Below are 55,906 nucleotides of genomic sequence, written 5' to 3'. Positions count from 1 at the left end.
CGCGCATGGCGACTTCAACACGCCGGAGACCACCGGCTCAGGCTACCTGGGCGGCATGGTTCTGGCGGGGGTCTGCGGCCTCTGGGACAGCGGCCACGGCGCGGGCCTGCGGCCGCAGCAGGTGGTGCTGGTGGGCGCGAGGGACATCGATGGTGCGGAGCGTGATCTGCTGGCTGCTGCGGGCGTGCGCATCATCCCGCCGGCCCGCACCACACCCGAGGCGGTGTTGGCGGCCATTGGTGACGCGCCGGTCTGGGTGCACATCGACTGGGACGTGCTGGAGCCTGGCCATCTGCCTGCCGATTACACCGTTCCCCACGGGCTGCTGCCGAGCCAGATCCGCGCCTTGTTCGAGTCGATCCCGGCCGGTCAGATCCGAGGCCTCGAATTGGCGGAGTTCAACGCGTCCGAGGATGAGGCGGTCAATGCCCAGGCGCTGGCGGTGATCCTCGACATCGTGTCGCCGTTGTTCAACCAACTCGCCGCCTAGCGCTGCAATCTGGACACGCCACCTGGACTCGCCGCCTTCTCCCCGCCGCCTTCTCCCCGCAGCCTTCTCCCCGCAGCCTTCGCCCCACGGCCATCGCCCAAGCGCTCACGGCCCATATCCATCACCACTACCGACCCCATCGACCTTCTTCCATTCATCCACCACAGGGACCTCACCATGCCGCTCTACAACAGCATCCTCGACACCATCGGCCGCACCCCCATCGTCAAGCTGCATCGTGTGGCGCCGCCACATGTGAGCCTGTACGTGAAGGTCGAATCCTTCAACCCCGGTGGCTCCGTCAAGGACCGGCTGGCGCTCTCCGTCGTGCTGGACGCCGAGTCCAAGGGCCTGCTTCAACCGGGGGACACGATCTGCGAGTGCACGTCGGGCAACGTGGGCATTGCGTTGGCCATGGTCGCTGCGGCGCGTGGCTACAAGTTCGTGGCCGTGATGTCGGACTCGTATTCCATTGAACGCCGCAAGCTCATCCGGGCCTATGGTGGCAAGGTGCTGCTGTTCCCGGCCGCATTGGGCAGCAGTGGCGGCAACCAGCTCGCCGACGAGCTGGCCGATCAGCATGGCTGGTTCCGCGCCCGGCAGTTCGACAATCCCGCGAACCCGGCCTATCACCGTGAGACCACTGCCACCGAGATCCTCAGTGACTTCGCGGGCAAGCGCCTGGACTACTTCGTCACCGGCTTTGGCACGACCGGCACGCTCACCGGCGTGGGCCAGATGCTCAAGCTGGCGCGGCCACGGGTGCGGGTGGTGGCGGCGGAGCCTGCCAACGCGGCGGTGCTGGCGGGGCAGCCATGGAACGTTCACCAGATTCAGGGCTGGGCGCCCAACTTCGTGCCCAGCGTGCTGGACCCGAGCGTCATCGATGAGCTGCGGCCCGTGGACGAGGTGCTGGGGCGTGACACCTCCCGCCGGCTGGCCGCCGAAGAGGGCATCTTCGTGGGCATCTCTGCGGGCGCCACCGTGGCCACTGCGCTGGAAGTGGCTCGCGAAGCACCGGAAGGCACGGTGCTGCTGGCGATGCTGCCGGACACGGGCGAGCGTTACCTCTCCACCTTCTTGTTGGAGGGCGTGAGCGAGGGCTCTGATGACGAGTGGCTGGCCGGGCTGGCCCCGCAGCGGCCGACAAAATCGGGCCATGAACCCGGCACGTCGGCCGTCCCCGGCATCTCCCAGCCCGCCTGAATGTCCTCGCCCGCCTTCGACAGGAGCATCTACATGTTGGAGTTCATCCCTCGCGCCACACGTTTTGTGGCGCTGCCCGACGGCTTCACGATGAAGCGCGGTGGCCGGCTGACCGGCGCCCGCATCGCCTATGAGACCCTGGGCCGGCTGAATGCGGCCCGCAGCAACGCGGTGCTGATACTCACCGGTCTCTCGCCGGACGCCCATGTCAGCGCTCATGCCGACGATCCGGCGCCGGGCTGGTGGGAGGCCATGGTGGGCCCGGGGCGGCCGATCGACACGGACCGCTGGTACGTGGTGTGCGTCAACTCCCTGGGCAGTTGCAAAGGCTCGACGGGGCCCGCGTCGATCAACCCCGCCACCGGTTTTCCCTACGGGCCGGACTTCCCGGCCCTGTCGGTGGAGGACATCGCGGACGCGGCTGCCCATACGGTGCGCGCACTCGGCATCACCGAGCTGGCGGCGGTGGTGGGGGCGTCCATGGGCGCCATGACCTCGCTGGCCCTGGTGGGCCGCCATCCCGGCCTGGCACGTCATCTGGTCAACCTCTCCGGGGCGGTGCATGCGCAGGCCTTTGCCATTGCCGTCCGCGCCTTGCAGCGCGAGGCCATCCAGGCCGATCCGGACTGGCAGCAGGGGCGTTACGACGCCCGGTGCTTCCCCCTCAAGGGCATGCTCGCGGCCCGCAAGCTGGGGCTGATCACCTATCGGTCCGCCACGGAATGGAATGAGCGGTTCGGCCGGGACAGACTGGACGCCGCCTACACGGGCACCAGTGCGGCAGGGACCGATCAGTTGGACATGAACTTCGCGGTGGAGGGCTACCTGGCCTGCCATGCGCATCGCTTCGTACGAGGGTTTGATCCCAATGCCTATCTGTATCTCAGCCGCGCCATTGACGGGTTCGACCTGGGGGACCAGGCCGGTGGCGATGCCGACGCCGCGCTGGCGCAATTGCGCCTGCACAGTGCCCTGGTGATCGGTGTGGACAGCGACATCCTGTTTCCGCTGGCGCAGCAGCGTCAGATCGCAAACGGACTGGGTGAGGGCGGCACCCGTGTCACTTTCCTGGCGCTGGCGTCGGCGGCAGGGCACGACGCCTTCCTGGTCGACCATGCGCGCTTTGGGCCGCCTATCGCGGCGTTCCTGGCCGCGATCCCATTGGCACGGCCTGACGCCGCTGCGGCACTGTCCCTCTCCCTCGCTTGAGGATTCTTCATGCCCACCCCAAATTCCACTCCCTCGCCCATGCCCACGCCCACGCCAACACCAAAACTCGCGCTTGTGACGGGCGCCAATCGTGGCATCGGTCTTGAAATCGCCCGCCAGTTGGCGGGGCAAGGCGTCCGTGTGCTGCTCAGCGGCCGCCGCAGCGCGGCGGCCACCGAGGCCGCCCGGGTGCTGGCCAGCGAAGGCCTGGACGTCGAGGCGCTGGTGCTGGACGTGACCAGCCCCCGCAGCATCGCTGCCGCCGTGCAAGGCGTGGGCCATCGCTACGGCCGGCTGGACATCCTGGTGAACAACGCCGCCATCCGCATCGAGCAATACGGCCGCCACCCGTCCGAGCAGCCCCTGGAGCAATGGCGCCAGACCTTCGACACCAACCTCTTTGGCGTGGTGGCCGTGACGCAGGCCTTCCTGCCGCTGCTGCGGCAGGCGCCGTCGGCACGCATTGTCAACGTCTCCAGCCTGCTGGCCTCGTTGGGCACACACAGCGACCCGGGCTCCTACGCCTACAGCGCGATGTTCAAGTCGCTGCCGGCCTATAGCGCCTCCAAGAGCGCCATCAATTCATGGACGGTCCACCTGGCCTATGAACTGCGCGACACGCCGATCAAGGTCAATGCCGTCCATCCCGGTTATACAAAGACCGACATGAACGACGGCGCGGGGGAACTGGAGCCACCGCAGGGCGCGCAGACGAGCGTGCGCATGGCGCTGCTGGACAGCGACGGCCCTACCGGCCAATACATGCACCTGGGCCGCCAGATCCCATGGTGACGCCGCGGCGGCCCCATGGCCTCCTGCGGTGCCGGATTCATTCCCTGGTCATGGGTTGCCGAAGAGGCGGCCCGACCACGTTGCCCGAATTCATTTAGATTCATCATGAAAACTCTCGCTTTGGTGACCAGCGCTGGCAGCCTGCCCATCGACTTCGACATGCCCCTGCTGCTGGAGGCCTGCCAGGCACTGGGCCTGGAGGCACAGGTGTGCGACTGGGAGGATCCAGCCGTGGCGTGGGACCGCTTTGACGCAGCGGTTCTTCGTTCTCCCTGGAACTATGTGGACGTGCTGCCCGCCTTCATGGGCTGGTGCGACCGGGTGGCCCCGGTCACCCGTCTGTTCAATCCGCCCCGTGTGGCCCGCTGGTCCCTGGACAAGCGTTATCTGGGCGACCTGGCCCGCCACGGTGTGCCGGTGGTGCCGACGCGGTTCGTGGCACCGGACGAGCAAGCGCAGAGGGTCTGCGACGAGTTTCTGGCGCTGCACCCGCGCGCCGGCGAGATCGTCGTCAAACCCGTGGTGGGCGCCTATTCCCGCGATGTGCGGCGCTTTCCACGGCGGGCGGCCGCGCAGGCTGGTGACTACGTTCGAACCCTGCAGCAACGCAGTCATCACGTCATGCTCCAGCCCTACCTGCCGGCCATCGACCAGGCGGGTGAGACCAACCTGGCGTACTTCGACGGCGAATACAGCCATGCCATTCGCAAGAGCGCGATGCTGATGGCCGACGGCACGGTGCATGTGCCCACCCAGGACCTCCGCCAGGCCCGTGATGCCGACGCGGACGAGCGGGCCGTGGCGGGCGCGGCCTTGCGCGCCGCCGCTGCCCATCTCCAACTGGATGAGCCACTGCTGTATGCCCGGGTGGACCTGATCCGCGATGACGACGGGCAGCCCGTCGTGCTGGAACTCGAGATCTGCGAGCCCTCATTGAACCTGCCGTTTGCGCAGGGCAGTGCGATGCGGTTTGCCCAGGCCATGGCGCGACGTATCGCCGGGTAGGCCGCTCAGGCGGCGATCTCGACGAGCGGCTTGCGCTCGAACAGCCGGGGGATGGACCGGTAGGTATTGAGCCGGGCGGTGTAGAACGGCACCAGCCGGTCATCAACGGCGAAGCTGCGGGTCAGATCGTGGTGACCACCTTCGGCGGCGTCGAAGAGGATGTGCTGTTCCAGGTAGAACTGGAAGGCGGGCAGGGCGGGCGCGGTCCAATCCGGCGCCTGCAGGATCTGCCGGAAGATGCCGGAGAGCTCCTCCTCGCGGCTGAAGACCGACATCGCCCGCACCTCCGGGCTCAGCTGCCGACAAGCGCTGAGGTAGGTGCTGGCATGCTGCAGCAGCAGCGTGTCCCCGCGAACCCCGTGGCGCTGCAGGAAGAAGGACAGGAAGTCGGCGTGGTCCCCAGCCTGCGTGAAGTCGCCGTAGCGCAGGTTGGTCGTGTCGAGTTCACCCCGCGCCATGGCGTGCAGTTCGGGCCGCTCGGGGTAGACCCGAAGCGCGATGCGCAGGGCCTCGGCAAACTCCCGGGCATACACCGCCGAGATGAACATCAGCCGTTGCAGTTCCTGGCCGTCCAGCTGCTCCCAGGGTAGCTCCCGGATTTCGCGAACAATGTTCTTGAAGTGCATGGCGACTCCTGGGTGGGTCATTGCTTGCCGAAGGCTTCGGCGGGACGGGTGGGTAGTTCGGCGAAGTCCGCAGGCTGGGGCATGCGGCGCCCCAGCAGGGCCACCGTGCCCAGGGCCAGCAGCAGCCCGAACGCGAGCAGGGCGGTGGCGGTGCCATACCGGTCGGCCAGGAGGCCGGTGAAGATCACCGGCACGCTGAAGCCGATATAGGCCATCAGGAAGTAGGCGGCCGTGGCGCGGGTCTTTTCCGCGCCGGCCGCTTCCGCCGTGCCGGCCAGGCCGCCGAGATAGACAAAGCCATAACAGGCGCTGCTGGCGGCCAGCGAGCCCAGCAGCACCGCAACCAGCGTGCCGGACCACGCCCCCCAGGCCAGCACCGCATAGGCCGGCACCAGGATCATCAACCCGAGGCGCACAGCATGGCGCGGCTCCTGGCGGCGCGCCATCGGCTGGAACAGCAGGCCGCAGCTGATGGCCAGCATGGTGGCCAGGCCGCTATACCGCGACAGCCCGTGCACGGCCAGCGCCGAGGGCAGGATGGAGATCACCAGCCCCGTGGTGGCCCAGCACAGCAGGATGGCGCCACCAAACCACAGCCCATCGCGGGTGACGTAAGGCAGGCGCAGCATCGGCCCCAGCGGGCCACTGCGCTGCCGGACGGTTTCCGGCAGCCGCCACACCAGGACGGCGGAGACGGCGACAGCCATCAGGTGCAGCAGGAAGCTGGGCGGAGCCACGCTTTCCTGGAACATGAGGCACAGGCTGGTGAGCACCGGGCCAAGCCCAAAACCGATGGAGGTACTCGCCGTCACCCAGTTGGCGGCGCGGGACGCACGCGCGCCACCAAACAATTCCAACATGTAGGCCGTTGCGGTGGCCGACATCAGCGCCGTGCCGGTGCCCAGGATGAACCGGGCCGCCGCCAGCGTGGTGACATGCGGGTGGGCCATCATCAGCGCGGTGCCCAGGGCGGACAGGGCCAGCGCCAGCAGCATCACGCGGCGCCGGCCGATCCGGTCCGACAGGCCGCCCAGGGCCAGCAATACCGGCAGCACCCCGGCGACGTAGAACGAGAAGGCGATGGTGGTGGCCATCACCCCGACGCCATCTGCACGCGCATAGGTCGCGTACAGCGGCGCCTGCAGATTGACGCCGGTGGTGATGACACAAAGTGCGCCGGCCAGCCACGCCGGATGTTGTCGTTGTTCCATGCCTGCAAAAGCTCCCTCGTTGGAGGACCTCTGTGGCGTCGAGGCCCCTTCTCCTTGGACCTCCCACCCTGAATTCAATGCAATGGGGGCCCGCTTGGATTGCAGGATAGTCATGACATGGGTACAAGCACAGACACAGTTCCGCATTTCCAAGGCCAACCGTACCCATCCGTTTCAGAAACAGTTCCCATCGCCGAGCCCGACCATGAATCTCCAGATCCAACGTGACTCCGACACCCCGCTGGCCGACCAGGTGGAGCAGGGCCTGCAGGCCCATATCGGGCGTCGGGTGTATGCACCGGGCGCCCGCCTGCCGTCCATCCGCAGCCTGGCGACCGACCTGGGCGTGAGCCGCAATACGGTGATCGAGGCTTACGACCGGCTGGTCACACGCGGTCTGGCGCGCTCTCAGCCGGGCTCGGGCTATTACGTGGAAGACGGGGCCTCGCGTTTTCCTTCAGCCGGGCTGGCCAACCCCAAGGAGGCGGAGAGCGTCACGGACGAGCTCTGGCATCTCTTCCGCGAGCAGGGCGACAGCGTGAAGCTGGGCTGCGGCTGGTTGCCGGACGCCTGGCGGGAGAGTGAAGACATGGCGTACGCCATCCGACAGACCGTCCGGCGGGACCGGGGCGGCCTGTTTGACTACGGCACGCCACTGGGCAGCCCCGGCCTGCGCAAGGCGCTGAGCCGGCGGCTGTTTGCGATGGACATTGAGGCCCCTGCCAACCAGTTCCTGCTGACCAGCGGGGCGAGCCAGGCGCTGGACCTGCTGATCCGGCTGCTGCTGCGGCCGGGGGACACGGTGCTGGTGGAGACGCCGGGCTACTACAACCTGTTTGGCTTGCTGAAGCTGCAAGGCATCCAGATGGTGGGCGTGCCACGCACCGTGAACGGCCCGGACGTGCAGGCGCTGGAGCGGCTGCTGGAGACCCATCAGCCCAAGCTGTTCTTCGTCAATGGCGTCTTCCACAACCCGACCGGCAGCACCATCTCCGTGGCCACCGCGCATCGCATCCTGCAGCTGGCGGAGAAACACGGATTCAACGTGGTGGAGGACGATATTTATGCGGACTTCCAGAACAGCGCCTCGCCGCGGCTGGCGGCGTTGGACCAACTGCGCCGGGTGATCTACATCGGCAGCTTCTCCAAGAGCCTCTCCTGCTCCTTGCGGGTGGGTTTTGTGGCGGCGGCGCCGGAACTGGTCAAGAGGCTGGTAGACCTCAAGATGCTGACCAGCATCACGTCCTCCCGTTTTGCGGAGGAGGTGCTGACGGTGATGCTGGAAAACGGCAGCTACCGCAAACTGGTGGAGCGGCTGCGGCGGCGACTGGACCGTCAACTGGCGCAGGCCAGCCGGGTGCTGAACCAGGCTGGCTGGCAGCTCTTTTGCCGGCCCTCGGGTGGCATGTTCCTGTGGGCGCGTTGGCCGGGGGTGGACGACGCAGCGGAACTGGTGGCGCGGGCGGCGGCGCGTGGGGTGAGTTTTTCGCCAGGGTCGGTGTTCACGCCCGATCAGGCGCTTTGCCCCTGGTTGCGGATCAACGTCACCTATGTGGATGACCCGAGGGCCATGGCGTTTCTGAACAAGCCGGTGTGAGAGGCTCGCTACGGTGTCAGTTCAGTCAGCAGCGCTCCCAACACCAGCCAACCCAGAACAGCGCCCAGGGCCGGCGCAAGAAGGCTCTTGCGCCGATAGTGCGGGCCATAGGCAGCGATGAAGCGCTTGCTCTGGAAGCGGCCGCTGATGAAATACCAGGTGGCGGTAAGGCCGCCCAGCGAAAAGATGCTGGCACGGAAGGCGACCGCCCACCCCGGATTCAACTCATGCGTTCCCAACACCGCAAGCAGGCTGAGGGCGGTCAGGACGACCAGCCACATCCATTGACTGATTCGGCCCTCACGGGCGGCCAGCTTCCGGGCGTTGGCCATCTGCACGGCCACGCCGAAGATGGGCGTCAACAGCAGGCTGAGCAGTGCGGCGCGGTCGGGGTTGAAGAGCAGGGCCGGTTGCGTGTCAAAAACGGCCGGTGCCGTGGTGTCCTCGTCCGGCAGTTCATAGGCACCAGCATCAAAGGCCGCCATGACATCACGGGCAGCACCCACTTCCGGCCCCGGCACCAGCACACCCACCGCATTCACGGCCTGGGTTACCCATGGGTTGCCCTGGCCGGTGTTGTCGTCGGTCACGCGGGGGGAGAGGCCAGCGGACAGCAGGACGCCGCGCAGGACGTAGGCCTCGGTGGGTGAGGCAAAGCTGGCGACGCGGACGAAGTCTTCGCTGACGAGGTCGGGGTGCACCGTCTGGGGCGTCTGTGGGGTGGTGCTGCCAGCGTGAGCCGGGAGCGCGGTGTGGTCTGGCATTCAATTCTCTCCCGTGAGGTGGCCATGCTCTGTGGCAAGGCGCACCGACATGTTCTGTGATGCGGGATGTTCTGGCGGTGTCTCGCGTCACATTACCCCGGGCATCTGGGTGATTATGATCGCGCCCGTTCTGATCAGATCGTCACGACTTATGCGAAATTCATCTCTGCGGGCTGTCGCCAGCCTGGCACTGGTCATGGCCAGTCTTGCCCATGCCGAAGATTCGGTGCTGGTGCCTCCGGACGACACGGTGGCCGGTGCCTCCCAGGCCCTGTGGTCGCAGCGGTGGTGGGAATGGGCAGGTTCCTTTCCCATGGAGATGAGCCCGATTGCCGACAAGACCGGTGATTTATGCACCAACGGCCAGAGTGGCGATGTGTGGTTTCTGGCGGGTACCTACGGAACCAAGCGTGCAGTGCGGACCTGCCATGTGCCGCAAGGCAAGTACCTGTTCTTTCCCTTGATCAACTATGTCGCTTATCCCCCGTATGGCCATGAAGTCTCGTGCATGCAGGTGATGACCGACGCGGCCAGGTTGACCAACGCACCGGGAGGACTGGTGCTGGCGGTAGATGGTGTTCGGTTCACCGAGATGGCGCAACATCGGCAGTTGTCCCCAGCCTGTTTCGACCTGGGCGCCAAGGCCTTGCCGGCGCGCCGCATGTACCCGGCAGCGGCCAACGGCTACTACGCCATGTTGAAGCCGCTGTCGCCTGGACGGCATACGGTGGAATTCGGCGGTTCCCTGCCCAGCATGTACCAGGCGGTGACGTATCAGCTGATCGTGGAGTGAGGTGAGGGCAGGGGCGTAGCGCCCCACGCCATCACTTGAAGCGATAACTCGCGCTGAGGTAGAAGAACCTTCCCCGTGGGTCGGTGTAACTCGGGTCATATCCCGAGATGAAGAAATACGCCTGATTCGAGAACGGCGGGGAGGTGTCGAACAGGTTCTTCACACCCGCCCGCAGTGACAACGCCTTTGTCGCCTCCCATCCCCCGGACAGATCCCACAGCGAATACGCCTTCACCTTGTTCTTCTCCACCACCGTCCCGGTGTCGGTGTCGATGGCCGAGTTCTGATCCGTGTACCCGCTGTAGAAGCTGTTGGCCAGGTTGACACTCCAGTCCCCACGCGCCCAGTCCAGGTTCAGCCGATGCCGCCAGCGTTGCACCACGCCGTCGGTGACAAAGCGCCCCAGGTTGCTGATGTAGGGGTCGCCATCGCCAGTCTGCCGCTTGGAGGTCAACGTCCAGGTGCCCACCAGTTTCGCGGAGAAGCGACCCCAGTCCGAGGCCACTGACCGCAGCTGCAGCGTCAGGTCCAGCCCTGAGGCCTTCTCCCGCCCGCGGTTCTCCTTGTTCAGCTCGATGAAGCAGATCTCGGAATCGTCCGGGTCGTAGTCACAGCCGGCCAGGCCTTCGTTTTCGTTGTAGCGATGCACCAGCGGCTCGTATTTGGCGAGGTTGGACAGGATCACGTCGTCGCCCAGCGTGCTGATCAGGTTGCGCTTCTGGATGTTCCAGTAATCCATGCCCACGCTCCAAAGCGGGGAAGGGTCCGCCAGGAAGCCCAGGCTGAACTGGCGGGACTTCTCCGGCTTCAGTTTGGGGTTGGCCGCCGTATGGGTCTCCCAGGCGTCTGCGCAGAAGCTCAGGTCGTTGTCGTTCTCTGCCATGCAGACGGGGTCCGGCAGCACCGAGGTCACCGCCACCTTGGTGGGGCGGTAGAGGTCATCCATCGACGGCGCGCGGAAGCCGGTACCGGCAGAGGCGCGCAGCGTCAGCTCGCGCACCGGCGCCCAGCGCAGGCCGACCTTGGGATTGGTGGTGGCACCGATGCGTTGGTAGCGGTCATGCCGCAGCGAGAGCTGCGCCTCCCAGCCCTTGGCGAACGGTGCCAGCAGCTCGCCATAGGCGGCCCAGACCTTGCGCGAGTTGTTGGTGAACTGGGCATCGCCTGGCGACGGGTCTCCCAGGATGTTGTCCGAGATCAGCAGGTCGCTGGCTGCGGAGGTGGCCTTCTCGCGGCGCAGTTCTGCCCCCAGCGCCACCGCCAGGTCGCCACCGTCCAGGCGCGTCAGCGTGCGCGAGATCTTGGCGTCCAGCGAGTCCATCACACCCCGGGCGCGCCGCACTTCCTGGTTGATGTTGAGTGACTTCAACAGCGCCACCCCCTCCGCACTGGAAGGCCCAAACGGGTTGAGGATGCCGTCCGCATAGGCCTGCAGCGTCTCGTCTTCCGGCAGGTAGCCGCGAACGTCCCGGTCGGACACGCGGTTGACGCTTTGGTTGTAGCCCCAGTCGTAATCCCAGCCCCCAGCCGTGCCGGTCATGCCCACGACGATACGGCTGCCGGTGCTGGTCAACTGGCTGGCGCGGTTGCCGGCCTCCATCATGCGGGTGCGCACGAGGATGCTGCGGTCATCGGGCAGCGCGTCGCCCAGGCCGGTGTTGGCCAGGGCCGGAATCAGGGCGACATCCAGCTCGGCATCGATGCGGTTGCTGGTGCCGACGTACCAGCTGCGGGCGCGGCTGAAGGAGTATTCGACGAAGGCCTGGTGGTTCTCGTTGATCTGCAGCACGCCTCGGCCCAGGAAGCCGGTCTTCTCGGTCTTCGGGTAGAGCTCCAGGTCCCGCATGTAGTCGTAGGTGCAGGCATCCTCGCCACCGATGCCGCCGGGCAGGTAGAGCGTGTGCGGCGGTTGGCAATCGGGCGCGCTGAGGTTGATGGTGCGGTTCACGATGGGCTTGCCGTTGATCGTGAACCCGACGGATTGCAGGTAGTCCCGCTGGTCGCTGCTGAGCCGGATGTTGCCGGGGAAGGTCACCCCGGAGAGCAGGTGAGGCAGCCGCTCCGGAATGCGCAGGTCCGAGATGAACTGGCGTTGTGAGGTACGCAGGGCATCGGTGCGCTGGAAATCCAGCACGCCGAAGACATTGAAGCCGTCACGCGCCAGGTCGCCGTGCCCGCCGGAGATGGAGCCGGTGCGCTTGCCGGCGCCGCCCTCCCCGGAGAACCCGCCGTAGACGTCCAGTTGCAGGCCCTGGAAGTCCTTGCGGGTGATGAAGTTGACGACGCCCCCGATGGCGTCCGTGCCGTAAAGCGCCGAGGCACCATCCAGCAGCACTTCCACCCGCTCGATGGCCGCGGCGGGAATGTTGTTCAGGTCCACGCCGTTGTCATCGCCCGGGGAGGCAAAGTTGGCCATGCGCCGGCCGTTGAGCAGCACCAGGGTGGACGACGTACCCAGGCCGCGCAGGTTGGCCGAGTTCATGCCCATCTGGTCCTTGAAGCCGCCCGTGCCGATGCTCACACCATCGGTCAGCCCCTTGCTGCTGGCCGAAACGGTGGCCATCAACTCGGCGGCCGTGGTGACGCCGGCCTTGACGATGTCCTGCCGACTGATCACCTGGACGGGCAGGGCGCCTTCATCGGCCAACCGCTTGATGGCGGAACCGGTGACTTCGACCTTCTCCAGCTTCTGCGGGGCGGTGTCGGCGGCTGTGGGTGTGCCGGGTGGGGTACCCGTTGCCTGCGCCAAGGCTGCCAGTGGTGACAGCAGGGAGAGCGTCGCGGTCAGGCCCAATGCCGCAGCCAGGCGGTGCGGGGCGGATGGGGTGCGGCAAAGCCGGCGGCGAGCGCCCGCGAACGAGTGGTTCATGACTGGTGTCCCTGCAAGGCCGATGAGGCGTACGAGCCAGTCTAGGAAGACGTGTCAGCGCAGCAAAGTGGGATACATACGGGGAAGTCGCGCAGAAACAACTCGGGTACGTTTGCTGACACACGCTCCCGGTGGGGAGGGTGCCCCATGAAGGAGCGCCCGGAACAGGGATGGGCGCCCCCTGGCGTCGCCTGGCGCCTCCTGGCGGACCTGCAGCCGGCGGATCGGCAGAGCTGCCGTCCCCTGTTGGGGGGCCCAGGGAGACAGCGTCCGGCCGTTAAGCTGCCGCATCACTTTGTTGGATGACTTGGGATGAAGCCAAATTTCTTGCGTGCCGGTGTTGCTGTCGCTGCTGGCGCAGCGCTGACGTGGGGCACGGGCGCCGCACAAGCCCAGACGGTCAACGTCAAGCCTGGCCTGTGGGCCAGCAGCTCGGCCGGCACCATGAATGGGAAGAAGCTGCCCACGATTCTGGACATCAACGGTGCCTTGACGGCGCAGCAGAAGAGCGCCCTCGTGGCGGGCATGCAGCAACTGGGGCTGCCGGCAGGCTCACCCAGCCTGTCGTGCCAGGAATCCGGGACGTTTGAGCTTCCCAAGCCGCAAAGCACCGAGCAATGCACCTTCCAGGTGTCGCCCAGCGATTCCACCAGTGGCAGCATCCAGATGAGCTGCAACGGCCAGCTCAAGGGCGGCGGGTTGGGGACCTACAAGGTCACTGGCAAGACCAGCGCCACCTTGGGGTGGAAGCTGGAGGGCACGGCGCAAGGCATGCCCATCAAGATGGAGCAGACCACCGTCTACAAGTGGGTGCAGGATGACTGCAGCCAGGCGCCCAAGGGCATGGATCCGGCGCTGGTGGAGCTGCTGTTGAAGTGAGCCGGCAAGAGAGGGTGGCGCCCATGCCGGTGCTGCCCGCGCTCTCTTGATCAGCTGGTCCTGACGGCTATTGCAGCGCCGCCCTGCGGGCATAACCCGCGGCGCGCTTGACCAGTTGCGCGGTGCGTTCATCGCCAGTCACATACCTGGTGCCAGCCGGCAGGACACTCGCCAGGTTGCTCAGCTTGACCACCTGCGTATCGATGGCCGGCCCACCGCTGGCCGGGCTCGTGGCCGGCAGGTTCTGCCACCGCACCATCAGCGTGCCCTCATGCAAGCCGACGGGATCAATCCAATTGGCCACGCCGGGGTCCTTCACGGAGAGCACGAAGGTGAAGCTGCCATCGGCATTGGGTGTCGCCTGGATATTGTTGAGGCTGGATTGGTGCTGGATGGGATCGACCGTCACCAGCCACGGGTCGGTCACGGGGAACACCAGGTAGCCTGCGCCGCCCGTCTTGACCGTTGCCACCAGCGCTTCATCGTCGGCCAGCCTGAAATGGCCGAACGAGCTTGCTTGCGTTGTGAGTGTGCCCAGGGTCGATGAAATGGATGGCGTGGATACGGTGTTGACGGCATTGGTGTGCGTCTTGAGCCCCAGCGCACCGACGCCGTAGTCGACGATCGATTCCTGCAGGTTCAGCCACGCGGTGGCCGCGATGGCGAAGGCGTCCTTGGGGGCGTGGGTGGTGCCGTCGTCCAGGCGTTTGACGCTGAGGATGTCCGGCGTCTCTGTATTCCAGTTGCCCAGGTTGTTGCGCACGAAGAGTTGCTGCGCCTGGCCATTGGACTGGATGTGATTGACGCGGCCGTCGGCTGGTGAACTGTCCACGGTGATCGTGAAGCTGCCATCCGGATTCACGACCAGATCGTTGCCCGCCAGAATGGCCACCGTCTGCTGCGAGTTCGGATTGCTGATCAAAGAGAACGTGACGTCAGTCGGGCCGGGAAAGGTGCGCTTGCCCTGGATGACATAGCGGGATGACCCGTTGATGGGAATGATCCGGTAGATGTTGTCCGGGTTGTCGTAGGAATAACGACCGCCGGGTACTGTCACGCCGGGGAGGTCGTGCGGGGGAGCGTTCAGCCAGTACACCTTGGGATTGAAGGGGTCGCTGTTGACCGCCTTCTGGATCGCGCTGAACGCCAGTTCCTTGATGGCGTTGTCGAGCCGGCTGGCGGCTTCGGTGCTGACGTTGCCGCCATACGCCAGCGCATAGGCGGCTTTGGCCTGCGCCTTCAACACGGGATAGCTGTTGTCCTTGTTCACCTGCACAGCCAGGGCATCGAGCGAGATCTGGTCCGGAGTGGCGAGCGACGAAGCCGGTGGTGCGGCCAATACCGGCAAGGCCGGCAAGGCGGCTGCGGCAAGCGCAACGCAGAGCCAGGTGTTGCGAAGCGAGTGGGGCAGTCGTGAATTGGCGGCGCTTGGAGTCGGACGCATCTCGTTCCTTTTTCGTGAGGGATGGAGGACACGAGAATTCTGTTGTGCCGCCTGGCCGCAGGAATAGGAAGATATTGTTGCTAGGGTAGCCCGCAAACGCATAAGCGCCGCTGGGGTGCGCAGTTCAGGGCGCTCAGTTCGGAGGCGTTCCGAGTGGATCGACGCCCAGGCGATGAAGGCCTCGTTCCGTTCCGTCACCACGGTGGCGGAATGGCGTCTGTCACGGCCGATGGCTATATCGCAGCGATCGCGGCGGCCAACGGGTTCGCTGCCGCGACGCGAGACACAGCACGTTCGAGGCCTCAGGTGTCACCGTCATCAGCCCGTGTGGCCCCAGGCATAAAGGACGCCTTCGCAGCTCAACGATCATCAGCGCTTGCGTGCCCACCTGCAATTCGCCAGATGAGCTACAGCGGCGCTGAACGGCAATATTTCAGTCTGTTAGACCCATCGTCCTTTTGCCTTTGCCAGTTTGGGGAATCCCTTCGCTTGCGCTCGTTCAATCGCCGAGTTAATGACATGGGGAAGAGTAAGTAGATCAACTATTGTCTCTCCGATTTCGCTCGCTTCGTGTCTTGAAAATATTCGTTCGAGATTTCCACCCAGGTTGCCGTTTGCATCTGAGGTACTGCCATTTTGGAAGCTTATCGGTGTGGGGGTTTTCAAGCCGAATCGTGTTGCAGAAACCGTATCCTGGAAATAGTAGCTTACTATTCCATCCGCATGCGGGCCAAAGAAGTTCGTTCCTACGTAGACGAGTGGCTCGACACTTGGCATCGTCTCATCGACGTCTGCGTACGCTATTCGATAATAAGTCGAACCCACTTCAAGCGATTTGGCAGTCATTGGCGCTCCGATAACTGAAATGAAAGAGTAAAGCCATTGAATTTGACTTCGCTAGGCAAAGGGCCTGCCGAATTGCCCATCTCCGTGGCATCGGCGTGATTGGTGAATTTGGGAGGTTGGTGGTAATCGATTTAAAGTCGAATTGTAGATTTGCGGAGCTATATGCGTTACCACCTCTCCGTCTGCATATATACATGTATTGACCGGTCCGATTGGATTAAATTGTATGTTGCCCTCTGTTTTCGAGGTATCAGAGTCCGACCGTGGTTTGGGAAGTCGGACGAGATCGTGCCCCCGAGGCAGGCTTCGCTGCCCACCTGAATGGACCTAACATAGGTGTCGTCGCGAATCGTTGCTGCGAACGTCTTCGTTGGGTTGAAGCTCCGCGTCGGCGCACCCGGGCACGCCACTTCCCGTTCGGCGGGATAATCGATCCCATTGCTCTTGCGAGCCTTCCCCGGATTCTTGTTTTGCTACCGCCCGCCTAGGCAGCGTCGTCGCAGCACTGTGGTGCCAGTTGCAAAGTGCACCCCAGGGGAAATTTCTACAGCTCCGTGCTACGGCACACGCCTCAAAGATGTCTGATTCTCCGTATAAATCAATGGCTTGGAGTCCGTGGAGGCTTTCCGTAGCCCCGATGCTGGACTGGACCGACCGCCACTGTCGCTATTTCCACCGTCTCCTGACCCGCCACACGCTCCTCTACACCGAGATGGTCACCACCGGTGCGCTGCTGCATGGCGACCAGCCTCGTCATCTGGACTTCAGCGAGCAGGAGCACCCCGTGGCGCTGCAGCTTGGGGGGTCCGAGCCGGCGGATCTCGCCGCTTGCGCCAAGCTGGCCGAGCAATGGGGCTATGACGAGGTCAACCTCAATTGCGGCTGCCCGAGCGAACGTGTGCAGCGCGGCGCCTTCGGTGCCTGCCTGATGGCCGAACCCACGCTGGTGGCCGATGGTGTGAAGGCGATGAAGGATGCGGTGAGCATCCCTGTCACCGTCAAGCATCGCATCGGCATCGACAAGATCGAGAGCTACGACTTCGTGCGCGATTTCGTGGGCACCGTCGCCGATGCCGGGTGTGAGGTCTTCATCGTCCACGCGCGCAACGCCTGGCTGCAAGGTCTCTCACCCAAGGAGAACCGCGACATCCCGCCGCTGCGGTATGAACTGGTGCACCGCCTCAAACAGGAATTCCCCGCGCTGACCATCGCGATCAATGGCGGCGTCAAGACCGACGACGTCATTGAAGCGCAATTGGCGCATGTCGATGGCGTGATGGTGGGCCGCCAGGCGTATCACGAGCCCTGGCAAATGGCAGGCTGGGATCAGCGTTTCTTCGGCGCGTCAGAGGCGCCCGTGGTGGACCGCGAGGCCGTTGAAGCGCTCTGGCTGGTTTATCTGGAGCGGCAAGTGGCGCAAGGCCGCCCCTGGTCCCAGGCGATGCGCCATGCATTGGGTCTGTGGAATGGCTTGCCGGGTGCGCGCCGTTGGCGCCAGGTCTGGTCGGACCATCGCCTCAAGAATCTTCCTGTACGTGAAGTGGCACGCCAGGCCACAGAAGCCCGGGAAGCTGCCGCCGAGATTGCACGGCAGCATCCGGCGTTCCAGCCACCGGTCAGTGTTTGAGCAACGTCCGGCCAGCGCTTGAGCAACCCCGATCAATGCTCAGAGGAGCGAGGTGATGCAGGAAATCGTCCGCTTCTATTGCTATGACACCGCGTTGGGGTGTTGCGGCATTGCCTGGACCTCGCGAGGCATCGTAGGGTCGCAGCTGCCGGAGGAAAGTGCCCTGGCCACGCGCGACCGCATGCGGGTACGTTTTCCATGCGCCATGGAGGTCACCGTGGCCGCCGAGCTACCCGAGACGGTTCGCCATGCGTGTGAGAGCGTCACTGCGCTGCTGGCTGGAGAGCCGCGGGATTTGCTGGAGATCGTGCTCGACGACCACTTGCTGCCGGACTTTGACCGTGAGGTGCTGGCGCTGACGCGCCGCATCCCGGTGGGCCAGACCCTGACCTATGGCGAAGTCGCTGCTCGCGTAGGGCAACCCCATGCGGCTCGCGCCGTGGGCCGGGCCGAGGGGCACAACCCGTTTGCACCCATCGTGCCCTGCCATCGTGTGATGGGCGCGCCCAGCGCCGGCAAGGCGGCCAACCTGACGGGGTTCTCGGCGCCGGGCGGTGTGGACACCAAGCTGAAATTGTTGGCGATTGAAGCCCGAGCCACCGGTCAGCAGGTCGGGGAACAGCAGAGTCTGTTCTAGGAGGCGCAGGCGCTTTGACGTTTGATGCAAATCAGACGGCAGTCGCTTCGTGGGATATCAACTCAATCCCACGGCGCGGCTTCCGTCGCCGCTTCAGCATCCATCGCCGGCGCGCGGTGCGCCTCCACGGCTGCCGTCGCCGACCCCTTAGGCGCATGCTCCGCCGCAATCTTGGCCGACTGTCCGATGAAGTCCAGTTCGCCGCCCAGGCCTTCCACCAGCTCGGGGATCAGGTGGCTCAGCTCACCCGTGGCCAGCGCCGCGTCCACGTCGAATGCCTCGTCCTTGGCGGGTTTGTCACGGCCGTCGAACACCACGTCCAGGAACTTGATGCCCTTGACTTGCAGCGTGTCGGTCAGCGTGAAGGAGACCCGCTCTTTCCAGGTCATGGCCAGACGGGTCGGCATCTTGCCGCTGGTCAGATGGGCCTTCACCTCGTCGGTGTCCAGGTTGTGGCGGGCGTAGCGCACCGCCGCCTTCATCTCGTCGGCGGCCTTGAGCTCGCAATCGCGGTCGATGATGAAGTCCTTGGGAGGCACACCATCCATCAGCCAGGCCGCCATGCAGGCCGCCGGGGATTCAGCGCTCTGCAGCAGGTGCAGGTTGAGCGAGGTGTCGGCCTTCACCAGCAGGCTGATGAGCTCATCCGCCTTGCCCAACGAGCCGGCATCCACCATCAGCAGGTGCTGTTTGGGAGAAATCCACACACGCAGGTGCGATTGCAGCGTGAAGGCCCGCGGCAGTAGCTCCAGCTCCACCTGCTCCTTCATGTCGCGTTGCTGCTTCTTGCCAGGGCGGCGCCCGGTTTCCTGCTCGATCTTCTCGACCAGTTCATCCAGGTGCTCTCGCACCACCGAGCCCGGCAGCACGCGCTTTTCCAGCCGCAGGCTCACCAGCCAATGGCCGTCGATTTCTTCCAACAGCCGGGCGCCCGGCTCGCCACGCGGCGGCACCCAGCCGGCCGACAGGGCCTGTGTGGCGCCGCAGGGTTCGAAACGCTCCTGCTCCAGCGCGTCTTCCAGCTTCTCGGCGTTGGGCTGCCAGTCATTGGCGATGCGATAAATGATCAGGTTCTTGAACATGGACGGAACTACAAATGCGCAAAAACAAAAAGGGCCACGCGGACAACGCGGGCCCCGGTGAGATGACGTCGGATTGTCTCAGGTCAGGGCGCTGCCCGGACGCGGATCATCCCCCTTGCGCCAGCATCCCGCTTTCGATCTCCTGCGTCACCTGCCGCAAGGCCTGCTCAAAGGCCTCAGGCGGCTGACCACCGGACACCAGATAGCGCTCGTTGATGATCACCGCTGGCACCGAACTGATGCCATGGCCTTGCCAGAGCGCCTCTGCTTCACGCACCTCGTTGGCGAACTCACCGCTGTCGAAGACGTGTGCGGCTTGCGCCCGGTCCAGGCCGATGCTGGCGACGGTCTCCAGCAACACCTCTCGATCGCCCGGGTTCTTGCCATGGGTGTGATAAGCCGTCAGCAGGGCCAGCTTGAGATCACGCTGGGCTTGTGCGGACTGCAGGCCAGCCCAGTGCAGCAGCCGATGTGCATCCAGGGTGTTGTAGATGCGGCTGCGGGCGCCCTCGGTGAAGGTGAAGCCCACGGCGGCGCCACGCTCCCGAAGATGCTGGCGAATCTGTTGGCGCTGCTCTGGCGTCGAGCGGTATTTGCGGTTGAGGTGTTCCTCGATGTCCTCACCCTCCGGTGGCATGTCCGGGTTGAGCTCGAACGGCTGAAAGTGCAGGTCCACCTTCACCTCGGGCAGCCGCGCCAGTGCGGTCTCCAGGGACTTGAGGCCGACGGCGCACCAGGGGCAGGCCACGTCGGAGACGAAATCGATGCGCAGCGGCGCGAGGCGGGTCGTGTCGTTCATGCCCCGCACTCTAGCCGCAGGCTCAAGTCAACACTCGGTCGCTGGGCTTTGCCAGGTAGAACCATTCATTGCCAGGTTCGGCCTTGCTGTTGGGGAAGACGATGCGGCCGCCCGACGGTGCCAACACCGGTGTGCCATCCGCCCGCGTGCCGATGCGCTCGCCTTCGGCAATGGGGTCGAAGCTGGCCCAGGCGCGTTCGAAGCGGTCATCCACGTGCTCGCGGTCAATGACCTCATAGAGTTGCAGCAATTCCACCGGGCGCTGGGGGGCCGCCGGTTCCACACCCGCCACGCCGCCCGGCGCCACCATGCCCAGCAGCACCAGCGTGCGCACGATGGCCTTGAAGGCGACTTCGGGCCCCTGGGGGTCTTCATGCTGCCCGCATTCCAGCGTGATGCCGTAGCCACCCTGGCTGCGCATGTATTCGGTCGTGCCGACACCGTAATGCGGGTCCTGCTGCAGGGCCATGCGGCGGCTGCCGTCGCTGGCCTTGTCGGCGCGGCGCTTCAGGCCCAGGGCATAGGTGGAGAGCCAGCCCTCAACGATGCGCTCGGTGCCGACCGCCATGGCCAGGGCGCTTTCGGCGGCCTGGTGGCGGAAGGGTTCCAGGTCCCCGTCGTTGTTGCGCGGGCCGAGCATGGCAAAGGCAGGGCCGGGGTTGTTAAAGCTGTGCAGGTCCAGCAGCACATCACTGGCCGCCAGCCAGGGGCAGAGCTGGTTGGCGATGCGGTCCTCGAAGTCCTGCGGGATGGGGGTGGGGCGCAGGTTGCGGTTGAGATTGCGGTCGCCCTCGCGGCGCTGCAGGCGGTGCGCCAGTGGGTTGACGATGGGAATCATGGTCAACGTGCCCTTGAGCAACTGCAGGCTGCCATCGTCCAGCAGGCGCATCACCCGTTGGATGGCGCCCACTCCCGCCACCTCGTTGCCGTGCACGGCGGCGCTCACCAGCAGGCGAGGCCCCGGCTTGAGGCCGGCGAACTGATGGACACGGAGATGCGTGGGGGGCGGCGTCGGGCTCATGGAGGTGGGGAAGCAATGAGAGTCTTGAACGACAGTGGCAGATCACAGGCAAGCGTGGCCGGTGGCAGGTCAGCAGCCTGCTCGCCGTCCACCCATCGGGACAGGCGGTACAGGGTCGCAAAGCCGAACGGTGGCGGCGCTTCGCCGGCACCGGCCAGCAATTCTCCGCCCCGGCGCACGTTGTCTGCCATCCAGGCCGGCAGCCGCAGATGGTAGGGGTTGCGGGCGATTTCGCCATGGTGGCAGGCCAGGGCGCGAACCAGGCGGGCGGTGTCGGCCACGCCGGTCTCGACCAGCGTGTTGGGCGCGTCCTGCGTGGCCCAGAACTCGGTCCAGGCGACCACGGTGGACAGGCGCGCCTCCCGCAGCGCGTCTGTCACCAAGCGGTGGACGCCGATGTGGGTGGGAATGCCATCCGCCGCGTGAGGCACCAGGACCAGGCCAGGACGCTCCGCCTTGAGAAGCTCGGCGACCTGCGTGACCTGGGCCCGCCACAGCGGTGTGCCGGCGTCGGCCGCTTCTGGCTTGACCTGCTCGAAACCGTCCGCCGCCAGCAAGCGCAATTCGAAACCGAGCACCTCGCAGGCCGCTTCCAGCTCAGCCAGGCGCTCGGCACGTCGCTCCAGGCGACTGCCCAGCGTCACCGCGACGTTGGTGACCCGCCAGCCGCCTTCCTGCCGTAGACGCAAGGGCAGGGCCCCGACGATGCACTCATCATCCGGGTGTGGCGCGAACACCAGGGCATGCGGGGGCGTGTCCACGCCGGCAGCGGCACCGGTACCAATGCCGGGCGCGCGATTGCCGCCCGCGTGGCCGGCCAGGCTCTCCCGCGGCGCTTGCTTCAGAACGGAGAACCAGTCGCGCACCCACGCTTCCCATTGCTGGGGAGGGCTGGCGCTGGTCAGGGAGTCGTGGGTAGCAGGCATCAATGGGGGAACCGTACAGGGCGGAATACAGACGGAATCCCAAATGGTATTACATTGGTAGTAAGCCTACAGGAGGCGGAGGCCTTGCTGCAGCCCGTTTTCGGGCAGAAGTCATTGCTTTTCGTGCAGCAGCTATAAGTCGGGGAGAGGGGCAAGGCCAGCAATGCCAAGCAGGGCCAAGCAGGCCAAGCAGGGCCAGACCAGGAGTCTGCATACCTCTCGCGAGCCCGGGTTCCCTCTACGGGATTTACAGTGGCCTGGCGCCTACAGGTCCAGCGGGGAAGCTGGAGACGCTGTGCCTGTGGCTGTGGCCGTGGCCGTGGCCGTGCCTGTCGCTCTGGCTGTGGCCGTGCTCGTGGCCGTGGCTTTGCCAGTGCCCGTCTCGCTGACCGTGATGGGTGCGGACGTGATGGCTCCCCCAGATGTGACTCGATTCGGCCAGGTCGCCAACACCACGCCCCCCAGCGCCAGCGCATAGGCCAGGAGCTGCAGGCTGGACATCGTTTCACCCAGGAAAACGACCCCGATGACCGCCGTCGAGATCGGCAGGAAGACCATGAACACCCCAGCCTTGGGGGCGCTGACATGTCGCAGCCCCTGCATCCACAGCCAGACGGTGATCATGCTGGCGGCCACCGCATAGAACAGCAGCAGGCCCCAGTGTTTGACATCAACAGCACCGAAATTGAAGACCAGCGCCTGCCAGATCCCCAGCGGTGTCACCAGCGCCAGGCCCCAGAGATTGATCAACGCGCTGATGCGCTTGGCGGACAAGGCCTGCGTCAGCCGCTTCCCAATGACGACATAACTGCCCTCGCACAAGACGGCGCCCAGCAGCAGCAGGGCGCCCCAGCCGCTCTGGGCGGCGGCGCCGCTGTCTTGCTTGTTCAAGGCGACCAGGGCAATGCCTGACACCGCCAGGGCAATGCCCGCCAGCACCCGCGCGCCGATGCGCTCACGCAGAAAGATGAAGGACAACAGCGCCACAGCCGCCGGGATGCCGGCCATGACGACGCCGGCGACGACGGCGGAGCTGTGCCGCACGCCGAACAGCATGCAGATCGAGAACAGAAAGTTCCCGAAGAAGGACAGCAGGAACAGCAGCCCCTTGGTGCGGCGCGACATCGGCCCTTCATCCGGCGTACGCGCCAGCCACGGCATCATGATCACGGCCGCCATGCCAAAACGCAGCCACGCGAGCAGGAACACCGGGAACACCGCCACCAGCAGCTTGGACAGGCCGACATAGCTGCCGATGACGCTGGTGCTGGCGGCAAGGCATCCGTAAGCCAGCCAGGGCACATGGTGCGCATGGCCGTGGGTGACAAGCGTGGCGGATGACGGGCGGGATGGCGAGGCGGAGCTTTGCATGAGTGACGCCATCATGCCTGATGGTGCAACGGTGGCAGGGACCTGTCGGCCCCTGTCCGGCCGTATCGGGCTGCGTCCAGCTGCGGAGGCCTTGTCGAGCGGTGTCTCAGGGCAGCCGACGCAACGCCGTCCGGATCGCATCAATCATGCGGTCCAGATCCTCCCGGCTGGCGATCAGCGGTGGGGAGAGGGCAATGATGTCGCCGGTGGTGCGCAGCAGCACGCCCTGATCCCAGCAGTCCAGGAAGGTGGTGAAGGCGCGTTTGGTGGGCTCGCCGGGGCGCGGTGTCAGCTCTACACCACCCACCAGTCCGAAGTTGCGCACGTCGATCACGTGCGGCTCCCCCTTGAGCGAATGCAAGGCCTCGGCGAAGTAGCCTTGCATCTCACCGGCGCGGGTGAGCAGGCCTTCTTCCGCATAGGTGTCCAGCGTGGCCAGGCCGGCGGCGCAGGCTAGCGGGTGCGCCGAGTAGGTGTAGCCGTGGAAGAACTCGATGAGGTGGTCCGGCCCTTGCATGAAGGTGTCGTGGATGGTCTGCCGCGCAAACACGGCCCCCATGGGCACGCAGCCGTTGGTCAGGCCCTTGGCCGTGGTCATCAGGTCGGGCGTGACGCCGAAGGTCTGCGCGGCAAACGGCTGCCCGGTGCGGCCAAAGCCGGTGATGACTTCGTCGAAGATCAACAGGATGCCGTGTTTGTCGCAGATCTCGCGCAGGCGTTGCAGGTAGCCCTGTGGGGGCAGCAACACCCCGGCCGAGCCGGCGATGGGCTCCACAATGACGGCAGCGATGGTGGACGCGTCGTGCAGGGCCACCAGCCGCTCCAGGTCGTCCGCCAGTTCCGCCCCATGGGCGGGTTGGCCGACGCTGAACGCATTGCGGCCGATGTCATGGGTGTGGCGGATGTGGTCCACGCCGGCCAGCAAGGTGCCGAACATCTTGCGGTTGGCCACCATGCCCCCCACGGACATGCCGCCGAAGTTCACGCCGTGGTAGCCCCGCTCACGGCCGATCAGCCGCGTGCGCTGGCCTTCGCCGCGGGCGCGGTGGTAGGCCAGGGCGATCTTGAGCGCCGTCTCCACCGCCTCCGAGCCGGAGTTGGTGAAGAACACCTTGTTCAGGCCGGTAGGGGCGATGTCGGCCAGACGGGAGGCCAGTTCAAACGCCTTGGGGTGGCCCATCTGGAAGGGTGGGGCGAAGTCCAGCTCCGCCGCCTGTTCCTGGATGGCCTTGACGATGCGCGGCCGGTTGTGGCCGGCATTCACGCACCACAGCCCGGCAATGCCGTCCAGCACGCGGCGGCCCTTGTCGTCAGTGAAGTACATGCCGTCGGCCCGCGTTAGCAGGCGGGGGGATTCCTTGAACTGCCGGTTGGCGGTGAAGGGCATCCAGTAGGCGCCAAGGTCGGTCTGGGTGGGCTGTGTCATACCGCCAGTCTAGGCAAGCGTGCGCACAATCGGCGAGCGTCGTGATGTCAGGAAAACCCGAGGCGGCGCAATTTTTTGCGGCGGTTGTGCTCGGGGTTCGCAGAAAATGCCGCCCATGAGCACCAGCCCCACATTGGATTCGATTGATCGCGCCATTCTGGCGGCCTTGCAGCAGGATGCCCGCCTGTCCAACCAGGCGCTGGCGCAGCAGGTGCACCTTTCAGCATCTGCCTGCCTGCGGCGGGTAAAGCGCCTGGAAGAAGAGGGCGTGATCGACCGAGTGGTGGCTTTGCTCAATCCCAAGGCCATCGGCAAGCCCGGCACCAGCTACACCATCATCAACGTGGAGCGGATGACGCCGGCAGCGCTGGCGGAGTTTGAGCAGGCGGTGAAGGACTCCCCGGACATCCTGGACTGCTTCTATGTGGCGGGCAGCAACGACTACCTGCTGCGCTTCGCTTATCGGGATGCCGAGGATCTGGAGCGGCTGCACACGCAGGTCCTGATGCAGCTGCCGGGGGTGGCCCGGGCCAATTCGATGCTGGTGCTCAGGACCGTCAAACGCAGCACGGCGTTCCCGCTGGACTGACCGGCGTCAGGCTTGGCCCGGCTCCGGGGCCAGGCACGGGCAAATCCGGCTCAGGCGGCGCGAGGCCGCAGCACCCGCAACATCGGCAGCAACTGGATGAACAGCATGGCGCCCAGGATCAGCCCGCAGCCCAGCAGGCCGGATGGCGACAGCCGGTCGCCCATCAGCACATAACCGAAGCCGGCGGTGAAGAGCGTCTCCGACGAAAGAATGATGGCGGCATCCGCGGCGTGGGCATAACGCTGGGCGACCACCTGTGCGGTGAAGGCGACGCCCACCGAGAGCACGCCTGTGTAGAGCAGCGGCCACGCTGCCGACTGCAGACCTTCCCAGCTCCAGGTCTCGAAGCCCAGGCCCCAGGCCAACCCCAACAGCCCGCAGCACAGAAACTGCCCCCCGGCCACGGTGTAGGGGGAGTTCATGCGGTCTGCCACCACGCCGATCAGCAGCACATGGATGGCCCAGGGCAGGGCGGAGGCCATCACCCAGGCGTCGCCCAGGCCGATGTTCAATTCATGCGCGCCCGACAGCAGGAAGGCCCCCACCAGGCAGGCCAGCGCACCCGGCCAGACGGACCAGTGCGGCCAATGGCGCAGCAGCAGCCAGCCCAGCAGCGGCACCAGCGGTACGTACAGCGCGGTGAGGAATCCGGCGTTGGTCACCGTCGTGGACTGGATGCCGATTTGCTGAAGGGCCGCGCCCAGGGTGAGCAGCACGCCCAGGCCGATGATCTTCCAGCCGTCACCGCGCGTCAGTACCTTGGCGCCCGGGGCGCGGCGCTCACGGACGATCAGCGGCAACACCACCAGCGCGCCGATGAGGAAACGCACCCCGGTAAACATCATCGGCCCGAGGTGTTCCATGCCATGCGCCTGGGCGACGAAGGCCGACCCCCAGATCATGGCGATGAGGGTGAGCAGGAGGTTGGCTTGGATACGGGACATGAAGGGGTGGGGGCGGTGGCATTCGTTCCGCCGTGGGGCGGTGCCGATGAGGGTGGGCGAGAGGGGCGGCGGGGTGGCGGAGAGGGGCCGAGAGATCGGACGGTGTGGAGAGCATTGAGGGAGGCGGCTTCTCAACTGCTGAGGTAGGCAATCTCCTCGGGGCTGAATCCCGCCGCAGTCCGCGCTTGCACATTGAACGGCGGCCTGAGGCGTGGGGCCTCGAAGCGCTCCACCAGGGTGGGATACAGCGCCACCGGATCCAGCCCACGTGCCTTGCAGAGATGCCGATACCAGCGGTTGCCGATGAGCACGTGGCCCACCTCATCCCGAAGGATGATGCCCAGAATCTCCACCGCGCGATGGTCTCCGGCCCTGGCCAGTTTGGCCTGAAGCGGTGGTGTGGCGTCCAGCCCGCGGGCCTCCAGCGTGCGGGGGACCAGTGCCATGCGCGCCAGCACGTCGCCCTCGGTGCGGCGCGCCATGGACCACAGGCCGTCATGGGCGTCGTAATCGCCGTACTGCTTGCCCAGGGTGCGCAGGTGCTCGTCCAGCAGGCTGAAGTGGAAGGCCTCTTCGGCGGCCACCTGCAGCCAGTCCGTGTAGAACGCCTCCGGCATGCCGGGAAAGCGCCAGACCGCGTCCAGTGCCAGGTTGATGGCATTGAATTCGATGTGGGCAATGGCGTGCAGCAGCGCCGCCCGGCCTTCGGTCGTGAAAGGCGAGCGCGAAGGCACCTGCAGCACCGACATCAGCTGCGGCCGGGCGGGGCGGCCGGGCAGCTCGGTGCCGGGCTGCAGCATCAGGGCAGGGTCCAGCGCCAGGGTCGGCCGGCCGTCAAAAAGCGCGCGGGCGGCCGCCGCCTTCTCGTACGGGTCCGGGATCTGAAGGACCTGCAGCGCGCGGGTACGAAGTTCCATCCTTAGAATTATCGCTTTTGCGCCGGCGAAACCCCGACGGCTCACCGGGAGCACACACCATGGCTGTTTATCAACTGGGCGACCACCGGCCCGAACTGGGCGAGGCCGTCTGGGTGGCCGACAACGCCCAGGTCATTGGCCGGGTGACGCTGGGCGACCGGGTCAGTGTCTGGTTCAACGCCGTGTTGCGCGGCGACAGCGAGCACCTGACCATCGGTGCCGGCTCCAACATCCAGGACGGCAGCGTGCTGCATGCGGATGCCGGCATGCCGCTGGTGCTGGGGGAAAACGTCACCGTGGGCCACCAGGTGATGCTGCACGGCTGCACCGTGGGGGAGAACTCCCTCATCGGCATTGGGGCCATTGTCTTGAATGGGGCCCGTATCGGCCGCAACTGTCTGGTCGGGGCCGGTGCGCTGGTGACCGAAGGCAAGGTCTTCCCGGACGGCAGCCTGATCGTGGGTGCCCCGGCCAAGGTGGTACGCGAACTGACGCCGGAACAGATCAACGGCCTGTCCATGAGCGCCGCCCACTACGTGCGCAACGGCCAGCGCTACGCCGAAACGCTTACTCGAATCGATTGAAGGATATCCATGAGCGAACTGCACAAGTTCCTGTTTGAAGGCCTGCCGGTGCGCGGCATGCTGGTGCGGCTGGACAGCAGCTGGAAGGACATGCTGAGCCGCCGCAAGGAGCCGCTGCCGCCGCCCGTGCGCGACCTGGTCGGCCAGATGGCGGCGGCCGGGGTGCTGATGCAGGCCAACATCAAGTTCAGCGGCTCGCTGATCTTCCAGGTGATGGGGGATGGGCCGCTGAAGCTGGCCGTGGCCGAGGTGCAGCCGGACATGAGCTTCCGTGCCACCGCCAAGACCCGTGAGGACGTACCGGACGACGCCACGTTGCAGCAGATGCTCAATGCACACGGCCAGGGCCGCTGTGCCATCACGCTGGACCCGAAGGACCGCTTGCCCGGGCAGCAGCCCTACCAGGGCATCGTGCCGCTGACGGGCCCGCAGGGTGAGCCGCTGGACAAGCTCTCGGACGTGCTGCAGCACTACATGCGCCAGTCCGAACAGCTGGACAGTACGCTGGTGCTGGCGGCAAACGACCAGATCGCCGCCGGCCTGCTGATCCAGCGCCTGCCCATTGAGGGCGAAGGCAACCTGGAGGCCGGTGCAAGCTCCGGCGTGGAGCGCGAGTTGATGGAGGACGCCTACAACCGCATCAGCATGCTGGCCGCGACGCTGACCAGCGAGGAACTGCTGACGCTGGACAGCGAAACCATCCTGCGCCGCCTGTTCTGGGAAGAGACGGTGCGCCGTTTCGAGCCGCAGGCGCCGCGGTTTGCGTGTACCTGCTCGCGTGAGCGGGTGGGGCGCATGCTGCTGGGCCTGGGTCGCCAGGAGGTGGACGAGATCCTCGTTGAACTGGGAGGCGTGGAGATCGGCTGCGAGTTCTGCGGCAACCACTACGTGTTTGACGCGGTGGATGTGGGTGAGCTGTTCACCGAGGTGGAGAAGCAGGCCCCTGGAAGCGGCAACATCCAGTAAGACCCGGGCCGGCCCACAGAGGCCGGCTACTTATTGCCGAAAGCCCACCGCCGACCGGCGACCGGCGACCGCAGGCCGGCGACCTCGGATCAATCGCCGCTACCCGCATCCACACGCACGGTGCGGTCCAGGCTGGTGGGTGCCACCGGCGTGGTGCCGTGGCTCTTGAAATACGCCTCCAGGGCCTGGACGTCATCCGGGCCGACCTGGACCTGCCGCCCCTTGGCCAGCGTGACGAACCCGTCGCCACCTGCCTGCAGGAAGCTGTTGACCACCACGCGCAGGCGCTGGTCGGCGCGCACTGGTTGGCCGTTCAGGGTCAGGCTGCCAGGCACCAGGCGTTGGCCGACCGGGCGGCGCTTGTCCCACTGATAGGTCAGGCCGCGTGACACCTGCAGCGGCAGGAACTTGCTGTCGTTGGCCTGCCATTGCTCTTCCAGGGCCTGCTGGAGCTGGGCACCGGTGTATTCCATCACCACCAGGGCGTTGGAGAAGGGGAGGGCAGCAAACAGGTCGCCAAAGGTCACCACGCCGTCCGGACGGCGGACGATGCCGGTGCGCACGCCGCCAATGTTGGTCAGGGCGATCTGGGCGCCACCGGCGTCAGGGGCCGCTGTGGCGGTCAGCATGGCGTCCGCCACGGCCTGGCCGACGGTGGAGCCGCCGCCCTTGTCCTTGTCAGCGCCTTCCTTGCTCAGAGACTTGGCCAGGAAGCCCACCGGTCGGTCGATCAGCGGGCCGGCCAGCTTCTGGTAGGCGTCGATCAGCGCGGTCTGGCGCGGGTCCTTGGGCGTTTCGGGGCGCACGATCAGGTTCTCGGCGCGGGCCTGAACCAGGCGGCCGTTGGTGCGGTCCAGGGTCAGGTCGATTTCGCTGACCAGGGTGCCGTACTTGTCGCCGCTGGTGACCAGCCGGCCGTCGATGCGGCAGTTGTAGGCGCGATGGGTGTGGCCGGACACCACCAGGCCCACATGGGGGTCCAGCTTCTTCACGATGTCCACGATCGGGCCGGAGATGCCCGGGCATTCGTTGTAGCTGCCGGTAGGGGCGCCGCCTTCATGGATCAGCACCACCACGGTCTGCACCCCTTGCTTGACCAGTTCCGGCACCAGCTTGTTCACCGTCTCGGCTTCGTCCTGGAAGGCCAGGCCCTTCACCCCGTTGGGGCTGACCAGCTCCGGCGTGCCCTTGAGGGTCAGGCCGATGAAACCCACCGGCACGCCCTCGAAGCGCTTGATGCTATAGGCCGGCAACACGGTCTTGCCGGTGGCGGTGTCCAGGGTGCTGGCGGCCAGGTACTGATAGTGGGCGCCGGTGAACGATGTGGGGCCCTTGCAGCCGTCCTTGGGATGGCAGCCGCCGTTCTGCTTGCGCAGCAGCTCGGTGATGCCTTGGTCGAACTCGTGGTTGCCCACGGCCGACAGGTCCAGTCCCATCATCCCCAGGGATTCGATGGTCGGTTCGTCGTGGAAGAGGGCGGACAGCAGCGGGCTGGCGCCCACCAGGTCACCCGCAGCCACAAAGACGTGGTTCGGGTTCTTGGCCTTGAGCTGCTGCACCACGGTGGCCATGCGCTCTGCGCCGCCAGCATCGATGGTGATGGTTTTCGACGGATCCGCCGGGTCCTTCAGACGGATGCCGCCTGCGGGCGGCAGCAGGTTGCCGTGAAAGTCGTTGATGGCCAGCACCTTGACCGCGACCGTCTGGGCGTTTGACGCGGCGGTGGGGGCTGGCGTGTTCGTCCAGGAACCACACGCGCTGAGCAACGCGGCACCCAACACCACGGGCAGTGCTGAGCGCGCCGGAACTGCATTCAGAAGGCGGGAGAGGCTGATAACCATCAAAAAGCTCCTGATACCCAAACGTTTGCGATTGACGACCGGCGAGATTGTGCCTTCGGTTTTGTTTCAGCGACGTTGCCGGCGGCTGGCGTGTTCGCAAGCCGCGTCGTCGCAGTGTTCACAGTGCCATTCGCCGCCGAGACTGTCGTCTCGTTGCATCAGGCGGCTGAAGAGGCCGTCGCCGGGTGCCACGTGGGCGCGCAGCAGCGGGCCCAGGGCGTTGAGCGCCTGCGCGAGTCGGTCGTCACCCCGGCCGCCGACCACGCTGAAGTCCAGCTTTGCCGCACGGAGCGCGCGGCGGACCAGGCGGTCCGTGGGCGCCTGGGCGTGGGGGCCGTCGCGCATGCTGTCGGCCACCCAGGGCAGGTCCAGCGCCATCAGCAGCGTGGCATCCATGCCGGACTGGGCCTGGATGGCGAAGGGGTAGAGGCTGCTGTCCTGGAAGAGTTGGTCGCTGTAGACGGCGGTCATCAGCGGGGTGGTGTCGTGCAGCACCACATCATGGTCGCGCGCGGCAGCCTGGCCGCGGGCCTGCTGCTCGATGGCGATGGCCATCTGTTCGTCCGGCCTCGGGGTGCGGCCCTCGCGGTTGCACCATTCACGCAGGTATTCGGTCACCAGGGCCGGGCGCAGGCGAGTGTTGCGGGCCAGGTGGTCCTGCAGTGCCAGGCCGAGCTGGCTCTTGCCGGTGCTTTCGGCGCCTAGCAGCGCAATGTGGAGCGCCATGGGGGCCTCAAGCCGGAACCGCGGCGCCCAGTTGCCGCTGCCACGCGCGCCAGCCCGCCACCGACATCGGCACGAACACGGCGTAGAGCACCACCGTCAGCCAGTAGCCCTTGAACGCGAACAGCGCCACGCTCACCAAGTTGACCACCACCCAGACGGGCCAGTTCTCCTGGTATTTGCGGCCCAGCAGCCACTGGCCGGTGATGCTGGCCACGGTGGGCAGGGCATCCCAGTAGGGGAGTGGGGAATCGGTGCGGTGCTGGAGGAACAGCCCCAGCAGCGGCCAGGCCACCAGCGTGGCCATCAGGGCCAGCCAGCGGCCGCGGGTGCCCAGGGTGCGCACATGCAGGGACTGACCGTCCCGGGTGCGGCCGCGCATCCATTGCCACCAGCCCCACAGCGCCAGCGCCGCGAACAGCAACTGCAGCGTGGCCTCGCCATAGAGCTTGCCGCTCCAGAAGAGTACGAAGTAGAGCAGGGAGCTGGTCAGTGCCAGGGGCCAGGCCAGCACCTGTACCCGCATGTTGCACACCACCATCCAGACGGCCAGCACAAAGGCCGCCAGTTCCAGCCAGCTGATGGGGCTGCCCAGGGCGATGAATGCGGGAGAGAGCGCCACGTCCAGCAGCGCTTGCAGCGAGTCAGGCACCATCACGTTCAGCGTCGCAGGGGGACAAACACTTCGTCCGGCTTGACCATGCCCAGTTCCATGCGTGCTTTTTCTTCGACCATTTCCAGGCCTTCACGCAGGTCCAGCAGCTCGGCCTGTAATTGTGCGTTGCGGGCGCGGGCCTTCTCGTTGGCCTCACGCTGCTCCTGCACCTCCGCGCGTAACTGGACGCCGCGGGCCAGGCCGCCCTTGCCCAGCCAGAGCTGAGCCTGGATGGCGACCAGGAAGGCGGTCAGGACGATGGCCAGGGCTTTCACGGGCCGAAGTTTAGCCTCAGCCCATGTCGGCCCATGGCGGCAGGGCTACCGCATTCAGGTGGGCTACGCACAAATGCTTGCAGATGCGGTGCCGACGCAACGTTTGGTAACGCGTGAGGAGGCAAGACCTGGCCGATGAAAAAAGCGCCTCCGCGAGGGAGGCGCTTTGCCGGGTGTTCTGCGGCGTGCCCGAGGGCACGCATACGCTGTGCGATCAGCGCAGGTTGTAGAACGCAGAGCGGCCGGGGTAGACGGCGATTTCGCCCAGGTCTTCCTCGATGCGCAGCAGCTGGTTGTACTTGGCCATGCGGTCCGAGCGCGACAGCGAGCCGGTCTTGATCTGGCCAGCGTTCAGGCCCACGGCGATGTCCGAGATGGTGGAGTCTTCGGTTTCGCCCGAGCGGTGCGAGATCACGGCGGTGTAGCCGGCGCGCTTGGCCATCTCGATGGCGGCGAAGGTCTCGGTCAGGGTGCCAATCTGGTTGATCTTGATCAGGATCGAGTTGGCGATGTCCTTGTCGATGCCTTCCTTCAGGATCTTGGTGTTGGTGACGAACAGGTCGTCGCCCACCAGCTGAACCTTCTTGCCCAGGCGTTCGGTCAGGTGCTTCCAGCCATCCCAGTCGCCTTCGGCCATGCCGTCTTCGATGGAGATGATGGGGTACTTGTCGACCCAGGTGGCCAGCATGTCGGTCCACTGCTCGGCGCTCAGTTGCACGCCGCCTTCGCCTTCCAGCACGTACTTGCCGTCCTTGTAGAACTCGCTGGCCGCGCAGTCCAGCGCCAGGGCGATCTGCTCGCCAGCGGTGTAGCCCGCCTTGTCGATCGCTTCCAGGATCAGTTGCAGGCCGGCTTCATGGCTTTCCACGTTGGGCGCGAAGCCGCCTTCGTCGCCGACGGCGGTGGGCATGCCCTTGCTGTCGATGATCTTCTTGAGTGCGTGGAAGACTTCGGCACCCCAGCGCAGGGCTTCACGGAAGCTCGGTGCGCCCACGGGGACGATCATGAGTTCCTGCAGGTCCAGCGAGTTGTTGGCGTGGGCGCCGCCGTTGATGACGTTCATCATCGGCACCGGCAGTTGCACACCGCCCATGCCGCCGAAGTAGCGGTACAGGGGCAGGCCGGACTCTTCAGCAGCAGCGCGGGCCACGGCCATGGAGACAGCCAGCATGGCGTTGGCGCCCAGGCGGCTCTTGTTCTCGGTGCCGTCCAGGTCGATCAGGGTCTTGTCCAGGAAGGCTTGTTCCGAGGCGTCCAGGCCCAGCACGGCTTCGGAGATCTCGGTATTGATGTGTTCCACGGCCTTGAGCACGCCCTTGCCCAGGTAGCGGTTCTTGTCGCCGTCACGCAGTTCGATGGCTTCACGCGAACCGGTGGAGGCGCCCGACGGCACGGCCGCACGGCCCATCACGCCGGATTCCAGCAGCACGTCGCACTCGACAGTGGGGTTGCCACGGCTATCGAGGATCTCGCGTCCGACGATGTCAACAATCGCGCTCATGAAAACAGTCTCCAGAAGTAGAAAAACTTAGCGCCGCGCATGGTGCCAGCTATCCGTTACCAGCGCTGAACAATCTGCGGGTGTGCTGTCGAAGCTCTCAGGCCCCGTCCACCACGACCATGCGCACGATGCCGGCGTTCTCACGCAACTGGCGTGCGCGCAGGTAGGTCTCGGAGTGATAGAAGCCCTTGGCCGCGTCACGGTCGGTGAACTTGAGCACCACCAGGCGGCTGGGGGCCCAGTCGCCCTCCAGGACCTCGATCTCGCCACCGCGCACCAGCACCTCGGCCCCATGCTCCTTCATCGCTTTGGTGCTCCATTCGCGGTAGGCCGCCATCTTGTCGGCATCGGTCACGGTCACATCAATGATGATGAAGGCGGGCATGGGGTCTCCGGGGTGGGTGGGGCTCAGGCGGCCTTGATATCGGCTTTGTTGTCAGCCGTGTTGTCAGCTTTCGTGCCGTGGCCGCTCTTGACCTTGTGTTCCAGCGCCGCCTTGATGAAGGCGGTGAAGAGCGGGTGGCCGCCCCAGGGGGTGGACTTGAATTCCGGGTGGAATTGCACGCCCATGTACCAGGGATGCACGTTGCGCGGCAGCTCGACGATTTCAGTGAGTTTCTCGCGCTGGGTGATGGCGGAGATCACGAGGCCAGCGTCTTGCAGGCGGTCGAGGTAGTGCTCGTTGGCTTCGTAGCGGTGGCGATGGCGCTCGGTCACGACCGGGCCATAGATCTCATAGGCCAGCGTGCCGGGCTTGACGTCCGAGCTCTGGGCGCCCAGACGCATGGTGCCGCCCAGGTCGGACTTTTCGTCACGCTTCTGGATGGTGCCGTCGGCGTCCTGCCACTCGTCGATCAACGCGATGACGGGGTGCGGGGATTCGGGTTCGAATTCGGTGGAATTCGCGCCGTCCAGGTGCGCCAGGTGGCGGGCGTATTCAATGGTCGCGACCTGCATGCCCAGGCAGATGCCCAGGTAGGGGGTGCGATGCTCGCGGGCATACTGGGCCGCCAGGATCTTGCCCTCCACGCCACGCTTGCCGAAGCCGCCGGGCACGAGAATGGCGTCAAACTTGCCGAGTTGGCCGATGTGTTCATCGTCCAGGGTCTCGGAGTCGACGTACTCGATGTTGACGCGGGCATGGTTGTGGATGCCGGCGTGGCGCAGCGCCTCGTTGAGCGACTTGTAGCTGTCCGACAGGTCGGTGTACTTGCCGCACATGGCGATGTTGACTTCGGTCTTGGGGTTCTCCACCTCATGCACCAGGGTGTCCCAACGCTTGAGGTCGGTGGACTTGGTGTTGAGCTGCAGCTTGGTGCAGATGAGCTGGTCCAGGCCTTGTTCGTGCAGGACGCGCGGCACCTTGTAGATGGTGTTGACATCCCACATGGAGATCACACCGTACTCGGGCACGTTGGTGAACAGCGAGATCTTTTCGCGTTCGTCATCCGGGATGCGGCGGTCGGCCCGGCACAGCAGGGCGTCGGGCTGGATGCCGATTTCGCGCAGTTTCTGGACGGTGTGCTGGGTCGGCTTGGTCTTGAGCTCGCCGGCAGCGGCGATCCAGGGCACGTAGGTCAGATGGACGTAGGCCACATTGGTGGGGCCCAGCTTGAGGCTCATCTGACGAGCAGCTTCCAGGAACGGCAGCGATTCAATGTCGCCCACCGTGCCGCCGATTTCAACGATGGCCACGTCCACCGCGTCGGGCGTGCCGTGACCGGCGCCGCGACGGATGAATTCCTGCATCTCGTTGGTGATGTGCGGGATGACCTGGACGGTCTTGCCCAGATAGTCGCCGCGACGCTCCTTCTCCAGCACGGACATGTAGATTTGTCCGGTGGTGAAGTTGTTGCTGCGCTTCATCCGGGTGGTGATGAAGCGCTCGTAGTGGCCCAGGTCCAGGTCAGTTTCCGCACCGTCATCGGTAACGAACACCTCACCATGCTGGAAGGGGGACATGGTGCCCGGATCCACGTTGATGTAGGGATCCAGCTTGATGAGGGTGACCTTGAGGCCGCGGGACTCGAGAAGCGCCGCTAGGGAGGCCGATGCGATGCCCTTGCCGAGGGAGGACACGACACCGCCGGTGACGAAGACGTACTTGGTCATTGTCTTGCAGCGCCCTGGTTCTTCCGGACCCAAAAACGCCGTGGTGGTAAAGCGGCATTATATGCGTGTCGGGGAGGGCGCCATCTCCCTCATCAATGCCAGCACCAGCGCAGCGGTGTCGTCGGGACGCTCGAACGGGTAGAGGTGGGTGCCTTCGAACCAGCGAAACAGGTGTTTCGCCAGGGCCTTGGAGCCTGCGGCGCCCGCCTGGCGCAGTTCCTCGGACTGGGTGCCGGCGATGAAGGCGACCGGGCAACGCGGTGGGTGGTTGCGCAGGATGTGCGGCAGGTTGTGGGGCAGGGTGTCGTAGATCCGGGTCTCGATGTCCCGGCTGAAGCCCAGCTTCACGCGGCCGTCTGCCAGCGTGTCGAAGCCGCTGCCGACGTAGTCCTGCAGGACCCGGGGATCCCAGCGGGCGAATTTGCTCTTGGACGCGAAATGCGCATGCACGTCCGGCCGGCTGGGCCATTCGTGACGGCGCAACCGGGAGACCTTGCCCGGTGACACACGCTGGATGAGCCCGGCGGCCTTGACCACCTGCAGGCTGTGGGCCCGCCACCCGTCCACCACCGGTGAATCCAGCATCACGAGCCCAGCCGCCAGCGAGGGCTTCTTGCAGGCCGCCAGCAGCGACACGATGCCGCCCAGCGAGTGGCCAATCAGCATCACCGGCCCAGCCGGCTGGACCTCATCCTGGATGAAATGAAGCAGTTCATCACGCAGATGTGGCCAGTTGCTGGTGACCGGGAAACTGGGGTTGTGGCCAATGCGCGGCAGCGCATGCACCTGCCAGCCAGCCGCCTGCCAAACGTCGAACAACACGCGATAACAACCTGCGGGGAATCCGTTGGCGTGGGAGAAGACGATCGTCCGCGTCGGTGGCGACTCGTCATCGGCAGGGCGTTTGGCGTGGGGCTGGGCAGTGCTCATGAGGGTGATCGTTCAAGTCCTTTGGCAGTGCCCAGTCGTCAGCGACGCTGGTTGGCCACCGATTTGAGCTGGTAAAGCATGGCATGCGCCTCGCGCGGGCTCAAGGCGTCCGGGTCGATGTCACGCAAGGCGTCCAGCAACGGAGATTCCACATCTGCCACGGCCGACAAGGCGGGTTCCGGCGGCGGGGCAAAGAGGTCGATCTGCGTTTCGCCCTCGGAGGCGCGCGCCTCCAGGGCTTCCAGTGCTGCGCGGGCCTGCCGCACCACCGGTGACGGCATGCCCGCCAGCCGGGCCACCTGCACGCCGTAGCTCCGGCTGGCCGGGCCGAGCTGGATCTCATGCAGGAAGACGATGTCCTCGCCGCTTTCCACCGCCGAGACATGCATGTTCACCGCTTGCGGATGCTTGGCCGGGAATTCGGTGAGCTCGAAGTAGTGGGTGGCAAAGAGCGTGAAGGACCGGCACTTGTCATGCAGGTGGGTGGCAATGGCACCTGCCAGCGCCAAGCCGTCAAAGGTCGAGGTGCCCCGGCCGATTTCGTCCATCAGCACCAGCGATTGCTCGGACGCGCTATGCAGGATGGCCGCCGCTTCGGTCATCTCCAGCATGAAGGTGGACTGCGCATTGGCCAGGTCGTCTGCGGCACCGATCCGGGTGTGGATGGCGTCGATGGGCCCGAGCCGGCAGGTGGTCGCCGGTACGTAGGCGCCCAGGGCGGACAACAGCGCAATCAGTGCCACCTGCCGCATGAAGGTGGATTTACCACCCATGTTGGGGCCGGTGATGACCAGCAGCTTGGTGCGGGCGTCCAGCCGGCAGTCATTGGCCATGAATTCGCCGGCGCCCGTCTCGCGCAGCCGCGCCTCGACCACCGGGTGGCGGCCGCCCTGGATGTCGATGCAGGGATGGCTGACAAATTCGGGGCGACACCAGTTGAGCGTTGCGGCCCGTTCGGCCAGCGTCGCCAGCACATCCAGCGAGGCCAGCGACCGCGCCAGCCGACCCAGCGTCGGCAGCTCTTCGCTGAGCTGGTCGATCACGGTTTCGTACAGCAGCTTTTCGCGCGCCAATGCCCGCTCCTGCGCGGACAAGGCCTTGTCTTCAAAGGTCTTGAGCTCCGGCGTGATGAAACGCTCGGCGTTCTTCAGGGTCTGGCGGCGCTGGTAGTCCAGTGGCACCTTGTCCAGCCCGCTGGAAGTGACCTCGATGTAGAACCCATGCACCTTGTTGAACTGCACCCGCAGGTTGCCAATGCCGGTCCGCGCCCGTTCACGGGTTTCCAGGTCCAACAGGAAGGCGTCGCAGTTCTCCTGGATCGCCCGCAGCTCGTCCAGCTGTTCATCGAAGCCGGTGGCGATGACGCCGCCATCACGCAGCAGGACCGCCGGTTCCTCGGCAATCGCCCGTGTCAGCAGTTCGGCCAGGTGGGGCGAGGCGTTCAGCCCCTGCGAAAACTCTTCCAGCAACGCCGCACCGCCAGGCACCGTCTGGGCGAGTTCGGGCAGGATCTGCAGCGTGGCGCGCAGGCCGGCCAACTCGCGCGGCCGCACCTGGCGCAGTGCGATGCGCGCCGCAATTCGCTCCACGTCGGAGACCTGGCGCAGTGCTTCGCGCAGCGGTTCGAAGCCGGTGGTCAACAGCTCGGCAATCGACTCCTGGCGTGCCTTGGCCGGTGCGCGGTCGCGCGGCGGATGCAGCAGCCAGTGGCGCAGCGCGCGGCTGCCCATGCCAGTGCGGCAGGTGTCCAGTAATGAGAGCAGCGTGGGGGAGGTCTCGCCCCGCAGCGTCTGGGTCAGTTCCAGGTTGCGTTGGGTGGCGGGGGGCAAGTCCAGCAGGTCGGTCGCCCGTTGCACCTCCAGGCTCTTGACGTGGGCCAGTGCCCGCCCTTGCGTATGTTCGGCATAGGAGAGCAGGGCGGCTGCCGCCGCGTGCGCGACGGTCAGCTCCTGCGCATTGAACCCCTGCAGGCTGGCCACCGCCAATTGCTCGCACAACTTGCGCTGACCGAGTGTGGTGTCGAACTGCCAGCCTGGACGGTTGGTGATCGGGAGCCGGGCCGCCAGCACGGCGGCCGGATGTTTCTCGCGGTCCACCAGCACCTCCGCCGGTGCCAGGCGGGCCAGCCAGGAAGGCAGGTCGCGTTCGTCGCACTGTGCCAGACCCAGTTGGCCCTGCGTCAGTGAGAGCCAGGCCAGGCCATAGGTCTTGCCCTGGGTGGACACGGCCAGCAGGACGGAGTCCTGCTTGTCGGCCAGCAGTTCGGTGTCGGTGATGGTGCCGGGCGTGACCACCCGCACCACCTTGCGCTCCACCGGCCCCTTGCTGGCGCCGACTTCACCCACCTGCTCGGCGATGGCCACCGCCTCGCCGAGCTTGATTAGCTTGGCCAGGTAGGCTTCCAGTGCATGCACCGGCACCCCGGCCATCACGACCGGCGCACCAGCGCTCTGGCCGCGTGTGGTCAGCGTGACGTCGAGCAGTTGGTTGGCCTTGCGCGCGTCATCAAAGAAGACTTCATAGAAGTCTCCCATGCGGTAGAACACCAGCGTCTCCGGGAACTCGGCCTTTATCCGGAGATATTGGGCCATCATGGGAGTGTGCTGGGCGAAATCGTCGGTCGCGGCGCTGCTCATCGGGCTTGAAAAATGAACAAAGCCCTCGGGCCGAGGGCTTGTGAAAGGTCTGCGGACCGAGAGTGTAGGGCAGCGTCAGCCCTGCTGGCCCGAGTCACTGCCGCAGGCCGACTTCCTGATGAGGGCCTGTCCCCCGCCAGGGGCATCCTCGCCACCACCCTGAAAGTGCCCGCGACCCCGGGCAGGTGCCAGAGGTGCGGGAGGTTGACGCGCAGAACTGCCAATGACAAAGCCCTCCGGCTGGAGGGCTTTGTGTAGCGGCACCAGTTCAACCTGACGCAAGAAGCCCCGCGGGAAGTAACCGCAGGAAATGGTGCAGGATCAGTCCTGGCGTCAGCCGTTGTTGCCGGGTTCGTTACCGGCCTCGGCCTTCTTGATGCGCACCGGAGCGCGCTTCTTGGGGGCTTCGCCGCCTTCGGCAGCAGCGGTCGCCTTGGCCGGCTTGGCCTTGCCGCCCTCGGGCTGTTCGCCGGCCTGCGCATCGGCTTCCAGATCATCAGCCGTGATGACGCGGGAGTAGGGGGCGAGGATCTGCACCACCTGACCGTAGATCTTGGGGCTGCCGGCGATGATTTCGCGCTGGAAGAGGAAGTCCGGCTCGCCGGTGAAGTTGCCCACCAGGCCACCCGCTTCGGTGACGATCAGCGAACCTGCGGCCACGTCCCAGGGGTTCAGGCCGGTTTCGAAGAAGGCGTCGTAGTGGCCGGCGGCCACGTAGCAGAGATCCAGCGCTGCAGCGCCCGGGCGACGGACGCCGGCGCACTGGGTCATGATCTCTTCGAACATCTTCATGTAGCGCTTGAAGTTGTCGCCACGGCGGAAGGGGAAGCCGGTGCCGATCAGGGCGTCGCTCATGCGGGTGCGGCGCGACACGCGCAGGCGGCGGTCGTTCATGAAGGCGCCGCGGCCCTTGGTGGCGTAGAAGAGATCGTTGCGGGTCGGGTCATAGACCACAGCCTGCTGCACCACGTTGCGGTGGGCCAGCGCGATGGACACGCAGTACACCGGGAAGCCGTGGATGAAGTTGGTGGTGCCGTCCAGCGGGTCGATGATCCACTGGTATTCCGAATGGCGGGCGCCGTGGGCGCGGCCGGATTCTTCCGCCAGGATGCCGTGGTCGGGGTAGGCGGTGAGCAGGGTCTCGATGATGGCCGCTTCAGCGGCCTGGTCCACCTCGGTCACGAAGTCATTGGGCGACTTGGTGTTGATCTTCAGGATGTCCAGGTCCATCGAGGCACGGTTGATGATGGCGCCTGCGGTACGCGCCGCCTTGATGGCGACGTTGAGCATGGGATGAAGAGCGGCTTGCGTCATGCGAGGACGATTCCTGAACTTGAGGTGGACTGACAGAGGAAAAGAGCAGCGCGGCCCAGATTTTGGGCGCGGATAATCTGCCATTTTGGCACAGAGTTCGTGGTTTCCCCTATGTCGCAGCCGTCACGCCCCCCAGCCGCCGTCGAAAACGGCACAGACCCGGTGAATGAACGGGCGGCTGGACCCGTGGCCGACCCCACCCGCTTCGTGCTCATCGAAACCAGCCACCCTGGCAATGTAGGCGCCACCGCGCGTGCCATGAAGGTGATGGGATTCAAGGATCTGGTGCTGGTGCGCCCGCGTTTCTCCGATGTGCTGAGCCAGGAAGAAACCGTGGCCATGGCCAGCGGTGCAGCGGACATCCTGGCGCGCGCCCGCATCGTGGACCGCCTGGAAGATGCACTGGAAGGCTGCACGATGGTCTGCGCCACGGCGATGACCCCGCGCGACTTTGGCCCGCCCACACGGGCGCCGCGTGAACTGTTCCAGGAGCTGTCGTCCACGGAAGAAGGCAGGCGTCATCGCGTGGCGCTGGTGTTCGGTTCCGAGCGCTACGGCATGAGTAACGAGGATGTGTACCGCGCCCATGCGGTGCTCTCCATCCCCACCCACCCGGTGTATGGCTCCCTGAACCTGGCCCAGGCGGTGCAGTTGCTGGCCTATGACTGGCGGCAGGCGCTGGGTGGCTACGAGGTGGCAGCCCGCACGGCCGACCCGAACCTGGCGGATGCGCAGTCGGTGCAAGGGCTGCTGCGGCATCTGGAAGGGAGCCTGGTGCGCCTGGGCTACCTGGACCCGGCGTCGCCCAAGAAGCTCATGCCGCGATTGAACCAGCTGTTCAATCGCGCGGCGCTGACGCAGGAGGAAGTGCACATCCTGCGCGGCATTGCCCGGGCGATCGACAAGCAGAGTGACCAGGTGGCGGCAGCAGCGTCTGCCGCAGACGGCCGCCCCGACTGAGCCTGCCGGGCACAAGCCCCCTGGCGGGCAAGGCTGATACCCGACGCTAAACTGTTGACCCCTTGTTCCCCCGGCGTGCCCCGGGGTGGATTCCGGTCTGGCCGGTCTGGCCTGGTCGGGTGGGCCCCGTGGTTCACCACTTCTTCAACCTGTTTTGGACAGCCTCTGCGCTGCCTTTGCCATGTTCCAGCGTCTTCGCGAAGACATCGCCTGCATCCTCGAACGCGACCCCGCCGCCCGCTCGGCCTGGGAAGTGCTGACCTGCTACCCGGGTCTGCATGCGCTCGTCCTGCACCGCTTCGCGCATGGCTGTTGGGTCCGTGGCTTCAAGTGGCTGGGGCGTTTCACCTCGCATGTGGCGCGATTCCTGACCGGTATCGAGATTCACCCGGGCGCCACCATCGGCCGGCGTGTGTTCATCGACCACGGTATGGGCATCGTCATTGGTGAGATGGCGGAGATTGGTGATGAGTGCACCATCTACCAGGGCGTGACGCTCGGCGGCACCTCGCTGGTGAAGGGGGCCAAGCGGCACCCGACGCTGGGCCGGGGTGTCATCGTGGGCGCCAATGCGAGCGTGCTGGGTGGCTTCACAGTGGGCGAGGGCGCTCGTGTGGGGTCCAGCGCGGTTGTGACCAAGCCCGTGCCGGCCGGTGCGACTGCCGTGGGCAACCCGGCGCGGGTGATCGAAGCGAAGGGCGATGCCCGGCGCGAGGAGGCGGCGGCCCGCATGGGCTTCTCCGCGTTCTCTGCCTACGGTGTTGCGCAAGGCGATGACCCCGTGGCCATGGCGATGAAGGGGCTGATCGACAACGCGTCGTCCCACGAGCATCAGATCGCGCTGCTGTGGCAGGCCATCACCAAGCTCTCCGAAGCGCAACGCAAGGATTGCGTGCCCGCCGGGGCGCAGCACGACGAGCATTTCGACGGGGCCGAACTGGCGCGGCTCGTCAAATGACAAGGGCGCCCCATGGGGGCGCCCTTTTTTAGCATTCTCGGCAGCAAGTGCCATTGCAGATGACACCTTTGCCGGCTGCGTCCGGCCTTCACGCGGGTGACAGGCCAGTGACCAACGGGTGATCAGTGATGGTGGCCGTGGGCGCCATGTGCATGGCCGTGTTCGATTTCTTCCTGAGAGGCGGCGCGGACGTCGCGTACCTTCAGGCTGACCTGCAGATGTTGGCCGGCCAGCGGGTGGTTGCCGTCCAGGTGCACGGTGTCGCCCTTGATCTTGGCCACCGTGAAGACGCGGAATTCGCCTTCTTCGCCGGCACGAACTTCCAGCTGGCCACCCACCTTCACGCCGGGCGGGAAGTCCTTCTTCGGGATGGTGAGCTGCAGGCTTTCGTCGCGCTCGCCAAAGCCAGTCTCCGGCGTCAGTTCCAGCGTGGTCTGGAAACCAGCTTCCTGGCCTTCCAGGGCGCCTTCGATGGCAGGCAGGGTATTGCCATAACCGCCGATCAGCAGCGCCATCGGTTCATCGGTCTTCTCGATCACGCGGCCGAGCTTGTCGGCCACTTTGATGTCGACGGTGGCGATGGTGTCCTTGGTGATTTTCATGGTGTGTAGGGTGCTCAGCCCTGGCGCACAGGCCGTTGGGCGTTTTTGGGTCGAAAAGCGGCACAAACCTCATCCCGGGTTTCCAGGTAGGGGCCGCCGATGAGGTCGATGCAATAAGGAACGGCCGCGAAGATACCCTTGGCGGCCGGATGGCCGCCCAGCGTCTGCGCAATGGCCTTTGGCTGTCCAGGCAGATTGATGATCAACGCCTGGCCGCGAATCACCGCCACCTGCCTCGACAAAATGGCCGTGGGCACGAAATGCAGCGAAATCTGCCGCATCTGCTCACCAAAGCCCGGCATCTCACGGTCCGCCACGTCCAGCGTGGCTTCGGGAGTGACATCTCGCAGCGCGGGTCCGGTGCCGCCGGTGGTGAGCACCAGGTCGCAGCCGGCGTCATCCACCAGCTCCCGCAGCGTCTGGGCGATGAGCGCCCGCTCATCAGGGATTAGGCGCGATTCAAAGCTGATCGGGTTGATCAGTGCGCTGCCCAGCCAGGTCTGCAGTGCCGGTACGCCCTGATCGGCGTAAACACCGGTCGAGGCACGGTCACTGATGGACACGATGCCGATCCGCACCGGCTCGGGCGGGCGCTGCTCACTCATCGTCAGCGTCCTTGTGGTCGTCCGTGTCCGCATCGGCGTCCGCATCGGCATCCGCATCCGACACCACCTGACCGTTGGCCTGGGCATCCGCCAGCACGTGGCCCTTGATCAACTGGAACAGCTCGCGCCAGGCGCGGCCGTTGCGCTGCTCGGGGGCCTGGGAACGGTCCTTGCGGGCTGCGCGGATCAGGCTGCGCAGCTGCTGCACATCCACGTCTTCGAAGGCCTGGATGTACGCCTGCAGCGCCGCATCCTCCTCCACCAGCCGCACGCGCCAGCGTTCGGCCTGGTGCAGTTGCAGGCTGTCCTGGGCGCGGCCCAGCTTGAACTCGGCCACCGCCTCGCGGATGGGCTCGGGGTCCACATGGCGCATCAGCTTGCCAATCAGCTGCAGCTGCCGGCGCTTGCCCTCATGGGCACTCTTGATGCGGCGGGCCTCGGTCAGCGCTTCCACCAGCCGGTCCGGCAGGTTCAGCGCAGCAATGCGTTTTTCAGGCAGGGAGAGCAATTCCACGCCCAGCGCCTGCAGGGCGGACATATCCCGCTTGAGCTGGCTCTTGCTGGGGCGTTCGTCGTCGGGATCTTCGTAATCGTCGTACATGAGGCAATCTGTGGTGGCCAGGTCTCGCATGCTCACGGGCGCCTTCGGGTGAACGAAGGCCTGTCCGGCAAGGAGAGGCGCAGGGCCCGTATGATAGTTCTTTGCACCAGATTCGAGATCCCATGAGTCAAGCCCAACAAGGATTTGCCTACAGCCAGGACCAGTTCCGCCAATTGATCGAGGATGTCCTCGCCGAGGCAAAGCAACTGGGCGCCTCGGATGCGGGCGCGGAAGTTTCCGAAGGGTGTGGCCTGTCCGTCTCGGTTCGCCGTGGTGACCTGGAGAACGTCGAGCGCAACCGCGACAAGTCGCTGGGCATCTCCGTCTACCTGGGCCAGCGCCGAGGCAACGCCAGCACCTCGGACTTCTCGGTCAAGGCCCTGAAGGACACCGTCCGCGCCGCCTACGACATCGCCCGCTTCACGGCCGAAGACGAATTCGCCGGTCTGCCAGAGGCCGAAGAGCTGTCCCTGGACGAATCCAGCCGCCCGCAACTGGACCTGTTCCACCCCTGGGACATCACCGCCGAGGCGGCCGCCGAACTGGCCCTGCGTTGCGAACGCGCCGCCCTGGATACCGACCCGCGCATCACCAATTCCGAAGGCGCGGCCGTTTCTGCCCAGCAGTCGCACTTCTTCACCGGCAACAGCCGGGGCTTCCGCGGCGGCTACGCCAGTTCGCGCCACTCGCTCTCCGTCGCCCCCATCGCAGGACGCGGCAACGGCATGGAGCGTGACGCCTGGTACAGCTCCATGCGAGACGCCGCCGACCTCTCCAGCGCCGAGTGGGTGGGCCGTTACGCCGCCGAGCGCGCGCTGGCACGCCTGAAGGGCCGCAAGGTCAAGACCGCCAACGTCCCGGTGCTGTTTGAAGCGCCGGTGGCGGCAGGCCTGCTGGGGGCGCTGGTGCAGGCCACCAGCGGCGGCGCCCTGTACCGCCGCGCCACCTTCTTGCTGGACAGCCTGGACAAGCCGGTGTTGGCCTCCCACATCGATGTGGTCGAAGACCCGCATGTGCCCAAGGGCAAGGGCAGTGCGCCGTTTGATGATGAAGGCGTCATCACACGCCCGCGCACCGTGGTGGAGGGGGGCACGCTCAAGAGCTACTTCCTTTCCACCTATTCCGCCCGCAAGCTGGGTCTGCGCACGACCGGCCACGCCGGCGGCTCGCACAATCTCACCATGCGCAGCCGCTGCACCGCGCCCGGCGATGATCTGCCCACCATGCTGCGCCGCCTGGGTACCGGCCTGTTCGTCACGGAGCTGATGGGGCAGGGCGTCAACTACGTCACCGGCGACTATTCGCGCGGCGCCAGCGGCTACTGGGTCGAGAACGGCGAGATCGCCTTCCCCGTCAATGAAGTCACCATTGCCGGCAACCTTCCCGAGATGTTCCAGCAGATCGTGGGCATCGGTGCGGACACCTACAACCTGGGCAGCAAGACGGTGGGCTCCATCCTCATTGCCAACATGAAGCTGGCCGGCGCCTGACCCGCCCTGGCGCCGCCCCAACCCGGGGTAGCACTCCATTGACGAACCAATGGTCCGTGAGGAATCCTCCTGCTCACAATAACCAGGAGACCTCATGGAACGACGTTCGTTCGTCAAGGGTGCCGGCATGGCCGGTGTGCTGGCGGCGGCCACGGCGCCCGCCATTGTTCATGCGCAGGCCAACATTCGTTGGCGCATGGCTTCCAGCTTCCCCAAGCAGCTCGACACCATCTACGGCGGCGGTGAAGTCTTCGCCAGGAAGGTCAGCGAGCTCAGCGGCGGCAAGTTCCAGATCAGCGTCCATGCGGCGGGGGAACTCATGCCGGCCTTCGAGGTGGTGGACGGCGTGCAGAAGGCCACCGTGGAGATCGCCCACACCGTCCCGTACTACTTCTTCGGCAAGGACGAGACCTTTGCCATCGGCGCCGCCATTCCCTTCGGCCTGAACTCCCGCCAGATGACCGCCTGGACCTTCCAGGGCAATGGGCTCAAGCTCATGCGCGAGTTCTACCGCAACTACAACATCATCAACTTCCCGGGCGGCAACACCGGCGCCCAGATGGCCGGCTGGTACCGCAAGGAAATCAAGTCCATTGCGGACATCAAGGGTTTGAAGTTCCGCATCGGCGGCTTTGCCGGCCGGGTCATCGAACGCATGGGCGGCGTGCCGCAGAACCTGCCCGGCGGCGAGCTCTACTCCGCGCTGGAAAAGGGCACCATCGATGCGGCCGAATGGGTCGGCCCCTACGATGACCTCAAGCTGGGGTTCCACAAGGTGGCCCAGTACTACTATTACCCCGGCTGGTGGGAGGGCGGCCCTCAGGTGGACTTCTATCTCAACACCAAGGCGTATGAAGGGCTCTCGCCCGAGTACAAGGCCATCGTCGAGGCCGCCTCCGCGTTCACCCATGTCGACATGCAGGCCAAGTACGACGTGCTCAACCCTGGCGCCCTCAAGCAATTGGTGGCCGCCAAGACCAGGCTGATGCGCTTCCCCAATGACGTGATGGCGCAGGCCTTCAAGGAAAGCATGGAGCTCTACCGGGAGCTGTCGGCCAAGAACCCCAACTGGAAGAAGGTCTACGAGGACTACGCCACCTTCCGCCGTGACCAGAACCTCTGGTTCCGCTTCGCCGAATTCGGCTTCGACGAGTTCATGCAGAAGCAGCGCTTCTGAGGGCGCCTGCCGGGCGGCTCAGTCGTGCCCGCAGGCGGTTCGGCCCTGGCCGTCCAGCACCTCGCAGATGGTGCGGGTGAGGCGGCCCATCTCGATGGGTTTGGCCACATAGCCCTGGAAGCCGGCCGCCAGCCCTTGCTGGCGGTCCGACACCATGGCAAACGCCGTCAAAGCCACCGCCGGCAGCGCCTGCGGGCTGCCGTGGGGCAGGCGGCGCACGGCGCGGATCAGCGAGCGGCCATCCATGTCGGGCATGCCGATGTCGGAGACCAGCAGGTCGAACTTGCCGGCCTTGATCAGTTCCAGGGCTTCTGCCGCGCTGCCGGCCACACTGACCTTGGCGCCCAGGCGGGTCAGCGCCACCTGGCCCACCTCCCGGGCATCTTCCTCGTCATCCACCAGCAGCACACGGACGCCGGCCAGCGTGTCGTCAGACAGAGGCATGGGTTCGGTGGCAGGCATTGTGGGCAGCGCCTGATCGTTCAAGGTGGGCACCCGCAGTTCGAAGGTCGAGCCCAGCCCTGGGCCCGGGCTCTGCGCCTGAATATGCCCCTGATGCAATTCAGCGATGGCCCGGGCGATGGCCAGCCCCAGCCCCAGGCCGCCCGCCTTGCGGGTGAAGGAGCCGTCCTCCTGGCGCAGCCGGTCGAAGACGTAGGGCAGGAACTGGGCGGAGATGCCGCGGCCGGTGTCTTTCACGCGCAGGTAGGCTTGGCCGTCTTCCTGCCGCACCTCCACGTCCACCGAGCCGCCGCCGCCCGTGAACTTGATGGCGTTGCCCACCAGGTTGATCAGTACCTGGGAGAGTCGGTGGGCGTCGCCGTTCACCCACACCGGGGTGGCCGCCCGGCAGTGCAGGGCGACGCCTTTGGCCTGCGCCTCGTGCAGCGAGGCCAGCACCGCGTCGTCCGCCAGTGCCGCCAGGTTCACCGGGCCGGTCTGCAGCACCAGCTTGCCAGCGACCACGGCACTCATGTCCAGCAAGTCGTTGATCATGCGGGCCTGAAGCTGGGCGTTGCGGCGGATCACGGTGGCGGCCTTGCCCAGCAAGGGGTGTGAATCCGAGAAATTGGTCAGGATGTCCGCCCACCCGGTGATTGCACTCAGCGGCGAACGCAACTCGTGCGAGAGCACCGCCAGGAACTGCTCTTTCAGCTCACTGGCGCGTTCCGCCTCCTCCTTCGCCTGGCGCAGGGCCTCGCGCGCCTCGAAGGCGGGGGTCACGTCACGGACGATCTTGGAGAAGCCGCTGGGTTCGCCGGTGCTCGCGTAGATCGGGGTCACCGTGGTTTCGGCGCGCAGGCGGCTTCCGTCGTGCCGCATCAGCCAACGGTCGTCACGGGAGGAGCCGTGCGTGAGGGCCTGTGCCAGCTCGGCTTCCAGGACGTCAGCGGCCTGGTCGTCCGGCGTCAGCAGGATCTCGGCGGACATGCCGCGCACCGCCTCCAGCGGGTGGCCGAAGATGGCCGTGGCGGCATGGTTCCAATCCCGGATGCGGCCTTCGGTGTCCAGCAGCATCACCGCGTATTCCTGCAGCGAATCCACCACGCGCGCATAGAGTGCATCAGCCTCGCGCAGTTGCGCTTCCACCACTCGCTGCGCCTCGTGCTGACGCACTTCACGCAGCGCGCGGTCAATGGCCACCGGCAGGCGTGCCAGCCGGCCCTTCATGACGTAGTCCGTGGCGCCGCGCTTGAGTAGGTCCACCGTGTTCTCTTCACCGATCACGCCGGAGACGAAGATGAACGGTGTGCCCGGTGCCCGTTGCTGGGCGACGGTCAGGGCGTCTCCGCCCGTGAAGCCTGGCAACTGGTAATCCGACAGGATCAGGTCGAAGCGCTGGGTCTCCAAAGCGCCCAGCAGCCCGGGCTCATCCTTGACCCAGGTCACGCGGGAGCGCGGGTGGGAGCTTTCCAGCGAGGCCAGCAGCAGCTCCGCATCAAAGGCGGAATCCTCCAGCAGGAGGATTTCCAGGGGCGGGCTGGGGTCCGCTGCCGTGTGATCACTCATACCGGCGGCTGGCTCGCAGCGAACCGGGGGGCGGCTCGTTGAGGACGGCCCAGAACACACCCAGGTCCGCAATGGCGGTGACGAACTGCTTGAACTCCACCGGCTTCACCACATAGGCGTTCACGCCCAGGGCGTAGCTGTGCACCACGTCCGATTCGGTCTGCGAGGAGGTCAGCATCACCACCGGGATGCTCTTGAGAGGCTCCGTGCTGCGCACCGTCTTCAACACTTCCAGGCCGTTCACCTTGGGCAGCTTCAGGTCCAGCAGGATCACGGCCGGGTTCCCCGCCGCACGGTCGGCATGCGCGCCTTCACGGTTGAGGTAGTCCAGCGCTTCCGCGCCGTCACGCACGACGATGACCTCGTTGGCCAGTTGGCTGCGTTCCAACGCCACCAGCGTCAGTTCGAGGTCACGGGCGTCGTCTTCAACAAGGAGAATTGGCTTGAGCATGTCAGTCGGGGGAGATCGCAGTCTGGGGAAATTCTGAGGCACCGCTGCCGGGAGGCGAAAGCTCGGGAAACGCGACCTGGGCAATCGGCGTGCCAGCCGGCGCGCTGGCCATGGCGCTGGCGGCTTCCCGGGTGGGCAGGATCAGGCTGAAACGTGCACCCACATCCGGCTGGCCCCAGGCTTCCACCTGGCCACCATGGCGCTCCACGATGCGCCGCACACTGGCCAGGCCGATGCCGGTGCCTTCGAAGCTTTCGGTCTGATGCAGGCGCTGGAACACGCCAAACAACTTGCCCACATATTTCATCTGGAAGCCAACGCCATTGTCCTGGATGGACAACCCGATGCCGTCCGCCGTCTGTAGCGGCGTGATGGTGATGCGGGCCGGGTCGCGCGGCCGGGTGTACTTCACCGCATTGGCAATCAGGTTGCGCAGGGCGACCTGGATCAGCACCGGGTCGGCCCACAAACGCGGCAGCGGGCGTGGCACGGTCCACTCGATCACGCGGTCCTTGGTCTGCGAGGCCTGTTCGGCGATGAGGTCTTCCACCAGGTGGTCGGTATGGATGGACACCGGCTTGAGCGCCGCGCGGCCCATGCGGGAGAAGTCGAGCAGGGCGTCCACCAGGTGGCCGGCGTGGGCCGAAGCCTCCTTCACATGGGCCAGGTAGCGGCGCGAGCGGTCCGTCAGGCCGCTGCCGTCCATCTCCAGCACCAGGTCCACGAAGCCCGAGATGTGCCGCATGGGGGCTCGCAGGTCATGGGAGACGGTGTAGGAGAAGGCTTCCAGCTCCTTGTTCACCCGGCCCAGTTCCGTCGCCACTTCGGCCAGTTCCTCGGCACGGCGCAGCACGATGCCGATCAGGGCCTGGCGCAGTTCCTGCACTGCCAGCACTTCGCCCTGCGTCCAGGGCAGCGAACGATCCCGCACCTGCTCACGCCAGCTGTCGAAACTGAGGCGAGGGTGCAGGCGCTGGTCCTTGCCGACCTGCATCTCCTTGCGTGGGTCGCCGGCCCACACGATGGTCTGCACGATCTCTGGCCGGAACCAAACGATGTAATGCCGGTGCAGCTTGGAGATGGAAATGGCCAGCAGGCCGGTGGTCGCGCCCAGTGCCGGGGCGAGGTGCGGCGCTTCAGTGGGCAGGCGGTCGGTGTGCACCACCTCATCGATGCGGGTGGAGAGCCATTGGCCCAGGTCCACCAGGGTGGCGGCATCCGGTGCCTCGCCCACGGACCAGGCGTTGTCGTTGAGGATCACTGCCGCGCCGGTGGCGCGCCCCAGGCGCAGCAGCGGCCCGGGCTCGTGCATGAGGCGTTGCAGGGTGGCGTCGCTGTCGGCCAGGTGGGCCACGATGGCCAGCGTGAGTTGGCGCAGCCGCAACTGCTCGGTGACCCGCTCGTTCTCCTGTTTCGCCTCGATCTGCAGCGACAGCAACTGGCCCAGATGCTCGCAGGCCATGCGGGTCTGCCAGGAGAGATGCCGGGGCGCATGGTCGTGACAGGAGACCAGGCCCCAGAGGGCATCGCCCACCACGATGGAGACGGACATCGATGCCAGCGTGCCCATGTTGCGCATGTACTGCAGATGGACCGGTGACACGCTGCGCAGGGCGGCCTGAGAGAGGTCCAGCGACGTCGCGTCCCGCTGGTCCACGAACTGCACCGGCACGGGCTCGTAATTCGCGTCCGCGATCAGGCGGATGTGGTTGATGCGGTAGAGGTCGCGGGCCTGCGGGGGAATGTCTGCGGCCGGGAATCGGTGGCCTGCGTAAGTGTCATAACCGGGGTCGAGGGCTTCGGCCAGCACTTCCCCGTGGCCTTCTTCATTGAAACGGTAGGCCAGGCAGCGGCCGAAGCCGGTCAGGCGTTTCATTTCCTGCACCACCTCGCGGCAGAGCTGCTCCACCGAGTCGGTCTTCTGCATCTTCGGCACCAGGTGCCGCGCCAGGCTGTAGATGGGGGCGCGGGTGCCGGCATCGTGACCATCCGCTTCGACCTCGAAGTAGGCCAGCTCGCCCAGGCGGTGGCCGGACACGTGCAAGGGACGGTCTCCCACGACGATGGAGCCGCACGAGACCGGGCCTTCGCCGTCGATGAGGGTGTGCCGGAGGCCGATGGGCGCGCGCAGCGTGTCTTCCACGTCGTGGTGCAGGTCTGCCGGGAGATGACCCGATCCCCGTGCGAGTAGCGTCAGCCAGTTCTGGCTGTGAGCCACCAACTGGCCGGTGCGCAGCGCCACCACCGCGAGCCAGCCATGGGGCTGGATGGCTCCGGGAATGCGGATGGGCTCGCTGGCGCATTGCGCCAACTGATCGTGGCTCAATGTGTCGTTCAACGTTTTGCTCAACGTGCTGTTCAGCCTGGCGTTCGACGGGTTGGCGGAGCTCATGGTTCAGGCCAGTGCCGTGGGCAGGTGGGCCGAGGCGCCCGTGGGGGTCGGCTCGCCGAAGACGCCGGAGGCGCCGGCGTCGAGGGCGCCAAAGGTGTCGATCAGGGCGGTGAAGGTCTGCACGGCGCCACGGCTGGCATCGGCCTGGGCTTGCGCGTCCGTGCCCACCTCTTGCTGTGCCAGCAAGCGGAATTCGCGCCACATGGCCCCAGTGCGCCCGCCAAATCCGTGGAAATAGCTGGCGCCACGGCCGGGGGTGAGGCCCAGGGTCGCGGCCAGACGCGGGGTCAAGACCTGGCCACCCAGGGCGCTGCCTTCGATGACATACAGGGCGCCGAAGGCGACGGCGGGGCTGTCCAGCCGGATGGCGGACTGCGCCGCGCGGGCGGCCTGGCGCAGGGCAGGGTGTTCCGGGATGGCGAGTGCCGCCAGATCCTGGGCGGCAAATGGGGACCGGCGTCGCTCATCGAACCAGGTCTTGAGGTGCTCGGGCAAGGCAAAGCGTACCCGTTGCTCCCAAAGCTGCAGAAATTCGTGGAATCCCCGGACGATCTGTCCGTAGCGGCTCAGCGGCATGGGGGCTTCCAGTTGGAGGAGCGCTTCGATGCGGTCGTGCAGCGGGCCCGTGTCTCGGCGCAGGCGGGGCAGCAGGTCGGTGTCGATCGAAGTCATTGGGGCGGTAATTAAGGGGCGGTGGAGGAGCGGCACGCAGGAGGTTAGGGCGGTGCGGCGCTGCACGCTGGGGGCGCATTATGGAGAGAAAGTGGCTCAACGCACAGGCTGCAAATCCCGGGTTGGGACGGTGACTGACGCGGTGGTTTCGGGGGCGTCAGGCACTGGCAAATCCAGCTCCCGAGGAGATCGGGGGATCTTCGTGCCGGGAACGCGGATTGCCACGCAGGCCCCTATCCGTTCTTCGCACGCAGATGCGCGTCCGTCGTGACGGCCCCGCGACACTCCTGCGCTTTTCCCCGTCCTCCTACACAGGGGGTGGCCTCGGCCATCCGACCCACTGCCATGCCTTACGCCGTCCTTGTAGACGACAACATCGAGTCCAGCGAGACCCTGTCCATCCTGTTGGAGATGGAGGGTTACGAAACCGCCACGGCGGCATCGCTGAAGGAGGCCCGCAGCCGGTTGGCCGAGCGGCATCCGGATGTGATGGTGCTGGACCGGACCTTGCCAGACGGGCAGGGCATGGACTTCGTGGGCGAGGCGCTGAGCCACGGGCCGATGACCATCGTGCTGCTGACCGGGCTGTCGGATCCTGCAGATGCGCAGGAGGCGCTGCGGCGCGGCGCGGCGGCCTATCTGGTGAAGCCGGCGACGATTGAAGAGCTCAAGGCGGTGCTGGACAAGGCGGCGGCAAGCCGCCACCACATGGCTGGTCATTGAATTAGCCAACCCCACCGATGTCTGCGCAGATCGCTGTGAAGCTGATCTGGGCCGGCACGGGCCGCGCTGCTCCGCGGCCACCTACCAGAACGCTGCTTCTGGTGTAGGGAAACACCCACAGATTTCGGCCCCCCAGGCGTCCAGAGAGGTCTGCCTAGATTGCAGGTCGGCCGTCGGCATGGCGATCGGCAATGTCGAAAAGTTCAGCTGGAGTGCTGTTGGACAGTCCGCGCTTGCTGCGGGGGTCAGCGCCGGTGTCGCCTATTACGTTCCGCCCATCGGAGGGGCTTCTGCCGCAGCAAGCACGGCCAATGCGGCCAACGCTGCCGCCACGGTCATCCCGAATTTTCCCACCACGCTGATGCGTGCTGGGTTGAGTTCGGCCGTCACGCAGGCGGTTCAAGGGAAGTGGAGTTGGCGCGAGGTGGGCGCCTCAGTGGTGAGCGCCGGGGCGGGTTACTACGCCGGGCAGGCCATGCAGTAGGCCGTGAAGGGGATCAACCAGACAGCCGCGCTGGTCGCCCGGAATATGGCCGCCTCCGTAGCCGGCTCGTGGGCCACCAGCCAGATCATGGGATACAACACGGCGGAGACCCGAGCGAGGCTGACGCAGGCGTTTGCGGCGGGGCTTGCGCAAGGGGCAGCCGAGGTTGCTGGAGCTGAGGGACGTGCGGGCACGGGAACTACACAATCGAACCCGCTGCTCGAGCTTGGCGTTCTGAAGAATCCTTACAGCGCCATGAACTTTGCGGTTGCAAGCGGTCCTAGTGCTGCGGAGGGAAGTCCATACGCCTTCATGGATGCGCACCAGGTGCTGGCACTGGGAGCGTTGGAATATGGCGGCCTTGCCGTTGAAGACAACAGCCTAGTAGCCCCGCGGCCCGTGTCTTCCGCAGGTGTGCCAATTGGCCGCATCAGCGGGTTCTGGCACGATGCCACGCATGCTTGGCATGCGTGGTCTCCCCCCCTCTGATCCTCAGGGCCTCCCGCCCGAGGTCGCCGCGCTCATCGCCCAGTTGCAACAGCAAGTGCAAGACCAAGCGCAGCAACTGTGTGAGCGCGACCAGGCCATCAAGCAGCGCGAGCAGGCCCTCGTCGCGCAAACTGTGGAGCTGGCTCAGCGGGAGCCGCCGCCAGCGGCTTGCTGGCACACACGCTGATCAGCCGCTTCGTGGACCACCTGCCGTACTACCGGCAAGAGACCATCAATGCGCGCTCAGTAGCGCGGAGCTTGTGGGACCGACGATCCCCGCCCACATCGCCGCGAATCGGCAAGCAGTTTCAGGGCTCGGCATACCGAACCGCCTGAGTCCTCGCCAGGACCTGCACGTTCCGCCCATCACTGATGGCCGAAGCGTGCTCACCGCAGACCCCGCGAACCTTGTCCAAGGCTTGGTCAATGGCAACTTTACGGTATTGCGTACGCCAAAGTCGGGTCAAGCAATCGTAGACTTCGGACAACCCATCGGCGGCTACTGGAGGACACAAAATGGTGTCCCAACCTTGGTTGGACCGACGAACTATGGCTCGGTCATGTTCGGCAAAAACGGAAGCCACATCGTTCCCGCTAAACCTACGCAGTGGTAAGTATGAACACCGAAGCCCTTGCAAAGGCATCCAAATTGATTGCAGCGCGAAACGTGAATTCGCGAGTCAAATCCGTAAAGGTTGGCTGGGACGCCGTGACCAGCAAATTGACTGTCGCCTACTACATCGACCGAGAGCCGAGCGAAGAGGAAATAGAACTTTGCGAGCTCTCGATGGGTGAACTGTTGGCCGAGTTTCCCGAAGTAATAACTGCGGACACAAAATGCGTTGATGCGCTCGCCGACGATGACTCGATAGTTCTGCCCGGCGTCGTGTACACAAGAGATTGAATTGGCAATGTTGCGACCGACTTGAGCCCGGGCGCCGCGTTGCGGGAGAAATACAGCAATCTGACGCCTGAGATCCGTCTCGCGAGGGGTGGGCGTGACCTGCCCGGTTTCTCCGAGACATTGATTTCCAGAGAAGATGGCTCCATCCCAAGAGGAGCCCATGAGAAAGAGTCGATTCACGAAAGAGCAGATGGTGGCGATCCTGCGCGAGGCAGACCGCACCACGGTGGCCGAGGCGGCCAAGAAGTACAAGGTCAGCGAGCCCACGATCTACGCTTGGCGTAAGCACTTCGGCCAGTTGGAAGTCTCTGACGTCAAACGCCTGAAGGCCCTGGAGCTGGAAAACAGCCGGCTCAATAAGCTGCTGGCCGAGCGTGACCTGGACATCGAGGTCCCGAAGGAGATCAACGCAAAAAAATGGTGAGCCCGCCGGCTCGACGTGCCCAGGTCGACTTCGCTCGCGAGCGTGGCCTGAGCTTGCGTCGGGCTTGCGGGCTCATCGGCATGTCGCGAGCCACACCCAGCTATAAGCCCCGCCTGCCGGCCAAGGATGCGCCGGTGGTCGAGGCGATGAGGGAGTTGTCGGCCCAGTACCCCCGCTACGGCTACCGGCGCATCCGCATCTTCCTGCGCCGACGCGGCTTCGAGCTGAGCTGGTCGCGCACGCATCGGTTGAGGCGCCAGGCGGGCCTGCTGGTGCCCAGGAAGCGTTCGCGCAGGCGGATTGCGTCCAAGCGGCCGCGCGTGCACTCGCCCTTCAAGGCCAACATGGTCTGGGCCT

Annotated in this window: 53 protein-coding genes and 2 pseudogenes (1 of these 55 cut by a window edge); 24 read left to right on the top strand and 31 right to left on the bottom strand. The window is 65.7% G+C overall.

The window, feature by feature from the left end:
* From BMY53_RS19600 to BMY53_RS19580, 5 genes are all read left to right on the top strand, one after another.
* On the top strand, positions 1-490 hold the 3' portion of the coding sequence (locus tag BMY53_RS19600; protein WP_092948183.1) for an arginase family protein. Its footprint begins 326 nt before the window's first position; 490 of the gene's 816 nt are visible here — the last part of the coding sequence; its start codon lies beyond the left edge, outside the window; it ends in the stop codon at positions 488-490.
* Between the two features lie 177 nt (positions 491-667).
* Complete coding sequence (gene cysK, locus BMY53_RS19595) at positions 668-1,696, top strand: cysteine synthase A (protein ID WP_092948182.1); 1,029 nt, start codon at positions 668-670, stop codon at positions 1,694-1,696.
* Between the two features lie 33 nt (positions 1,697-1,729).
* Complete coding sequence (locus BMY53_RS19590; protein ID WP_092948265.1) at positions 1,730-2,905, top strand: homoserine O-acetyltransferase MetX; 1,176 nt, start codon at positions 1,730-1,732, stop codon at positions 2,903-2,905.
* A 9-nt stretch (positions 2,906-2,914) separates the two neighbouring features.
* Positions 2,915-3,697, top strand: coding sequence for an SDR family oxidoreductase (locus tag BMY53_RS19585; RefSeq protein ID WP_255370292.1), 783 nt, complete (start codon positions 2,915-2,917; stop codon positions 3,695-3,697).
* A 105-nt stretch (positions 3,698-3,802) separates the two neighbouring features.
* Positions 3,803-4,702, top strand: coding sequence for an ATP-grasp domain-containing protein (locus BMY53_RS19580; protein ID WP_092948180.1), 900 nt, complete (start codon positions 3,803-3,805; stop codon positions 4,700-4,702).
* A 5-nt stretch (positions 4,703-4,707) separates the two neighbouring features.
* Here the strand turns inward: BMY53_RS19580 and BMY53_RS19575 are convergent, their stop codons facing one another.
* A complete protein-coding gene (locus BMY53_RS19575; RefSeq protein WP_092948179.1) occupies positions 4,708-5,328 on the bottom strand; it encodes a DUF3050 domain-containing protein in 621 nt (206 codons plus the stop codon).
* Between the two features lie 17 nt (positions 5,329-5,345).
* A complete protein-coding gene (locus BMY53_RS19570) occupies positions 5,346-6,539 on the bottom strand; it encodes an MFS transporter (RefSeq protein WP_092948178.1) in 1,194 nt (397 codons plus the stop codon).
* 205 nt (positions 6,540-6,744) lie between these two features.
* On the opposite strand from BMY53_RS19570, the gene BMY53_RS19565 reads away from it, so the two are divergent.
* On the top strand, positions 6,745-8,136 hold the full coding sequence (locus BMY53_RS19565) for an aminotransferase-like domain-containing protein (RefSeq protein ID WP_092948177.1): 1,392 nt from the start codon (positions 6,745-6,747) through the stop codon (positions 8,134-8,136).
* Positions 8,137-8,144: 8 nt separating this feature from the next.
* Here the strand turns inward: BMY53_RS19565 and BMY53_RS19560 are convergent, their stop codons facing one another.
* A complete protein-coding gene (locus BMY53_RS19560; protein ID WP_092948176.1) occupies positions 8,145-8,900 on the bottom strand; it encodes a hypothetical protein in 756 nt (251 codons plus the stop codon).
* Between the two features lie 196 nt (positions 8,901-9,096).
* Between BMY53_RS19560 and BMY53_RS19555 the strand changes: the two genes are divergently transcribed.
* On the top strand, positions 9,097-9,693 hold the full coding sequence (locus BMY53_RS19555; RefSeq protein WP_143074157.1) for a hypothetical protein: 597 nt from the start codon (positions 9,097-9,099) through the stop codon (positions 9,691-9,693).
* A gap of 31 nt (positions 9,694-9,724) precedes the next feature.
* On the opposite strand, the gene BMY53_RS19550 is transcribed toward BMY53_RS19555, so the two are convergent.
* Complete coding sequence (locus tag BMY53_RS19550) at positions 9,725-12,562, bottom strand: TonB-dependent receptor (protein WP_092948174.1); 2,838 nt, start codon at positions 12,560-12,562, stop codon at positions 9,725-9,727.
* Positions 12,563-12,874: 312 nt separating this feature from the next.
* Here BMY53_RS19550 and BMY53_RS19545 point away from each other — a divergent pair, with 312 nt between their 5' ends.
* Positions 12,875-13,441, top strand: a complete 567-nt coding sequence (locus tag BMY53_RS19545) for a DUF3617 family protein (protein WP_092948173.1) — start codon at positions 12,875-12,877, stop codon at positions 13,439-13,441.
* 67 nt (positions 13,442-13,508) lie between these two features.
* Here the strand turns inward: BMY53_RS19545 and BMY53_RS19540 are convergent, their stop codons facing one another.
* Both BMY53_RS19540 and BMY53_RS25535 read right to left on the bottom strand, forming a co-directional pair.
* Entirely contained in the window at positions 13,509-14,885 is a 1,377-nt protein-coding gene (locus BMY53_RS19540; RefSeq protein ID WP_143074156.1) for a DUF1214 domain-containing protein, read from the bottom strand.
* A gap of 441 nt (positions 14,886-15,326) precedes the next feature.
* Positions 15,327-15,731, bottom strand: a complete 405-nt coding sequence (locus tag BMY53_RS25535; protein WP_143074155.1) for a hypothetical protein — start codon at positions 15,729-15,731, stop codon at positions 15,327-15,329.
* A 637-nt stretch (positions 15,732-16,368) separates the two neighbouring features.
* Here BMY53_RS25535 and dusA point away from each other — a divergent pair.
* Together dusA and BMY53_RS19530 are read left to right on the top strand one after the other, a co-directional pair.
* Positions 16,369-17,358 (top strand): tRNA dihydrouridine(20/20a) synthase DusA, encoded by a 990-nt coding sequence (gene dusA, locus BMY53_RS19535; RefSeq protein WP_404947893.1) that lies wholly within the window; start codon positions 16,369-16,371, stop codon positions 17,356-17,358.
* 55 nt (positions 17,359-17,413) lie between these two features.
* A complete protein-coding gene (locus tag BMY53_RS19530) occupies positions 17,414-17,995 on the top strand; it encodes a methylated-DNA--[protein]-cysteine S-methyltransferase (protein ID WP_092948171.1) in 582 nt (193 codons plus the stop codon).
* A 62-nt stretch (positions 17,996-18,057) separates the two neighbouring features.
* On the opposite strand, the gene BMY53_RS19525 is transcribed toward BMY53_RS19530, so the two are convergent.
* From BMY53_RS19525 to BMY53_RS19500, 6 genes are all read right to left on the bottom strand, one after another.
* Positions 18,058-19,077, bottom strand: a complete 1,020-nt coding sequence (locus BMY53_RS19525; protein WP_092948170.1) for a recombination-associated protein RdgC — start codon at positions 19,075-19,077, stop codon at positions 18,058-18,060.
* 106 nt (positions 19,078-19,183) lie between these two features.
* Positions 19,184-19,876 carry a DsbA family oxidoreductase gene (locus BMY53_RS19520; RefSeq protein ID WP_092948169.1) on the bottom strand — a complete coding sequence of 231 codons (693 nt, stop codon included), beginning with the start codon at positions 19,874-19,876 and terminating at the stop codon, positions 19,184-19,186.
* Between the two features lie 22 nt (positions 19,877-19,898).
* Positions 19,899-20,897, bottom strand: a complete 999-nt coding sequence (locus BMY53_RS19515; protein WP_092948168.1) for a succinylglutamate desuccinylase/aspartoacylase family protein — start codon at positions 20,895-20,897, stop codon at positions 19,899-19,901.
* Positions 20,894-21,823, bottom strand: a complete 930-nt coding sequence (locus BMY53_RS19510; RefSeq protein ID WP_092948167.1) for a PIG-L deacetylase family protein — start codon at positions 21,821-21,823, stop codon at positions 20,894-20,896. The genes BMY53_RS19515 and BMY53_RS19510 overlap by 4 nt, the downstream gene beginning before the upstream one ends.
* Positions 21,824-22,087: 264 nt before the next feature.
* Complete coding sequence (locus BMY53_RS19505; protein WP_092948264.1) at positions 22,088-23,194, bottom strand: DMT family transporter; 1,107 nt, start codon at positions 23,192-23,194, stop codon at positions 22,088-22,090.
* A gap of 106 nt (positions 23,195-23,300) precedes the next feature.
* Positions 23,301-24,620: an omega-aminotransferase AptA gene (locus tag BMY53_RS19500; RefSeq protein WP_092948166.1), complete on the bottom strand. Its 1,320-nt coding sequence runs from the start codon at positions 24,618-24,620 to the stop codon at positions 23,301-23,303.
* A 115-nt stretch (positions 24,621-24,735) separates the two neighbouring features.
* Between BMY53_RS19500 and BMY53_RS19495 the strand changes: the two genes are divergently transcribed.
* Positions 24,736-25,209 carry an Lrp/AsnC family transcriptional regulator gene (locus BMY53_RS19495; RefSeq protein WP_310732125.1) on the top strand — a complete coding sequence of 158 codons (474 nt, stop codon included), beginning with the start codon at positions 24,736-24,738 and terminating at the stop codon, positions 25,207-25,209.
* 50 nt (positions 25,210-25,259) lie between these two features.
* Here the strand turns inward: BMY53_RS19495 and BMY53_RS19490 are convergent, their stop codons facing one another.
* Entirely contained in the window at positions 25,260-26,153 is an 894-nt protein-coding gene (locus tag BMY53_RS19490) for a DMT family transporter (RefSeq protein WP_092948164.1), read from the bottom strand.
* Positions 26,154-26,284: 131 nt separating this feature from the next.
* A complete protein-coding gene (locus tag BMY53_RS19485) occupies positions 26,285-27,070 on the bottom strand; it encodes a ferritin-like domain-containing protein (RefSeq protein ID WP_092948163.1) in 786 nt (261 codons plus the stop codon).
* 59 nt (positions 27,071-27,129) lie between these two features.
* Here BMY53_RS19485 and BMY53_RS26010 point away from each other — a divergent pair, with 59 nt between their 5' ends.
* A complete protein-coding gene (locus BMY53_RS26010) occupies positions 27,130-27,654 on the top strand; it encodes a gamma carbonic anhydrase family protein (protein ID WP_177200967.1) in 525 nt (174 codons plus the stop codon).
* Between the two features lie 9 nt (positions 27,655-27,663).
* A complete protein-coding gene (locus tag BMY53_RS26005) occupies positions 27,664-28,620 on the top strand; it encodes an Hsp33 family molecular chaperone HslO (protein WP_177200966.1) in 957 nt (318 codons plus the stop codon).
* 89 nt (positions 28,621-28,709) lie between these two features.
* On the opposite strand, the gene BMY53_RS19475 is transcribed toward BMY53_RS26005, so the two are convergent.
* The 10 genes from BMY53_RS19475 to BMY53_RS19430 all read right to left on the bottom strand — a co-directional run bounded on the left by BMY53_RS19475 (position 28,710) and on the right by BMY53_RS19430 (position 40,607).
* On the bottom strand, positions 28,710-30,461 hold the full coding sequence (locus BMY53_RS19475) for a bifunctional metallophosphatase/5'-nucleotidase (protein ID WP_092948162.1): 1,752 nt from the start codon (positions 30,459-30,461) through the stop codon (positions 28,710-28,712).
* Positions 30,462-30,527: 66 nt separating this feature from the next.
* On the bottom strand, positions 30,528-31,187 hold the full coding sequence (locus tag BMY53_RS19470) for an AAA family ATPase (RefSeq protein ID WP_092948161.1): 660 nt from the start codon (positions 31,185-31,187) through the stop codon (positions 30,528-30,530).
* A 7-nt stretch (positions 31,188-31,194) separates the two neighbouring features.
* Positions 31,195-31,839, bottom strand: coding sequence for a nicotinamide riboside transporter PnuC (gene pnuC / locus BMY53_RS19465; protein ID WP_092948160.1), 645 nt, complete (start codon positions 31,837-31,839; stop codon positions 31,195-31,197).
* Between the two features lie 5 nt (positions 31,840-31,844).
* Positions 31,845-32,114, bottom strand: a complete 270-nt coding sequence (gene ftsB / locus BMY53_RS19460; RefSeq protein ID WP_092948159.1) for a cell division protein FtsB — start codon at positions 32,112-32,114, stop codon at positions 31,845-31,847.
* Positions 32,115-32,328: 214 nt separating this feature from the next.
* Positions 32,329-33,615 carry a phosphopyruvate hydratase gene (eno, locus tag BMY53_RS19455; protein ID WP_092948158.1) on the bottom strand — a complete coding sequence of 429 codons (1,287 nt, stop codon included), beginning with the start codon at positions 33,613-33,615 and terminating at the stop codon, positions 32,329-32,331.
* Between the two features lie 97 nt (positions 33,616-33,712).
* Complete coding sequence (locus BMY53_RS19450) at positions 33,713-34,000, bottom strand: DUF1330 domain-containing protein (protein ID WP_092948157.1); 288 nt, start codon at positions 33,998-34,000, stop codon at positions 33,713-33,715.
* A 23-nt stretch (positions 34,001-34,023) separates the two neighbouring features.
* The gene (locus tag BMY53_RS19445; RefSeq protein WP_092948156.1) at positions 34,024-35,727 is read right to left on the bottom strand and encodes a CTP synthase; all 1,704 of its coding nucleotides are present in this window, start codon (positions 35,725-35,727) and stop codon (positions 34,024-34,026) included.
* 57 nt (positions 35,728-35,784) lie between these two features.
* Positions 35,785-36,657 carry an alpha/beta hydrolase gene (locus tag BMY53_RS19440; RefSeq protein ID WP_092948155.1) on the bottom strand — a complete coding sequence of 291 codons (873 nt, stop codon included), beginning with the start codon at positions 36,655-36,657 and terminating at the stop codon, positions 35,785-35,787.
* Positions 36,658-36,695: 38 nt separating this feature from the next.
* Positions 36,696-39,251: a DNA mismatch repair protein MutS gene (mutS, locus tag BMY53_RS19435; RefSeq protein ID WP_092948263.1), complete on the bottom strand. Its 2,556-nt coding sequence runs from the start codon at positions 39,249-39,251 to the stop codon at positions 36,696-36,698.
* A 375-nt stretch (positions 39,252-39,626) separates the two neighbouring features.
* Positions 39,627-40,607: an inositol monophosphatase family protein gene (locus BMY53_RS19430; RefSeq protein ID WP_092948154.1), complete on the bottom strand. Its 981-nt coding sequence runs from the start codon at positions 40,605-40,607 to the stop codon at positions 39,627-39,629.
* Positions 40,608-40,793: 186 nt separating this feature from the next.
* Between BMY53_RS19430 and BMY53_RS19425 the strand changes: the two genes are divergently transcribed.
* Both BMY53_RS19425 and cysE read left to right on the top strand, forming a co-directional pair.
* Entirely contained in the window at positions 40,794-41,567 is a 774-nt protein-coding gene (locus tag BMY53_RS19425; protein ID WP_255370291.1) for an RNA methyltransferase, read from the top strand.
* Between the two features lie 181 nt (positions 41,568-41,748).
* On the top strand, positions 41,749-42,525 hold the full coding sequence (cysE, locus tag BMY53_RS19420) for a serine O-acetyltransferase (RefSeq protein ID WP_092948262.1): 777 nt from the start codon (positions 41,749-41,751) through the stop codon (positions 42,523-42,525).
* A gap of 122 nt (positions 42,526-42,647) precedes the next feature.
* Here the strand turns inward: cysE and BMY53_RS19415 are convergent, their stop codons facing one another.
* From BMY53_RS19415 to yjgA, 3 genes are read right to left on the bottom strand one after another with little or no spacing between them, the layout of a single operon-like run.
* Complete coding sequence (locus BMY53_RS19415) at positions 42,648-43,127, bottom strand: FKBP-type peptidyl-prolyl cis-trans isomerase (protein ID WP_092948152.1); 480 nt, start codon at positions 43,125-43,127, stop codon at positions 42,648-42,650.
* Between the two features lie 14 nt (positions 43,128-43,141).
* Positions 43,142-43,732: a molybdopterin adenylyltransferase gene (gene mog, locus BMY53_RS19410; RefSeq protein ID WP_092948151.1), complete on the bottom strand. Its 591-nt coding sequence runs from the start codon at positions 43,730-43,732 to the stop codon at positions 43,142-43,144.
* Positions 43,725-44,363 carry a ribosome biogenesis factor YjgA gene (yjgA, locus tag BMY53_RS19405; protein ID WP_255370298.1) on the bottom strand — a complete coding sequence of 213 codons (639 nt, stop codon included), beginning with the start codon at positions 44,361-44,363 and terminating at the stop codon, positions 43,725-43,727. The genes mog and yjgA overlap by 8 nt, the downstream gene beginning before the upstream one ends.
* A 92-nt stretch (positions 44,364-44,455) precedes the next feature.
* Between yjgA and pmbA the strand changes: the two genes are divergently transcribed.
* Together pmbA and BMY53_RS19395 are read left to right on the top strand one after the other, a co-directional pair.
* The gene (pmbA, locus tag BMY53_RS19400) at positions 44,456-45,823 is read left to right on the top strand and encodes a metalloprotease PmbA (RefSeq protein ID WP_092948149.1); all 1,368 of its coding nucleotides are present in this window, start codon (positions 44,456-44,458) and stop codon (positions 45,821-45,823) included.
* Positions 45,824-45,917: 94 nt separating this feature from the next.
* Positions 45,918-47,000 (top strand): TRAP transporter substrate-binding protein, encoded by a 1,083-nt coding sequence (locus tag BMY53_RS19395; RefSeq protein ID WP_092948148.1) that lies wholly within the window; start codon positions 45,918-45,920, stop codon positions 46,998-47,000.
* An 18-nt stretch (positions 47,001-47,018) separates the two neighbouring features.
* Here BMY53_RS19395 and BMY53_RS19390 read toward each other — a convergent pair whose 3' ends face one another.
* Genes BMY53_RS19390 through BMY53_RS19375 form a run of 4 tightly spaced genes read right to left on the bottom strand, consistent with a single transcriptional unit; the run spans position 47,019 to position 52,525 of the window.
* Positions 47,019-49,010: an ATP-binding response regulator gene (locus tag BMY53_RS19390; RefSeq protein WP_092948147.1), complete on the bottom strand. Its 1,992-nt coding sequence runs from the start codon at positions 49,008-49,010 to the stop codon at positions 47,019-47,021.
* Positions 49,003-49,461: a response regulator gene (locus BMY53_RS19385; protein WP_092948146.1), complete on the bottom strand. Its 459-nt coding sequence runs from the start codon at positions 49,459-49,461 to the stop codon at positions 49,003-49,005. Before BMY53_RS19385 ends, BMY53_RS19390 begins: the two co-directional genes overlap by 8 nt.
* Position 49,462: 1 nt before the next feature.
* Positions 49,463-51,853, bottom strand: a complete 2,391-nt coding sequence (locus BMY53_RS19380) for an ATP-binding protein (RefSeq protein WP_092948145.1) — start codon at positions 51,851-51,853, stop codon at positions 49,463-49,465.
* A 3-nt stretch (positions 51,854-51,856) separates the two neighbouring features.
* Positions 51,857-52,525: a biliverdin-producing heme oxygenase gene (locus tag BMY53_RS19375; RefSeq protein ID WP_092948144.1), complete on the bottom strand. Its 669-nt coding sequence runs from the start codon at positions 52,523-52,525 to the stop codon at positions 51,857-51,859.
* A gap of 345 nt (positions 52,526-52,870) precedes the next feature.
* On the opposite strand from BMY53_RS19375, the gene BMY53_RS19370 reads away from it, so the two are divergent.
* From BMY53_RS19370 to BMY53_RS26505, 7 genes and pseudogenes are all read left to right on the top strand, one after another.
* Entirely contained in the window at positions 52,871-53,248 is a 378-nt protein-coding gene (locus BMY53_RS19370; protein WP_092948143.1) for a response regulator, read from the top strand.
* 178 nt (positions 53,249-53,426) lie between these two features.
* Positions 53,427-53,732: a hypothetical protein gene (locus BMY53_RS19365; RefSeq protein WP_092948142.1), complete on the top strand. Its 306-nt coding sequence runs from the start codon at positions 53,427-53,429 to the stop codon at positions 53,730-53,732.
* A gap of 466 nt (positions 53,733-54,198) precedes the next feature.
* Positions 54,199-54,408, top strand: a complete 210-nt coding sequence (locus BMY53_RS19360) for a hypothetical protein (RefSeq protein ID WP_143074153.1) — start codon at positions 54,199-54,201, stop codon at positions 54,406-54,408.
* Positions 54,372-54,464, top strand: a pseudogene (locus BMY53_RS26825) (transposase); the annotation flags it as partial. The gene BMY53_RS19360 and the pseudogene BMY53_RS26825, both read left to right, overlap by 37 nt.
* Before the next feature lie 17 nt (positions 54,465-54,481).
* On the top strand, positions 54,482-54,835 hold the full coding sequence (locus BMY53_RS26820) for a polymorphic toxin type 50 domain-containing protein (protein ID WP_143074152.1): 354 nt from the start codon (positions 54,482-54,484) through the stop codon (positions 54,833-54,835).
* 2 nt (positions 54,836-54,837) lie between these two features.
* Positions 54,838-55,125 carry a MafI2 family immunity protein gene (locus BMY53_RS19355; protein WP_143074151.1) on the top strand — a complete coding sequence of 96 codons (288 nt, stop codon included), beginning with the start codon at positions 54,838-54,840 and terminating at the stop codon, positions 55,123-55,125.
* A 160-nt stretch (positions 55,126-55,285) separates the two neighbouring features.
* Positions 55,286-55,906: pseudogene (locus BMY53_RS26505) on the top strand (transposase); the annotation flags it as partial.

The sequence above is a fragment of the Roseateles sp. YR242 genome (assembly GCF_900109745.1).
GTDB lineage: Bacteria > Pseudomonadota > Gammaproteobacteria > Burkholderiales > Burkholderiaceae_C > Roseateles.
This window is presented reverse-complemented; position numbering and strand designations above follow the sequence as displayed.

Bases quoted from the DNA above. Each gene is read 5' to 3' on its own strand.
- cysK (WP_092948182.1), top strand. From the start codon at position 668: ATGCCGCTCTACAACAGCATCCTCGACACCATCGGCCGCACCCCCATC.
- BMY53_RS19590 (WP_092948265.1), top strand. From the start codon at position 1,730: ATGTTGGAGTTCATCCCTCGCGCCACACGTTTTGTGGCGCTGCCCGAC.
- BMY53_RS19585 (WP_255370292.1), top strand. From the start codon at position 2,915: ATGCCCACCCCAAATTCCACTCCCTCGCCCATGCCCACGCCCACGCCA.
- BMY53_RS19580 (WP_092948180.1), top strand. From the start codon at position 3,803: ATGAAAACTCTCGCTTTGGTGACCAGCGCTGGCAGCCTGCCCATCGAC.
- BMY53_RS19575 (WP_092948179.1), bottom strand. From the start codon at position 5,328: ATGCACTTCAAGAACATTGTTCGCGAAATCCGGGAGCTACCCTGGGAG.
- BMY53_RS19570 (WP_092948178.1), bottom strand. From the start codon at position 6,539: ATGGAACAACGACAACATCCGGCGTGGCTGGCCGGCGCACTTTGTGTC.
- BMY53_RS19565 (WP_092948177.1), top strand. From the start codon at position 6,745: ATGAATCTCCAGATCCAACGTGACTCCGACACCCCGCTGGCCGACCAG.
- BMY53_RS19560 (WP_092948176.1), bottom strand. From the start codon at position 8,900: ATGCCAGACCACACCGCGCTCCCGGCTCACGCTGGCAGCACCACCCCA.
- BMY53_RS19555 (WP_143074157.1), top strand. From the start codon at position 9,097: ATGGCCAGTCTTGCCCATGCCGAAGATTCGGTGCTGGTGCCTCCGGAC.
- BMY53_RS19550 (WP_092948174.1), bottom strand. From the start codon at position 12,562: ATGAACCACTCGTTCGCGGGCGCTCGCCGCCGGCTTTGCCGCACCCCA.
- BMY53_RS19545 (WP_092948173.1), top strand. From the start codon at position 12,875: ATGAAGCCAAATTTCTTGCGTGCCGGTGTTGCTGTCGCTGCTGGCGCA.
- BMY53_RS19540 (WP_143074156.1), bottom strand. From the start codon at position 14,885: ATGCGTCCGACTCCAAGCGCCGCCAATTCACGACTGCCCCACTCGCTT.
- BMY53_RS25535 (WP_143074155.1), bottom strand. From the start codon at position 15,731: ATGACTGCCAAATCGCTTGAAGTGGGTTCGACTTATTATCGAATAGCG.
- dusA (WP_404947893.1), top strand. From the start codon at position 16,369: ATGCTGGACTGGACCGACCGCCACTGTCGCTATTTCCACCGTCTCCTG.
- BMY53_RS19530 (WP_092948171.1), top strand. From the start codon at position 17,414: ATGCAGGAAATCGTCCGCTTCTATTGCTATGACACCGCGTTGGGGTGT.
- BMY53_RS19525 (WP_092948170.1), bottom strand. From the start codon at position 19,077: ATGTTCAAGAACCTGATCATTTATCGCATCGCCAATGACTGGCAGCCC.
- BMY53_RS19520 (WP_092948169.1), bottom strand. From the start codon at position 19,876: ATGAACGACACGACCCGCCTCGCGCCGCTGCGCATCGATTTCGTCTCC.
- BMY53_RS19515 (WP_092948168.1), bottom strand. From the start codon at position 20,897: ATGAGCCCGACGCCGCCCCCCACGCATCTCCGTGTCCATCAGTTCGCC.
- BMY53_RS19510 (WP_092948167.1), bottom strand. From the start codon at position 21,823: ATGCCTGCTACCCACGACTCCCTGACCAGCGCCAGCCCTCCCCAGCAA.
- BMY53_RS19505 (WP_092948264.1), bottom strand. From the start codon at position 23,194: ATGCAAAGCTCCGCCTCGCCATCCCGCCCGTCATCCGCCACGCTTGTC.
- BMY53_RS19500 (WP_092948166.1), bottom strand. From the start codon at position 24,620: ATGACACAGCCCACCCAGACCGACCTTGGCGCCTACTGGATGCCCTTC.
- BMY53_RS19495 (WP_310732125.1), top strand. From the start codon at position 24,736: ATGAGCACCAGCCCCACATTGGATTCGATTGATCGCGCCATTCTGGCG.
- BMY53_RS19490 (WP_092948164.1), bottom strand. From the start codon at position 26,153: ATGTCCCGTATCCAAGCCAACCTCCTGCTCACCCTCATCGCCATGATC.
- BMY53_RS19485 (WP_092948163.1), bottom strand. From the start codon at position 27,070: ATGGAACTTCGTACCCGCGCGCTGCAGGTCCTTCAGATCCCGGACCCG.
- BMY53_RS26010 (WP_177200967.1), top strand. From the start codon at position 27,130: ATGGCTGTTTATCAACTGGGCGACCACCGGCCCGAACTGGGCGAGGCC.
- BMY53_RS26005 (WP_177200966.1), top strand. From the start codon at position 27,664: ATGAGCGAACTGCACAAGTTCCTGTTTGAAGGCCTGCCGGTGCGCGGC.
- BMY53_RS19475 (WP_092948162.1), bottom strand. From the start codon at position 30,461: ATGGTTATCAGCCTCTCCCGCCTTCTGAATGCAGTTCCGGCGCGCTCA.
- BMY53_RS19470 (WP_092948161.1), bottom strand. From the start codon at position 31,187: ATGGCGCTCCACATTGCGCTGCTAGGCGCCGAAAGCACCGGCAAGAGC.
- pnuC (WP_092948160.1), bottom strand. From the start codon at position 31,839: ATGGTGCCTGACTCGCTGCAAGCGCTGCTGGACGTGGCGCTCTCTCCC.
- eno (WP_092948158.1), bottom strand. From the start codon at position 33,615: ATGAGCGCGATTGTTGACATCGTCGGACGCGAGATCCTCGATAGCCGT.
- BMY53_RS19450 (WP_092948157.1), bottom strand. From the start codon at position 34,000: ATGCCCGCCTTCATCATCATTGATGTGACCGTGACCGATGCCGACAAG.
- BMY53_RS19445 (WP_092948156.1), bottom strand. From the start codon at position 35,727: ATGACCAAGTACGTCTTCGTCACCGGCGGTGTCGTGTCCTCCCTCGGC.
- BMY53_RS19440 (WP_092948155.1), bottom strand. From the start codon at position 36,657: ATGAGCACTGCCCAGCCCCACGCCAAACGCCCTGCCGATGACGAGTCG.
- mutS (WP_092948263.1), bottom strand. From the start codon at position 39,251: ATGATGGCCCAATATCTCCGGATAAAGGCCGAGTTCCCGGAGACGCTG.
- BMY53_RS19430 (WP_092948154.1), bottom strand. From the start codon at position 40,607: ATGACGCAAGCCGCTCTTCATCCCATGCTCAACGTCGCCATCAAGGCG.
- cysE (WP_092948262.1), top strand. From the start codon at position 41,749: ATGTTCCAGCGTCTTCGCGAAGACATCGCCTGCATCCTCGAACGCGAC.
- BMY53_RS19415 (WP_092948152.1), bottom strand. From the start codon at position 43,127: ATGAAAATCACCAAGGACACCATCGCCACCGTCGACATCAAAGTGGCC.
- mog (WP_092948151.1), bottom strand. From the start codon at position 43,732: ATGAGTGAGCAGCGCCCGCCCGAGCCGGTGCGGATCGGCATCGTGTCC.
- yjgA (WP_255370298.1), bottom strand. From the start codon at position 44,363: ATGCGAGACCTGGCCACCACAGATTGCCTCATGTACGACGATTACGAA.
- pmbA (WP_092948149.1), top strand. From the start codon at position 44,456: ATGAGTCAAGCCCAACAAGGATTTGCCTACAGCCAGGACCAGTTCCGC.
- BMY53_RS19395 (WP_092948148.1), top strand. From the start codon at position 45,918: ATGGAACGACGTTCGTTCGTCAAGGGTGCCGGCATGGCCGGTGTGCTG.
- BMY53_RS19390 (WP_092948147.1), bottom strand. From the start codon at position 49,010: ATGAGTGATCACACGGCAGCGGACCCCAGCCCGCCCCTGGAAATCCTC.
- BMY53_RS19385 (WP_092948146.1), bottom strand. From the start codon at position 49,461: ATGCTCAAGCCAATTCTCCTTGTTGAAGACGACGCCCGTGACCTCGAA.
- BMY53_RS19380 (WP_092948145.1), bottom strand. From the start codon at position 51,853: ATGAGCTCCGCCAACCCGTCGAACGCCAGGCTGAACAGCACGTTGAGC.
- BMY53_RS19375 (WP_092948144.1), bottom strand. From the start codon at position 52,525: ATGACTTCGATCGACACCGACCTGCTGCCCCGCCTGCGCCGAGACACG.
- BMY53_RS19370 (WP_092948143.1), top strand. From the start codon at position 52,871: ATGCCTTACGCCGTCCTTGTAGACGACAACATCGAGTCCAGCGAGACC.
- BMY53_RS19365 (WP_092948142.1), top strand. From the start codon at position 53,427: ATGGCGATCGGCAATGTCGAAAAGTTCAGCTGGAGTGCTGTTGGACAG.
- BMY53_RS19360 (WP_143074153.1), top strand. From the start codon at position 54,199: ATGCGTGGTCTCCCCCCCTCTGATCCTCAGGGCCTCCCGCCCGAGGTC.
- BMY53_RS19355 (WP_143074151.1), top strand. From the start codon at position 54,838: ATGAACACCGAAGCCCTTGCAAAGGCATCCAAATTGATTGCAGCGCGA.